Origin of the sequence: Mesorhizobium xinjiangense, from assembly GCF_009749525.1 — a bacterium.
In the GTDB taxonomy this organism is placed as follows: Bacteria; Pseudomonadota; Alphaproteobacteria; order Rhizobiales; family Rhizobiaceae; genus Mangrovimarina; species Mangrovimarina xinjiangensis.
The window spans coordinates 1-56,283 of record NZ_WOAC01000003.1; the positions used below are offsets into that span (position 1 = coordinate 1).

54 protein-coding genes, 1 tRNA gene and 1 riboswitch (1 of these 56 only partly in view) are annotated in these 56,283 nt (G+C 64.3%); of the genes, 29 read left to right on the plus strand and 26 right to left on the minus strand.

Annotated elements, in window-relative coordinates:
* Positions 1-129: 129 nt before the first annotated feature.
* From GM909_RS04210 to GM909_RS04220, 3 genes are all read right to left on the minus strand, one after another.
* Positions 130-1,233, minus strand: a complete 1,104-nt coding sequence (locus GM909_RS04210) for an IS5 family transposase (protein WP_157014965.1) — start codon at positions 1,231-1,233, stop codon at positions 130-132.
* Between the two features lie 238 nt (positions 1,234-1,471).
* Positions 1,472-1,615, minus strand: coding sequence for a hypothetical protein (locus GM909_RS25695; RefSeq protein ID WP_198174127.1), 144 nt, complete (start codon positions 1,613-1,615; stop codon positions 1,472-1,474).
* A 20-nt stretch (positions 1,616-1,635) separates the two neighbouring features.
* Positions 1,636-1,884: a DUF1344 domain-containing protein gene (locus GM909_RS04220; protein WP_157014966.1), complete on the minus strand. Its 249-nt coding sequence runs from the start codon at positions 1,882-1,884 to the stop codon at positions 1,636-1,638.
* A gap of 184 nt (positions 1,885-2,068) precedes the next feature.
* Here GM909_RS04220 and aroC point away from each other — a divergent pair, with 184 nt between their 5' ends.
* Together aroC and ribB are read left to right on the plus strand one after the other, a co-directional pair.
* The gene (gene aroC, locus GM909_RS04225; RefSeq protein WP_157014967.1) at positions 2,069-3,169 is read left to right on the plus strand and encodes a chorismate synthase; all 1,101 of its coding nucleotides are present in this window, start codon (positions 2,069-2,071) and stop codon (positions 3,167-3,169) included.
* A gap of 102 nt (positions 3,170-3,271) precedes the next feature.
* Positions 3,272-4,375, plus strand: a complete 1,104-nt coding sequence (gene ribB / locus GM909_RS04230) for a 3,4-dihydroxy-2-butanone-4-phosphate synthase (protein WP_157014968.1) — start codon at positions 3,272-3,274, stop codon at positions 4,373-4,375.
* 136 nt (positions 4,376-4,511) lie between these two features.
* On the opposite strand, the gene GM909_RS04235 is transcribed toward ribB, so the two are convergent.
* The gene (locus GM909_RS04235) at positions 4,512-5,732 is read right to left on the minus strand and encodes an MFS transporter (protein ID WP_157014969.1); all 1,221 of its coding nucleotides are present in this window, start codon (positions 5,730-5,732) and stop codon (positions 4,512-4,514) included.
* Between the two features lie 121 nt (positions 5,733-5,853).
* Between GM909_RS04235 and GM909_RS04240 the strand changes: the two genes are divergently transcribed.
* A complete protein-coding gene (locus GM909_RS04240) occupies positions 5,854-6,444 on the plus strand; it encodes a TetR/AcrR family transcriptional regulator (RefSeq protein ID WP_157014970.1) in 591 nt (196 codons plus the stop codon).
* On the opposite strand, the gene bluB is transcribed toward GM909_RS04240, so the two are convergent.
* Positions 6,410-7,159: a 5,6-dimethylbenzimidazole synthase gene (gene bluB / locus GM909_RS04245; protein ID WP_235911646.1), complete on the minus strand. Its 750-nt coding sequence runs from the start codon at positions 7,157-7,159 to the stop codon at positions 6,410-6,412. The genes GM909_RS04240 and bluB overlap by 35 nt on opposite strands.
* 49 nt (positions 7,160-7,208) lie before the next feature.
* Positions 7,209-7,393: riboswitch (cobalamin riboswitch) on the minus strand.
* Positions 7,394-7,490: 97 nt separating this feature from the next.
* On the opposite strand from bluB, the gene GM909_RS04250 reads away from it, so the two are divergent.
* The 6 genes from GM909_RS04250 to GM909_RS04275 all read left to right on the plus strand — a co-directional run bounded on the left by GM909_RS04250 (position 7,491) and on the right by GM909_RS04275 (position 13,897).
* Positions 7,491-8,417 carry a histone deacetylase family protein gene (locus GM909_RS04250; protein ID WP_157014972.1) on the plus strand — a complete coding sequence of 309 codons (927 nt, stop codon included), beginning with the start codon at positions 7,491-7,493 and terminating at the stop codon, positions 8,415-8,417.
* A gap of 4 nt (positions 8,418-8,421) precedes the next feature.
* A complete protein-coding gene (locus tag GM909_RS04255; protein ID WP_157014973.1) occupies positions 8,422-8,673 on the plus strand; it encodes an exodeoxyribonuclease VII small subunit in 252 nt (83 codons plus the stop codon).
* A 133-nt stretch (positions 8,674-8,806) separates the two neighbouring features.
* On the plus strand, positions 8,807-9,727 hold the full coding sequence (locus GM909_RS04260) for a pirin family protein (protein ID WP_157014974.1): 921 nt from the start codon (positions 8,807-8,809) through the stop codon (positions 9,725-9,727).
* A gap of 111 nt (positions 9,728-9,838) precedes the next feature.
* The gene (gene dxs / locus GM909_RS04265) at positions 9,839-11,758 is read left to right on the plus strand and encodes a 1-deoxy-D-xylulose-5-phosphate synthase (protein ID WP_157014975.1); all 1,920 of its coding nucleotides are present in this window, start codon (positions 9,839-9,841) and stop codon (positions 11,756-11,758) included.
* A gap of 136 nt (positions 11,759-11,894) precedes the next feature.
* The gene (locus GM909_RS04270) at positions 11,895-12,659 is read left to right on the plus strand and encodes a TlyA family RNA methyltransferase (RefSeq protein WP_157014976.1); all 765 of its coding nucleotides are present in this window, start codon (positions 11,895-11,897) and stop codon (positions 12,657-12,659) included.
* On the plus strand, positions 12,656-13,897 hold the full coding sequence (locus tag GM909_RS04275) for a class I SAM-dependent RNA methyltransferase (RefSeq protein ID WP_157014977.1): 1,242 nt from the start codon (positions 12,656-12,658) through the stop codon (positions 13,895-13,897). The genes GM909_RS04270 and GM909_RS04275 overlap by 4 nt, the downstream gene beginning before the upstream one ends.
* 9 nt (positions 13,898-13,906) lie before the next feature.
* Here the strand turns inward: GM909_RS04275 and GM909_RS04280 are convergent, their stop codons facing one another.
* The 3 genes from GM909_RS04280 to GM909_RS04290 form a co-directional block, all read right to left on the minus strand.
* Positions 13,907-14,626, minus strand: a complete 720-nt coding sequence (locus GM909_RS04280; protein WP_157014978.1) for an NAD-dependent deacylase — start codon at positions 14,624-14,626, stop codon at positions 13,907-13,909.
* Between the two features lie 121 nt (positions 14,627-14,747).
* Positions 14,748-16,163 carry a metalloprotease TldD gene (gene tldD / locus GM909_RS04285; RefSeq protein ID WP_157014979.1) on the minus strand — a complete coding sequence of 472 codons (1,416 nt, stop codon included), beginning with the start codon at positions 16,161-16,163 and terminating at the stop codon, positions 14,748-14,750.
* Between the two features lie 148 nt (positions 16,164-16,311).
* Positions 16,312-16,791 (minus strand): invasion associated locus B family protein, encoded by a 480-nt coding sequence (locus GM909_RS04290; protein WP_235911665.1) that lies wholly within the window; start codon positions 16,789-16,791, stop codon positions 16,312-16,314.
* 468 nt (positions 16,792-17,259) lie between these two features.
* Here GM909_RS04290 and coxB point away from each other — a divergent pair, with 468 nt between their 5' ends.
* From coxB to rnhA, 11 genes are all read left to right on the plus strand, one after another.
* Entirely contained in the window at positions 17,260-18,126 is an 867-nt protein-coding gene (coxB, locus tag GM909_RS04295; protein WP_157015249.1) for a cytochrome c oxidase subunit II, read from the plus strand.
* Positions 18,127-18,165: 39 nt separating this feature from the next.
* Positions 18,166-19,821: a cytochrome c oxidase subunit I gene (ctaD, locus tag GM909_RS04300; RefSeq protein ID WP_157014980.1), complete on the plus strand. Its 1,656-nt coding sequence runs from the start codon at positions 18,166-18,168 to the stop codon at positions 19,819-19,821.
* Positions 19,822-19,892: 71 nt separating this feature from the next.
* Entirely contained in the window at positions 19,893-20,834 is a 942-nt protein-coding gene (locus GM909_RS04305) for a heme o synthase (protein ID WP_157014981.1), read from the plus strand.
* Between the two features lie 2 nt (positions 20,835-20,836).
* On the plus strand, positions 20,837-20,995 hold the full coding sequence (locus GM909_RS25700; RefSeq protein ID WP_198174128.1) for a hypothetical protein: 159 nt from the start codon (positions 20,837-20,839) through the stop codon (positions 20,993-20,995).
* 6 nt (positions 20,996-21,001) lie between these two features.
* A complete protein-coding gene (locus GM909_RS04310; RefSeq protein WP_157014982.1) occupies positions 21,002-21,622 on the plus strand; it encodes a cytochrome c oxidase assembly protein in 621 nt (206 codons plus the stop codon).
* Position 21,623: 1 nt separating this feature from the next.
* The gene (locus GM909_RS04315; RefSeq protein ID WP_157014983.1) at positions 21,624-22,508 is read left to right on the plus strand and encodes a cytochrome c oxidase subunit 3; all 885 of its coding nucleotides are present in this window, start codon (positions 21,624-21,626) and stop codon (positions 22,506-22,508) included.
* 217 nt (positions 22,509-22,725) lie between these two features.
* A complete protein-coding gene (locus tag GM909_RS04320; protein WP_157014984.1) occupies positions 22,726-23,112 on the plus strand; it encodes a DUF983 domain-containing protein in 387 nt (128 codons plus the stop codon).
* Positions 23,109-23,873 (plus strand): SURF1 family protein, encoded by a 765-nt coding sequence (locus tag GM909_RS04325; protein WP_157014985.1) that lies wholly within the window; start codon positions 23,109-23,111, stop codon positions 23,871-23,873. The genes GM909_RS04320 and GM909_RS04325 overlap by 4 nt, the downstream gene beginning before the upstream one ends.
* Positions 23,874-23,925: 52 nt before the next feature.
* Positions 23,926-24,930, plus strand: coding sequence for a 4-hydroxy-3-methylbut-2-enyl diphosphate reductase (gene ispH / locus GM909_RS04330; protein ID WP_157014986.1), 1,005 nt, complete (start codon positions 23,926-23,928; stop codon positions 24,928-24,930).
* Positions 24,931-24,937: 7 nt separating this feature from the next.
* A complete protein-coding gene (locus tag GM909_RS04335) occupies positions 24,938-25,897 on the plus strand; it encodes a homoserine kinase (RefSeq protein WP_157014987.1) in 960 nt (319 codons plus the stop codon).
* Between the two features lie 2 nt (positions 25,898-25,899).
* Positions 25,900-26,355: a ribonuclease HI gene (gene rnhA, locus GM909_RS04340; protein ID WP_157014988.1), complete on the plus strand. Its 456-nt coding sequence runs from the start codon at positions 25,900-25,902 to the stop codon at positions 26,353-26,355.
* A 126-nt stretch (positions 26,356-26,481) separates the two neighbouring features.
* Here the strand turns inward: rnhA and GM909_RS04345 are convergent, their stop codons facing one another.
* Both GM909_RS04345 and GM909_RS04350 read right to left on the minus strand, forming a co-directional pair.
* Complete coding sequence (locus GM909_RS04345; protein ID WP_157014989.1) at positions 26,482-26,973, minus strand: peroxiredoxin; 492 nt, start codon at positions 26,971-26,973, stop codon at positions 26,482-26,484.
* A 96-nt stretch (positions 26,974-27,069) separates the two neighbouring features.
* Positions 27,070-27,873 (minus strand): protein-disulfide reductase DsbD domain-containing protein, encoded by an 804-nt coding sequence (locus GM909_RS04350; RefSeq protein ID WP_198174129.1) that lies wholly within the window; start codon positions 27,871-27,873, stop codon positions 27,070-27,072.
* 147 nt (positions 27,874-28,020) lie between these two features.
* On the opposite strand from GM909_RS04350, the gene GM909_RS04355 reads away from it, so the two are divergent.
* The gene (locus tag GM909_RS04355) at positions 28,021-28,629 is read left to right on the plus strand and encodes a YqgE/AlgH family protein (RefSeq protein ID WP_157014991.1); all 609 of its coding nucleotides are present in this window, start codon (positions 28,021-28,023) and stop codon (positions 28,627-28,629) included.
* On the opposite strand, the gene GM909_RS04360 is transcribed toward GM909_RS04355, so the two are convergent.
* Genes GM909_RS04360 through thrC form a run of 4 tightly spaced genes read right to left on the minus strand, consistent with a single transcriptional unit; the run spans position 28,620 to position 34,860 of the window.
* A complete protein-coding gene (locus tag GM909_RS04360; protein ID WP_157015250.1) occupies positions 28,620-31,457 on the minus strand; it encodes an EAL domain-containing protein in 2,838 nt (945 codons plus the stop codon). The two genes, GM909_RS04355 and GM909_RS04360, sit on opposite strands and share 10 nt — an antisense overlap.
* A 55-nt stretch (positions 31,458-31,512) precedes the next feature.
* A complete protein-coding gene (locus GM909_RS04365) occupies positions 31,513-32,124 on the minus strand; it encodes a GNAT family N-acetyltransferase (protein WP_157014992.1) in 612 nt (203 codons plus the stop codon).
* Positions 32,125-32,145: 21 nt separating this feature from the next.
* Positions 32,146-33,438, minus strand: a complete 1,293-nt coding sequence (locus tag GM909_RS04370) for a M16 family metallopeptidase (RefSeq protein WP_157014993.1) — start codon at positions 33,436-33,438, stop codon at positions 32,146-32,148.
* Positions 33,439-33,441: 3 nt separating this feature from the next.
* Positions 33,442-34,860: a threonine synthase gene (gene thrC, locus GM909_RS04375; RefSeq protein ID WP_157014994.1), complete on the minus strand. Its 1,419-nt coding sequence runs from the start codon at positions 34,858-34,860 to the stop codon at positions 33,442-33,444.
* Between the two features lie 117 nt (positions 34,861-34,977).
* On the opposite strand from thrC, the gene GM909_RS04380 reads away from it, so the two are divergent.
* Positions 34,978-35,553 carry a hypothetical protein gene (locus tag GM909_RS04380; RefSeq protein ID WP_157015251.1) on the plus strand — a complete coding sequence of 192 codons (576 nt, stop codon included), beginning with the start codon at positions 34,978-34,980 and terminating at the stop codon, positions 35,551-35,553.
* An 85-nt stretch (positions 35,554-35,638) separates the two neighbouring features.
* Here the strand turns inward: GM909_RS04380 and GM909_RS04385 are convergent, their stop codons facing one another.
* Positions 35,639-36,325: an HAD family hydrolase gene (locus GM909_RS04385; protein ID WP_157014995.1), complete on the minus strand. Its 687-nt coding sequence runs from the start codon at positions 36,323-36,325 to the stop codon at positions 35,639-35,641.
* Positions 36,326-36,503: 178 nt separating this feature from the next.
* Here GM909_RS04385 and GM909_RS04390 point away from each other — a divergent pair, with 178 nt between their 5' ends.
* Positions 36,504-37,637, plus strand: coding sequence for a site-specific DNA-methyltransferase (locus GM909_RS04390; RefSeq protein ID WP_157014996.1), 1,134 nt, complete (start codon positions 36,504-36,506; stop codon positions 37,635-37,637).
* 48 nt (positions 37,638-37,685) lie between these two features.
* Here the strand turns inward: GM909_RS04390 and GM909_RS04395 are convergent, their stop codons facing one another.
* Both GM909_RS04395 and mutY read right to left on the minus strand, forming a co-directional pair.
* Positions 37,686-38,297 (minus strand): HAD family hydrolase, encoded by a 612-nt coding sequence (locus tag GM909_RS04395; protein WP_157014997.1) that lies wholly within the window; start codon positions 38,295-38,297, stop codon positions 37,686-37,688.
* Positions 38,298-38,309: 12 nt separating this feature from the next.
* On the minus strand, positions 38,310-39,440 hold the full coding sequence (gene mutY / locus GM909_RS04400) for an A/G-specific adenine glycosylase (RefSeq protein WP_157014998.1): 1,131 nt from the start codon (positions 39,438-39,440) through the stop codon (positions 38,310-38,312).
* Between the two features lie 68 nt (positions 39,441-39,508).
* Between mutY and GM909_RS04405 the strand changes: the two genes are divergently transcribed.
* The 3 genes from GM909_RS04405 to smc all read left to right on the plus strand — a co-directional run bounded on the left by GM909_RS04405 (position 39,509) and on the right by smc (position 44,367).
* On the plus strand, positions 39,509-40,003 hold the full coding sequence (locus GM909_RS04405) for a DUF721 domain-containing protein (RefSeq protein ID WP_157014999.1): 495 nt from the start codon (positions 39,509-39,511) through the stop codon (positions 40,001-40,003).
* 128 nt (positions 40,004-40,131) lie between these two features.
* Positions 40,132-40,845 (plus strand): DsbA family protein, encoded by a 714-nt coding sequence (locus tag GM909_RS04410; RefSeq protein WP_157015000.1) that lies wholly within the window; start codon positions 40,132-40,134, stop codon positions 40,843-40,845.
* A gap of 60 nt (positions 40,846-40,905) precedes the next feature.
* Positions 40,906-44,367, plus strand: coding sequence for a chromosome segregation protein SMC (gene smc / locus GM909_RS04415; RefSeq protein WP_157015252.1), 3,462 nt, complete (start codon positions 40,906-40,908; stop codon positions 44,365-44,367).
* 9 nt (positions 44,368-44,376) lie between these two features.
* Here the strand turns inward: smc and GM909_RS04420 are convergent, their stop codons facing one another.
* A complete protein-coding gene (locus GM909_RS04420; protein ID WP_157015001.1) occupies positions 44,377-44,721 on the minus strand; it encodes a VOC family protein in 345 nt (114 codons plus the stop codon).
* A gap of 199 nt (positions 44,722-44,920) precedes the next feature.
* Between GM909_RS04420 and GM909_RS04425 the strand changes: the two genes are divergently transcribed.
* Both GM909_RS04425 and GM909_RS04430 read left to right on the plus strand, forming a co-directional pair.
* Positions 44,921-46,444, plus strand: coding sequence for a VOC family protein (locus GM909_RS04425; protein WP_157015002.1), 1,524 nt, complete (start codon positions 44,921-44,923; stop codon positions 46,442-46,444).
* 79 nt (positions 46,445-46,523) lie between these two features.
* Positions 46,524-47,162 carry a hydrolase gene (locus tag GM909_RS04430; protein WP_157015003.1) on the plus strand — a complete coding sequence of 213 codons (639 nt, stop codon included), beginning with the start codon at positions 46,524-46,526 and terminating at the stop codon, positions 47,160-47,162.
* A gap of 206 nt (positions 47,163-47,368) precedes the next feature.
* On the opposite strand, the gene GM909_RS04435 is transcribed toward GM909_RS04430, so the two are convergent.
* The 7 genes from GM909_RS04435 to GM909_RS04465 form a co-directional block, all read right to left on the minus strand.
* Complete coding sequence (locus GM909_RS04435; protein WP_157015004.1) at positions 47,369-48,514, minus strand: iron-containing alcohol dehydrogenase; 1,146 nt, start codon at positions 48,512-48,514, stop codon at positions 47,369-47,371.
* Positions 48,511-49,899, minus strand: coding sequence for an aldehyde dehydrogenase family protein (locus GM909_RS04440; protein WP_157015005.1), 1,389 nt, complete (start codon positions 49,897-49,899; stop codon positions 48,511-48,513). The genes GM909_RS04435 and GM909_RS04440 overlap by 4 nt, the downstream gene beginning before the upstream one ends.
* A gap of 1 nt (position 49,900) precedes the next feature.
* Entirely contained in the window at positions 49,901-51,268 is a 1,368-nt protein-coding gene (locus GM909_RS04445; RefSeq protein WP_157015006.1) for a glutamine synthetase family protein, read from the minus strand.
* A gap of 83 nt (positions 51,269-51,351) precedes the next feature.
* The gene (locus GM909_RS04450; protein ID WP_157015007.1) at positions 51,352-52,401 is read right to left on the minus strand and encodes a TRAP transporter substrate-binding protein; all 1,050 of its coding nucleotides are present in this window, start codon (positions 52,399-52,401) and stop codon (positions 51,352-51,354) included.
* Between the two features lie 43 nt (positions 52,402-52,444).
* Positions 52,445-53,779: a TRAP transporter large permease gene (locus GM909_RS04455; protein WP_157015008.1), complete on the minus strand. Its 1,335-nt coding sequence runs from the start codon at positions 53,777-53,779 to the stop codon at positions 52,445-52,447.
* Complete coding sequence (locus tag GM909_RS04460) at positions 53,776-54,303, minus strand: TRAP transporter small permease subunit (protein ID WP_157015009.1); 528 nt, start codon at positions 54,301-54,303, stop codon at positions 53,776-53,778. The genes GM909_RS04455 and GM909_RS04460 overlap by 4 nt, the downstream gene beginning before the upstream one ends.
* Positions 54,304-54,351: 48 nt before the next feature.
* Positions 54,352-55,134 carry an N-formylglutamate amidohydrolase gene (locus tag GM909_RS04465; protein WP_157015010.1) on the minus strand — a complete coding sequence of 261 codons (783 nt, stop codon included), beginning with the start codon at positions 55,132-55,134 and terminating at the stop codon, positions 54,352-54,354.
* A gap of 162 nt (positions 55,135-55,296) precedes the next feature.
* Here GM909_RS04465 and GM909_RS04470 point away from each other — a divergent pair, with 162 nt between their 5' ends.
* Positions 55,297-56,172 (plus strand): MurR/RpiR family transcriptional regulator, encoded by an 876-nt coding sequence (locus GM909_RS04470; protein ID WP_157015011.1) that lies wholly within the window; start codon positions 55,297-55,299, stop codon positions 56,170-56,172.
* Between the two features lie 68 nt (positions 56,173-56,240).
* Here GM909_RS04470 and GM909_RS04475 read toward each other — a convergent pair.
* Positions 56,241-56,283 (minus strand) — tRNA-Gln (locus GM909_RS04475) (it continues 32 nt past the right edge of the window).

Below are 56,283 nucleotides of genomic sequence, written 5' to 3' on the forward strand. Positions count from 1 at the left end.
TAGCAGGTTGCTGAAGAAGCCGCCAATTTTGCCGGCATTTCTTTGATGGGCGTTTTCTGGCGTGTCTTTACGTGATCCTTGCGATGGTTTTTGCAGCGGATGGAGCCTCTTGTTGGCGTCCGGCGGCGATCAGATCATCTGCTCGCGCAGCAGCTTCGGGATGCGGATCAGATTGTAGGCGATGATAGTGAAGGTGAAGGCGGCGTCGACCTTGGGTCTTCCGCGGACTTTTGCCTTTGCCATCCCGCCTGGCTTCTTCACCCAGCCGAAAATCTCCTCGATCCGCTTGCGGATACGCTGGCTGACGGCATATCCGGTATGGCGCAGCGTGCGTCCGTCGATCGCCGTCTTGCGGGTCTTGCCGAGTTTGGAGACCGCACCGTTGACAGCGATATGGGGCGTGACGTGGCGCCTGCGCAGATCACCGACGAAGCCCGCCACGTCATAGGCCTTGTCGGCGCCGAGCGTGATCCGGCTCCTGGTCCCACGTCGGTCGAGCATGGCGAGCGCGGCTTCGCGTTCGGCCGTCCCGGTGGCCTGCGTCAGCATGGCGTCGACGGCGAGCCCGTTCCTGTTCTCCATCACAACATGGCCCATGAAGCACAGCCGGCTCTCGCGGCCGTCGGCCTTGCGGTAGAGCCTGGCATCCGGGTCCGTCGTCGAGATGTGCGTCTCGTTCGAACGCTTCTCCTTGCGGAAGTCACGCTCCCCGTTGCGGCCCGGACCGGGCGGCTCGCCTGAACCGTCCTTCGGCCGGAAGCTCTTCATCGAGGCCCAGGCCTCGATCAGCGTGCCGTCCACCGAGAAGTGGTCGCTGGATAAAAGCCGCTTCACCTTCGGCAGCGTCATGAGCACGCCCAGGAACTGGCGCGCGACATCCGCCTCCATCAGGCGGTTGCGGTTGTGGGTGAACACCGTCGGGTGCCACGCCGCCTCGTCGATCGGCAGGCCGACAAACCAGCGGAACAGGAGATTATAATCGATCTGTTCCATCAATTGCCGCTCGGAGCGCACCGAGAAGAACGCCTGCAACAATGTTGCCCTAAGCAGCATCTCCGGTGGGATCGAGGGCCGACCCGCCTCCGAATAGAGCGCATCGAACCGCTCATTCAGCCGTGACAGCGCCTCATCCGCCAGCGCCCGAACCGCCCGCAGCGGATGATCGGCAGGAACACGCTCCTCAAGACGAATGTAACTGAACAGCCCCTCTGACCGATCTTCCCGTCCGCGCATCGCAAATCACTCCATCGCTCCCAGCCGAGTGAATCACAATTCCCGTGCCATTGTTGGAGTTTTTCAGCAACCTGACGCGCATCGCAAATCACTCCATCGCTCCCAGCCGAGTGAATCACAATTCCCGTGCCATTGTTGGAGTTTTTCAGCAACCTGTTAGAGCAATTCCAGGAGAAGTGGAAACCGGTTCTCCGTCCGGAATTGCGTCAAATCAAAAGGGCCGAGGCGCCGATAACCACTACGACGGCAACCCGTTCTCGTCATGGCCGAGGATTTCGTCCTCGCTGCGATCGTCAACGACTGGCAGGGCGGCAAATCGCTTGATGATCGCTTCGACCTCGGCCCGGTCAATCGACGGATTGCCGCGCTGTTCGGTTTTCACGTTGAAAGCGCCTTCGTGCGCTATTCGAAAACTTCCATGTCGGTGATCAGGTTGACGCCGTTGATCTCGTCATAAGCAATCAGGATCTCCAGGCCTTCCTTGATGGCCAACATGTCGATCTCGCCCGGCAGCTTGTAGGTCTTGCCGTCTTCCAGTGTGATCGTCAGCTTCTCGGCATCGACGGTCTGGATGACGCCATCTGTCGTTTCGGCCAGGGCCGGTCCCGACAGCACGAATGCAGCGGCGATCGCCGCGAAGAACACGCGCATGGATTTCCTCATAGCTCCCGGACCGCGGCATGGCAGCCCAAATCAATCTGGCCGCGAGAAAAGAGCAGAAACATGTCGAACCTGTCAAAATATATTGTCGGCAGTCGCCGTTTGACCCCACGCTGAAAGGGCAATAGAAGGCCCGATGATACGAGCCCAGTCGGTGGGTGCAGGGCGTTTTTCCATGTCGCACAACACTTTCGGTCATCTGTTCCGCGTCACGACCTGGGGCGAAAGCCATGGGCCGGCGCTCGGCTGCATCATCGACGGATGTCCCCCGGGCATTCGCTTCGCGCCGGGCGACATACAGAACGAGCTCGATCGCCGCCGGCCCGGCAAGTCGCGATTCGTCACCCAGCGGCGCGAGCCCGACCAAGTGAAGATCCTGTCGGGTGTGCTGGAGGAGGATGACGGCACGTGCCTCGTGACGACCGGGACGCCGATTGCGATGATGATCGAGAATGTCGACCAGCGCTCGAAGGACTATGGCGAGATCGCGCGGCAATACAGGCCCGGTCACGCCGACTACGCCTATGACGTCAAATACGGCATTCGCGACTATCGCGGCGGCGGGCGGTCCTCGGCGCGCGAGACGGCGGCGCGCGTTGCCGCCGGCGCGCTGGCGCGCAAGGTCGTGCCGGGCTTGAAGGTGCGCGGCGCACTCGTCACGATGGGCGTAAAGTCGATCGAGCGGGCGAATTGGGATTGGGATTTCGTCGAGGACCCCGAAAATCCGTTCTTCACGCCCGACCGCGCATCGGTGCCTGTCTTCACGGACTATCTCGACGGCATCCGCAAGGCCGGCTCTTCGGTCGGCGCCGTCATCGAGATCGTCGCCGAAGGCGTGCCGGAGGGACTTGGCGCCCCGATCTATGCCAAGCTCGACCAGGATATCGCCTCGGCCCTGATGTCGATCAACGCGGTCAAGGGCGTGGAGATCGGCAACGGCTTCGAGGCGGCGCGCATCACTGGCGAGGAAAATGCCGACGAGATGCGCATGGGCAATGACGGCAAGCCGCTCTTCTTGTCCAACAATGCCGGCGGCGTTCTCGGCGGCATCTCGACCGGCCAGCCCGTCGTGGCGCGCTTTGCCGTCAAGCCGACTTCTTCCATCCTGACGCCGCGCCAGTCGATCGACAAGGACGGCAAGCAAGTCGACATCAAGACCAAGGGCCGGCACGATCCGTGCGTGGGCATTCGCGCGGTGCCGATCGGCGAAGCGATGGTGGCCTGTGTCGTCGCCGATCATTATCTGCGCCACAGAGGCCAGACGGGGAAAGGATAAGCGAGCAGGGGAGTAAGGGAATAAGGGAGTAGGGCAAACAATGGCCGCCACCTCGTTCCCTTACTCCCTTGTTCCCCTATTCCCTTAATCAGACGAGGAACCATGGCATACGATCAGAAGAACATCGTTGAAGCGCTGCGTGCTTTCGAGCGCGGCGAGATCGTCGTCGTCATGGATGATGACGGCCGCGAGAACGAAGGCGACCTGATCGTGGCCGCCTCCCATTGCACGCCCGAGAAGATGGCCTTCATCGTGCGCCACACCTCCGGCATCGTCTGCGCGCCGATGCCGCGGGAGGAGGCGAAACGGCTGAACCTGGCGCCGATGGTCGCCGAAAACGACGCTCCTCATGCCACCGCCTTTACCGTGTCGGTCGATTTCAAGCATGGCACGACGACCGGCATCTCGGCCGACGACCGCACCCTCACCGTGCGCAATCTCGCCAATCCCAATGTCGGCTCAAGCGATTTCGTCCGTCCCGGCCACATTTTCCCCCTGGTGGCGCGCGAGGGCGGCGTGCTCATGCGCTCCGGCCATACCGAGGCGGCCGTCGATCTGTGCCGGCTTGCCGGCCTGCCGCCGGTGGGCGTCATTTCCGAGCTTGTCAATGACGATGGCACGGTGATGCGCGGGCCGCAGGTGCAGGCCTTTGCCGAAACGCACGGCCTCAAGCAGGTGTCGGTGGCCGATCTCATCGCCTACCGCCAGCGCCAGGAAACGCTGGTCGAACGCGTCGACTGTTTCGAGATCGACACGCCTGGCGGCAAGGCGACGGCCTATATCTATCAGTTGCCCTGGGATCCCATGCACCATCTGGCGGTCGTCTTCGGCGACATACGCGACGGGGAGAACGTGCCGGTGCGCCTCCAGTCGGAGGATGTCGTCACCGACCTGTTCGGAACCGGCGACCAGCTTCGCATCGTCATGAAGCGCATGGGTGAAGCGGGCCGCGGCGTGATCGTCTATCTGCGCGAAGGTTCCGTCGGCGTTGCCCACCGGGTGCGCGGCCGCCCCGGCCAGTCCGACGGCGGCGAGGACCATGAAGAGGCATTGCGCCGCGAGAGCGAGTGGCGCGAGATCGGCCTGGGGGCGCAGATCCTGCGCGATCTCGGCATTTCCTCGATCTGCCTGATGGCCTCGCGCCAGCGCCGCTATGTGGGCCTGGAAGGCTTCGGCATCGAGATTGCTTCGACCGAGATCGTCTAGAAGGGCGTCATCCCGGAAGCCTGAGCGAAGCGAAGGGAGTCCCGGACCCATTTTGACGATTCTGTGCCACGCCTCAAACTCTCGGGCCTGACGCAAGCAACAGGCTCCACTTTCGCGGAGCCTGTTGTCGCCAAGATCACTCCGCCGGCTGCGCGAGAGCCTCGGATGCCGCACGTGGCCGGCCGACCGAAAGGCCTTTCTGGCCGAGCAGCACCGTCAGGAAAGCTGCCGTGCCCGACGTCACCGAGACCCAGAAGCCGTTATGCGGGCCAAACGTGTCGACCACCCAGCCGGCGGCGAAGGCGCCCAGCGCCATGCCGATGCCGATGCCCGTCATCACCCAGGTGACGCCTTCCGTCAGCATGGCCGATGGCACGCGGCGCTCGATCAGGCCGAAAGCCGTGATGAAGGTCGGCGAGACGGCCAGGCCGCTGACGAAGACGGTGAAGGCGAGCAGCGCCACCGTGTCGGCGAACAAGAGCGGTATCGTGGTCACGGCGATGATGGCGACGGCGATGGCAAGCTGGCGCTGCAGGGGCATCTGCAGGTTCAGCGCGCCCAGAACGATGCCGATGACGAAGGAGCCGAGCGCATAGACGCCAATCACGAAGCTCGCCGCGCCCGGCTGGCCCAGCGCCTCGGTGATGGCGACCGCGCTCACCTCTGCCGTGGCGAATATGGCGCCGACGAAGATCAGCGCCAGCGTGATGATCTGCACGGGCCGCTGCCTGATCGCCGATCGGCTCGGGCCATCCTCGGCCGGGCGCACGCGCGGCTCGGTCGAGCGCTGCAGGAGGAGGGCGGCGGTGCCCACGGCAAGCAGCACCGTGCTCGTCAGCATGCCGGCCTCGGGGAAGAGCGCGACAGCCAGGCCGACCGACAATGAAGCGCCGGAAATATAGACCAGTTCGTCGGCGGCCGATTCGAAGGCGAAGGCGGTGTTGAGTTCGGGCCGGTCGTGAAAGATCTCGGTCCAGCGCGCTCGCACCATCGCCGGGATGCTCGGCATGGCAGCCGCCAGCAGCGCTGAGGCGAACAGCGTCCAGGCCGGCCAATCCCTGTTGGCGGCGACGATCAATGCCAGGAAGGCGATCACGGCAACGGTTGTGAACGGCGCCAGTATGGCCGTCTGGCCGCGCCGGTCGACCAGCCGCGAAATCTGCGGCGCGGCGAAGGCGTTGGTCAGCGCGAAGGTGGCGGAGACGGCGCCGGCAAGCCAGTATTCGCCATGGGTCTGCGACAGCATGGCGACGATGCCGATCGGGGCCATGGCGATCGGCAGGCGGGCGAAGAAGCCGGCCGCAGCGAAGCCCTTGGCGCCCGGCGCCTGGAAGATTTCGCGATAGGGATTGGCCATTGCAGTGATCCTTGAATGTGACGCGATCGAGGGATACATACGCAGCGTATGTGAAATGGGTAATGACATACGAGACGTATGTCAATAAAATATACGTGACGTATGTGAATGAGGATCTGCAATGGCGCACAAGCCGCGCAGCGAGATGATCGCCGAGACCCGCGCAAAGCTGGTGGCCGCGGCCCGCGAGGCTTTCGGCACGGTCGGCTATGCCGATGCTTCCATGGATGATTTCACCGCCGAGGCCGGTCTGACGCGCGGCGCGCTCTATCATCATTTCGGCAGCAAGAAGGGGCTTTTGGAGGCCGTCATCACCCAGATCGACGCGGAGATGAACGAGCGTCTGCGCGTCGTCACCGAAAGCGCCGACAACCTCTGGCAGGGCTTTGTCGACGAAAACATCGCCTATATCGAAATGGCGCTCGAGCCTGAAATCCAGAGGATCATGTTGCGCGACGGTCCGGCGGTCCTCGGTGATCCCGCGCAATGGGACAATGCCTGCGCCTGCGTTCAATCCCTGACCGGCAGCCTAGCGCGGCTGAAGGCGAAGGGCGTGGTGGCCGACATCGATGTCGAGGCGGCAGCCCGCATGGTCAGCGGCGCATCGCTCTACGCGGCACAGTGGATCGCCAATTCCAGCGATCCGGAGGCGACGTCGAAGAAGGCGGTCAAGACGTTCAAGACGATGCTCGAAGGCCTGCGCGCCCGTTGACCGCCAGCTCTTCGATGCACGATTTCAGTTTCGATTCGCCGGCGCCGTCGAAGGTTTCGCTTGCGATCAGGTCCGGCAGCGACAACCGTCGCGCCCAGCCCTTGGACTCCAGATCCGGCCGCGAAGCGAACGCCGAGACGCGCCCGACACACAGATAGGCCACCGGGACCACGTGCTCGGGAATGGCAAGAAGCTGCTTCAGAGCGTCCGTGTCGAGGATGCTGACCCAGCCGACGCCGACATTTTCGGCACGGGCGGCGAGCCAGAAATTCTGCACCGCGCAAACGGTGCTGTAGATGTCCATCTGCGGGTTGTGCCAGCGTCCGAGCGGCGAGCCGGCCGCGCGCGTGCGGTCGCAGGTGATGCACAGATTGAGCGCGCTTTCGCAGATGCCCTCCAGCCGCAGCCTGGCGTAGAGGGCCTGTTTGTCCTCGGCCATGTTGCCGGCTTCCTGCGCACGCGCGGCCACGAAGAGTTCGCGCACCTGCCGGCGGCGCTCCGCATCGCGGATGACGATGAAATTCCACGGCTGCATGTAGCCGACCGAGGGTGCATGATGCGCGGCCATGATGAGCCGGGCAAGCACAGCATCCTCGAGCGGTGCGGGCACGAAATGGCTGCGCACGTCGCGGCGCGAGAAAATGGCGCGGTAGACGGCGTCCCGCGCCTCCTGTTCGAACGTCTGGCCGTCGTGAGCTTTCAAGTCTGCCGGCATCGCGTGTCCCCTTGCGAGCTGAAGCGGACCGGCCCGCTCGACCATGCGGGACGGCTACGTCTGCCGGGCCGGTCTTCTGGCTCGGGATCGTCCCGTCACCGGCGCCTTCCCGCCTTGCGTAAGGCAGTGGCTGAAGCCGGCGCGGTCCCCCTCACAGCGTTGGGCACGCCGCGGATTTGCACCGCGTTCCCGATTCTCCCGCAGATTGCGGGCACCAGGCAGCGCCATAAATCTAGACCATTGCGGTTTCGCTGTCCGCCAAAGCGGCATTTTTCCCCCGAAAGCGGCGTGGCCTTGTAGCCTGAAGCGCGGTTGCTGTTAGACTGCACGCATGAACACACGCCTTTATACCCATCCGATCTATCTTGAGCATGTCACGCCGCCGGGCCATCCCGAGCGCCCCGACAGGCTGCGCGCCGTCGAGCGCATGCTCGAGGACGAGGCTTTCGCCTATCTCGACCGCGCGACTGCGCCCTTGGGCGACGAAGCGACGATCACCTATGCTCATCCCGAGGACTATGTCGCCCGCATCAAGGCGGCGGTGCCTGAAACGGGCATGGCGCGCATCGATGCCGACACCTCCGTCAGCCCGAAAAGCTGGGAGGCGGCGCTGACCGCGATCGGCGCGGCCAATGCGGCGGTAGACGACGTGTTTTCGGGCGCGGCCGGCAACGTGTTCGTCGCCTCCCGTCCGCCCGGCCACCACGCCGAAAAGACAACGGCAATGGGCTTCTGCCTGTTCAACAATGCCGCGATCGCCGCGCGCCACGCCCAGAAGGCGCATGGCGCCGAGCGCGTCGCGATCGTCGACTGGGACGTGCATCACGGCAACGGAACCCAGGACATTTTCTGGGACGATCCCAGTGTTTTCTACTGCTCGACCCATCAGATGCCGCTTTTCCCCGGCTCGGGGGCGAAAGACGAGAGGGGTCTCGGCAACATCGTCAACGCGCCGCTGTCGCCCGGCACGGGCAGCGAACATTTCCGCGAAGCCTTCGAAACGCGAATCCTGCCGGCGATAGACGCGTTCAAGCCGGATCTTCTCATCATCTCGGCCGGGTTCGACGCTCACTATCGCGACCCGCTGGCCGAAATCGAACTCACCGAAGACGATTTCGACTGGGCCACGGGCCAGCTCATGGAAAAGGCCGGGCAGTATTCCGGCAACCGGCTTGTCAGCCTGCTGGAGGGCGGTTACGACCTCACCGGACTGGCGATGTCCGTCGCCGCTCATGTCCGGCGCTTGATGAGAGGTTGAGGAAATGGCCGCACCCGCGAACGACGATGTGAAGGCGATGAGCTTCGAGCAGGCGCTCGAGGCCCTGGAGCGCATCGTCGACGACCTGGAAAAGGGCGACGTGCCGCTCGAGCAGTCGATCACCATCTATGAGCGCGGCGAAGCGCTGAAGAAGCATTGCGAAACCCTGCTCAAGGCGGCCGAGGCCAAGGTCGAGAAGATCCGTCTTTCGCGCAATGGCCAGCCGGAGGGAACCGAGCCGCTGGACCCGGATTGACGTCGGCCTGCAGCCGGCGCTTCACGCGCCGCTAATTTGCGCCTATCGTGGCCTGAATGCGCAGATTCAAGGTGTTGGAGTGTCGTTTGCGTCTCCGTCGACGCACGCCGCTCTGGCGCTGCAGGAGGCGACGATGAGCTTTTTCCCTGGCAGTGACCCCAGCCCCGGCGACGCGTTCGCCTGCGACGCCATCGAACTGATGGTCGTGCCGAACGCGCGCGACATCGGCAATTTCGAGGTGCGCCGCGCCTTGCCGACCGCCAGGCGCCGCCTTGTCGGCCCCTTCATCTTCTTCGACCGCATGGGACCGGCCATCCTGCGCGCCGATCAGGCGCTCGACGTGCGCCCGCACCCCCATATCGGCCTGTCGACGGTCACCTATCTCTTCGACGGAAAGATCCGGCACCGCGATTCGCTGGGCACCGAGATGGTGATCGAGCCGGGTGACGTGAACCTGATGACGGCGGGACGCGGCATCGTGCACTCCGAGCGCACACCGGAAGAAACCCGCGGTCATCCCTCCTCGATCTCCGGACTGCAGACATGGATCGCCCTGCCCGACGGCAAGGAGGAGATCGATCCGCTATTCACCCACACCACGCGCGACCAGTTGCCCGAGATCGCGGCCGATGGGGTGACCGGCCGTATCGTCATCGGCAATTTCGCGGGCGAGAAGTCGCCCGTATCGCTCGCCACCGATACGCTCTATGCCGATATTGCGCTGGAGCCGGGAGCGCGCATCCAGATACCGCCGGACGCCGAGGAGCGCGCCATCTACACCCTGTCCGGATCGGTCTCGATCCGCGGCGATGTCTTCCCGGCCGACCGGCTGCTCGTCTTCCGTCCCGGCGACGAGATCGTTGTCGAAGCGCCGGACGGCGCGCATTTCATGCTGTTCGGCGGCGCCTCGCTCGGCTCGCCGCGCTATATCTGGTGGAACTTCGTATCCTCGTCCAGGGAGCGCATCGAGCAGGCCAAGCAGGAATGGCGCACGGGCCGCTTCGATATCGTGCCCGGCGACGAGGAAGAGTTCATACCCCTGCCCGAAAAATGACAGAACGCGCCAATAGGGCGCGTTTACATTCCGTTATCGAGGCCCTATGTCCGGTTGTCCGGCAAAGGGCCCAGACAAAGCGCCCAAGGCCACAACAAAACACAAGCGCCCATGAACGCGAAATCTCCGCCTGATACGCCGCTGCTCGACAAAGTGCGTGTTCCCGCCGATCTCAAGAAGCTTGCCGAGAGCCAGCTCCCGCAACTCGCGACGGAATTGCGCACCGAAATGATCGACGCCGTCTCCCAGACCGGCGGGCATCTGGGTGCGGGGCTCGGCGTCGTCGAACTGACGGTGGCGCTGCACTATGTCTTCGACACGCCGGCCGACAGGCTGATCTGGGACGTCGGCCACCAGGCCTATCCGCACAAGATCCTGACCGGGCGGCGTGACCGCATCCGCACCCTGCGCCAGGAAGGCGGGCTCTCCGGCTTCACCAAGCGCGACGAGAGCGAATACGATCCCTTCGGCGCGGCTCATTCCTCGACCTCGGTTTCGGCCGGGCTCGGCATGGCGGTCGGCCGCGACCTGAAGGGTGGGCGCAACAATGTCATCTCCGTCATCGGCGACGGCGCGATGTCGGCCGGCATGGCTTATGAGGCGCTCAACAATGCCGGCGCACTGGACGCCCGGCTCATCGTCATCCTGAACGACAACGACATGTCGATCGCCCCGCCGAGCGGCGCCATGAGCGCCTATCTCGCCCGGCTCGGCTCCGGCCGCACCTATCAGGGTTTCCGCGACATTGGCAAGAAGCTGACCTCCTATCTGGGCAAGGCGGCCGACAAGGCGATCACCCGCGCGGTCGAACATGCGCGCGGTTACGTCACCGGCGGCACGCTGTTCGAAGAACTGGGCTTTTTTCATATCGGGCCGATCGACGGACACAATCTCGAACATCTGGTGCCGGTGCTGAAGAATGTCCGCGACAACGCCGACGGCCCGGTGCTGATCCACGTCGTGACCCAGAAGGGCAAGGGCTATGCGCCGGCCGAGGCGGCGAGCGACAAGTATCACGGCGTCAGCAAGTTCGACGTCATCACCGGCGCCCAGGCCAAGCCGCCGGCCAATGCGCCGTCCTATACCAGGGTCTTTGCGCAAAGCCTGATCGACGAGGCACGCGCCGACGAGCGGATCGTCGCCATCACCGCTGCCATGCCGAGCGGTACGGGGCTCGATCTTTTCGGCAAGGAGTTTCCCGGCCGCACCTTCGATGTCGGCATCGCCGAACAGCACGCCGTGACCTTCGCCGCCGGCCTGGCGACGGAGGGTTTCAAGCCCTTTGCGACGATCTATTCCACCTTCCTGCAGCGCGCATATGACCAGGTCGTCCATGACGTGGCGATCCAGCGCCTGCCGGTGCGTTTCCCGATCGACCGTGCCGGCTATGTGGGCGCCGACGGGGCCACCCATTGCGGCGCCTTCGACGTGACCTACCTGGCGACACTGCCGGGTTTCGTCGTCATGGCGGCGGCCGACGAGGCGGAACTGCGCCACATGGTGCGCACGGCTGTCGACTACGACGAGGGTCCGATCGCCTTTCGCTATCCGCGTGGCAACGGCGTTGGTGTCGAAATGCCCGAGCGTGGTTCACCCCTCGAAATCGGCAAGGGCAGGATCCTGCGCGAGGGCACGAAGGTCGCCCTGTTGTCTCTCGGGACACGGTTGCAGGATTGCCTGGCGGCGGCGGAGGAACTGGAAGCGTCAGGACTTTCGACAACGGTGGCCGATGCCCGCTTCGCAAAGCCGCTCGACCGCGACATGGTCCGGCGTCTGGCGCGCGAGCACGAGGTGCTGATCACCGTCGAGGAAGGCGCGATCGGCGGATTTTCCAGCCATGTGCTGCATTTTCTAGCCGAGGAGGGGCTGCTGGAGCGCGGGCTGAAGGTCCGCCCGCTCGTTCTGCCGGACAGCTTCACCGACCACGCCAAGCCCGAACGCATGTATGAAACGGCCGGTCTCGACCGTGCCGGCATCGTGCGCACGGTCTTTGCCGCGCTCGGCGCGGAGGCGCGCGTGGCGCGCGCCTGAAAGCTCGCCGGCATTCGACACCGAACCGGGTCGGCAGCGCGCGTTCGCTTCAAACGAACCCGTTTGAGTGGGACATGGTCCAAGATCTGACAAGAGTCCGCTTGCTTTCGTCGGCGGCATTGGCCAATCAGGCCGCATGCAGAACGTTCCACCCACCGGCACCACGCAACGTCTCGACGAGGCCCTGGTCGCGCGCGAGCTGTTTGCCACGCGCTCGCGGGCCCGCGACGCCGTCAAGCGCTCGACAGTCAGCGTCAACGGCCGCATCGAGACAAAGCCCGGACGGTTGGTCGCCGGCCGGGACGAGTTGACGACCGACGATGCCGCCCGTCGCTATGTTTCGCGCGCCGCGCTCAAGCTGGTGGCGGGGCTCGATCACTTCGGCCTGGATGTCGACGGGGCAGTGGCGCTCGACATCGGCGCCTCGACGGGCGGCTTCGTTCAGGTGCTGCTCGAAAGGGGCGCGCGAGACGTCTTTGCGGTCGATGTCGGTCACGGGCAGATGCATGACAAACTGCTTGGCGATCCGCGCGTGACCAATCTTGAAGGGCTCAATGCACGCGAACTGAAAGCGGCTCATCTTGACGGCGCGGCGCCCGATATCGTCGTCTCCGACGTCAGTTTCATTTCGCTGAAGCTCGCCCTTCCGCCCGCCCTGCAACTGGCCGCGCCGGGTGCTGCGGCGGTCTTGCTGGTCAAGCCGCAATTCGAGGCCGGGCGCTCGGCGATCGGCAAGGGCGGCATCCTGCGCAACGCAACAGACGGACCGCGCATCGCCGACGATCTCGCCGCTTGGCTGGGCGGGCAGGACGGCTGGCAGACGATCGGCTGGACGCCGTCTCCGATCGAGGGCGGCGACGGCAATCGCGAATTTGTGCTGGCGGGGGTGAAGGATCGATGAGCGAAAGGCTTGTGATCGACCGACTCGGCGCCCAGGGCGACGGCATCGCGCACTCGCCGCGCGGCCAGGTCTATGTGCCGTTTGCGCTCGCCGGAGAGACGGTCAATGTGGCCCTGGAGAAGGACCGTGCGACGCTGATCGCGGTGATCGAGGCCTCGCCGGACCGTGTGGAGCCGGCCTGCCGCCATTTCGGTGAATGCGGCGGCTGCGCGCTGCAGCATCTCGAACAGGAGGCCTATCGGCGCTGGAAGCGCGACAAGGTCGCTCACTTGCTCTCTTCGCGCGGAATGGATGCGCCGGTGGACGAGCTTGTTGCATGTCCGCCGCATTCGCGCCGGCGCGCTGCCTTTACCGCGCGGCGAACCGAGGCAGGCATGCTTCTGGGCTACAACCGTGCCCAGTCGAACCAGATCATCGATATCGAGGAATGCCCCATCCTCCTGCCCGAGATCGTCGCGGCGCTGCCGAGACTGCGCGCTCTCGCCGAGCTCGTCTGCATGACGAAATCGTCCTTTCGTCTGACCGTCACGGCAACCGATACCGGCCTTGACGTGGCGGCGGAAGGATCGGGCCGGCTCGAGGGTGCGGCACGGCGCGCGGCCGCCGACCATGCGGCGCGGCTGGGTTTTGACCGGCTGTCGGTCGACGGCGAGATCGTCATTGAGCCGCGGAAACCGCAGATCGCCGTTGGGACCGCTTCTATCGTGCCGCCGCCCGGAGGCTTTCTGCAGGCGGTTGCCGACACCGAGCAGGCGATGGCCGATCTGATCCGCCGGCATTTCGGCAAGGCCAAGCGCGTGGCCGACCTTTTCTCCGGTGCGGGTGCATTTGCACTGCGACTGGCCGAAAGTGCCGCGGTGCACGCGGTTGAAGGCGACGCTGCGGCGCTGGCCGCGCTCGACCGGGGATTTCGTTTCGGCACGGGACTGCGCCGGGTGACGAGCGAAAGGCGTGACCTTTTCCGGCGTCCGCTGACCTTCAAGGAACTGAACGCCTTCGATGCGGTGGTCTTCGACCCGCCGCGCGCCGGAGCCGAAGATCAGGCGCGCCAGATCGCGCGTTCCGATGTGCCTGCCGTCTGCGCGGTGTCCTGCAACCCGGTCACGCTGGCACGCGACCTCGCGGTCCTGCTTGAGGGCGGATACAGGCTGGAGCGCGTCGTGCCGTTCGACCAGTTTCTCTGGTCGCCGCATGTCGAGGCGGTGGCGCTGCTGTCGAAGCCGAAAAAGCGACGCTGACCCGCAGGCTCACCCGGCCCTTGCACCCATCCGTGCCAGCAGATCGTCGACGAATTGCGGTACGACCTTCGTCGCCTGTCCCTGAATGGAGTCGTCGAACAGCGCGTGGTTTTCCGACGGCTCGAGATTGAGCTCCACCGTGCGCGCGCCGGCGAGCGCGGCTTCCTCGACGAATTGCGCCGCCGGATAGACGCTGCCCGACGTCCCGATGGCGACGAACAGGTCGCAGCCGCCGAGTGCGGCATAGATGCGATCCATGTGATAGGGCATTTCGCCGAACCAGACGACGTCCGGGCGCAGCCGCCCGACCGTGGCGCAATGCGGACATTGCGAATTGACCGACATGTCGCCCGGCCATCGGCTGCGCTGCCCGCAGGCCTCGCACAGCGCGCTCGCGAGCTCGCCATGCATGTGGACGAGCCGGCGCGCGCCGGCACTTTCGTGCAGGTCGTCGATATTCTGTGTCACCAGAAGGAAATCGCCATCGAACGCGCCGTCGAGCCGCGCCAGGGCATGGTGCGCCGCATTGGGTTGGACCGATTTCATCTTTCGCCGCCGCCGGTTGTAAAAGTCATGCACGAGCCCGGGGTTGCGGGCATAGCCTTCCGGCGTGGCCACGTCGCGATAGTCGATTTTCGACCAGATGCCGCCGATGTCGCGAAAGGTCGACAGGCCCGATTCGGCCGAGATCCCGGCACCGGTGAGGATAACGATGGAGGAGGGAATCATCGAAACATCTCCGTCGGAACACCGGGTTCAAGCGGACTATAATCCCCGGCCTTCAGATTATAGTTTTCGCCTCAAAACTATAATCTGAAGGCCGGGGATTGAATCGAACTTCAATCGGCAACTACGTCTGCGTGCCGCCGACGGTCATCTGGTCCATTCTCAGATGTGGCTGGCCGACGCCGACGGGCACGCCCTGGCCGGCCTTGCCGCACATGCCGATGCCGGTGTCGAGCTTCATGTCGTTGCCGATCATGGAGACGCGGTGCATGGCATCCGGGCCGTTGCCGATCAGCATCGCGCCCTTGATCGGCCGGCTCACCTTGCCGTTCTCGATCATGTAGGCCTCGGTGCAGCCGAAGACGAACTTGCCCGACGTGATGTCGACCTGGCCGCCGCCGAAGGAGACGGCATAGATGCCTTTCTTCACCGAGGCGATGATCTCTTCCGGCGTCTTGTCGCCCGCCGTCATATAGGTGTTGGTCATGCGCGGCATCGGCTCGTGGGCGTAGGATTCGCGCCTGCCATTGCCGGTCGGGCGCATGCCCATCAGCCGCGCGTTCTGGCGGTCCTGCATGTAGCCGACGAGCTTGCCGTCCTCGATCAGCACGTTGCGTCCCGACGGCGTGCCCTCGTCGTCGATGGTCAGCGATCCGCGCCGCTCGGCCATGGTGCCGTCGTCGACGACCGTCACGCCCTTGGCCGCCACCTGGCTTCCCATCAGGCCGGCAAAGGCCGACGTCTTCTTGCGGTTGAAATCGCCTTCGAGCCCGTGTCCGACGGCCTCGTGCAGCATCACGCCCGGCCAGCCCGAGGCGAGCACGATGTCGAACGTGCCCGCCGGCGCCAGCACCGCGTCGAGATTGACCAGCGCCTGGCGCAGCGCCTCTTGCGCCGCGTGCCGCCAGGAACCCTCGGCCAGGAACTCGCCGAAACCCTTGCGTCCGCCCATGCCGTAGGAACCGGTCTCCTGGCGGTCGCCATCGCCGACGACGACGGAGACGTTCATGCGCACCAGCGGCCGGATGTCGCGCACGACATGGCCGTCGGCGCGCAGGATCTCCACATGCTGCCAGGAGGCGGCGAGCGAGGCCGTGACCTGGCGCACGCGCGGGTCCTTTGCTCTGAGCCAGCTGTCGATTTCCTGAAGAAGCTGCGCCTTGTCGCCGAATCCGGGCTTGGCGATCGGATTCTCGTCGCCATAAAGGCGCAAATTCGTCCCGGCTGGCGCGGCCGCGAGCGTGCCCGAATATCCGGCCTTGACCGACGAAACGGCATCGGCGGCGCGCCTGAGCGCGGCCTCCGACAATTCGCTCGCATGGGCATAGCCGGTTGCCTCGCCGGCCACCGCGCGCAGGCCGAAACCCTGATCGGTGCTGAAATTGGCCGTCTTCAGCCGGCCATTGTCGAAAACGAGTGCCTCGCCTTCGCGTTCTTCCACAAAGAGTTCGCCGTCATCGGATCCGGAGATCGCCTCGCCGACGAGCTTGCGGATCGAGTCCTGCGAGATGTCGAACCGCTCCAAGAGGCTGGATTGCACTGCGCTGCTCCGATTAGAACCTGGTTGTCTGCCGCCTATATAGAGATGGCGGAGCGAACTTGCACCACCGGTACTCCAACGCGCAAATCATCGCCGGCGGGCGATCCAGGCGGATACCGGCAGCGGATCGGCGCGGCAGGGCATTCGTTCAGGGCAGGGCGTCGAACCCTTCGCCGAAGCCATCGAGGTCGACGGGGATGCCGATGCCTTCCTCCGGCGTCTGGAAGACGATGAAGGTGGCGGACGTGCCCGAACGCAGCGTCGCCAGCAGCGGTTCTTCCAGGATCACCTCGGCATAGCACCCGTCCTGGAAGCAGCGCACGAAATAGGCCCTGCCGATATCCTTGCCGTCGACGTTGAGGCCGAGCCCGTTGGGCAGCAGCACCCCGAGCGGCGCCAGGACACGCAGGATCTCCGCCTTGTTGTCTGCCGTCTTCAGCACGACGACCGACAGCCCGACCTCGGGCCGGTCCTCGGCCACGACATTTTGCATCAGCGCGCACTGCTCGCCCGTCGCACCCGCCGGAACGTCGCAGATGATCGACCATGCCCCGTGGGTCGAACGCACCGTGCCGTTCTGCTGGGCCGGCGCCTGGCCGGCCGCGAACGCGGTCACACCGAACAGCACCGCAGCGGCGACAGATCGAAGAATTCTCGTCACAATCCGGACTCCATCACGAATCACGTCAATCTAGCTTCATTCCGGCCGCACTCAAAGCCGTAGGCCAGCCGGCCGAAGCGTTTTCAAACGTCTTTTTGCCGTCTTCGTTGCGGGTCGAATTCGCCGGAATTGCGACATTGCCGCTCGTGGCGGCACACAGCGCGGCCAGGGGGTCGGCAATCCGTGTGGTCTGGCACCTCCTGCGACCTCCGATCGCAGCGCGTTCAAACCCTTCGCGGCGGTCGGCAACTGTCGAGCGCGGCGGCATGCAATTGAAGCCTCGCGCAAAAATGCCGCACGAATTCCCCGTCCCGCTTCCTTGCAGACGGCAAGAGAGTGTGGTTTTAACGGCTCAAACGGGGTGGAGATTCCGCCCGGGAGAATTTCGCGTGCCGTCGTCTCGGGCCACGCGGCGATCGAGGAGAGTAGAGGGTGATGAGAAACTTCCTGGCGATCATGTCCGGTATTGCTGCGCTGCTTGGCGCGGCTCCCGCACTTGCCGCCCAGCCCGAGCCCTGGCAAGCCCGTTTCCAGCCCGCGGCGACGTCGATCATGGAGCAGATCACCTGGTTCGAGCAATATACCTTGTGGTTCATCGTGCCGATCGTGATCCTGGTCATGGTGTTGCTGGCCTGGGCGGTTTTCCGGTATCGCGCAAGTGCCAATCCCACGCCCTCCCGCACCAGCCACAACACGCTGATCGAGGTCGTCTGGACCGTCGGTCCGGTTGTCATTCTGCTTTTCCTGGCGGTTCCTTCGTTCCAGCTCCTTACAGCGCAATATACGCCCGACGAGGATCCGCAACTGACCGTCAAGGCGACGGCCAACCAGTGGAACTGGGACTATGAGTATCAGGTCGACGATCCGCTCTACTTCAATTCGGCCATCCTGGCCGAGGACGCGCGCGCCGAGGCGGGCAAGGAAGACAAGTCGGTCTATCCGCGGCTTCTGGCCGTCGACAACGAGCTGGTCGTTCCCGTCGATACCACGGTGCGCGTTCTCGTGACGGCGAGCGACGTCATTCACGCCTTTGCCATGCCGGCATTCGGCATCAAGGTCGACGCCGTGCCCGGGCGCATCAACGAAACCTGGTTCAATGCCAGGAAGGAAGGCCTCTATTACGGCCAGTGTTCGGAGTTGTGCGGCAAGGATCATGCCTTCATGCCGATCGCCATTCGCGTCGTGTCCAACGAGCAGTACGAGAATTGGGCAGTGGCGGCGCGCGACGATCTAGGCACGGCGAACAAGGCATTGATGGCGGCCGTCGAAGGCGACACCAAGGTAGCGGCCGCCGGCAATTGATTGCTGCGGACAGATTGAACTTCATATTGGAGCGGTAACATGGCAGGCGCTGCAGCTCAGGACCATCATCACGACCACAAACCGCGTGGCTGGACACGCTGGGTCTATTCGACAAACCATAAGGATATCGGCACGCTCTACCTGATCTTCGCGATCTGCGCCGGTATCGTCGGCGGTTCGCTGTCGGTGATGATGCGTTGGGAACTGGCCGAACCCGGCATCCAGATCTTCCACGGCCTGGCCGCGATGGTCTACGGCGTTGAAGGCGATGCCGCTCTCGATGCCGGCAAGCACATGTTCAATGTGTTCACGACAGCCCACGGCCTGATCATGATCTTCTTCATGGTCATGCCGGCGCTCATCGGCGGCTTCGCTAACTGGATGGTTCCGATCATGATCGGCGCGCCCGACATGGCATTCCCGCGCATGAACAACATTTCCTTCTGGCTCCTGCCGCCGGCGTTCTTCCTCGCGCTCTTGTCGGTCTTCATGCCGAGCGCGCCCGGCGCCTGGGGTATCGGCGGCGGCTGGACGATCTATCCGCCCATGTCCTCGCTGACCGGTCAGCCGGGGCCGGCCATGGATCTGGCGATCCTTTCGCTGCACATTGCAGGTGCCTCCTCGATCCTTGGCGCGATCAACTTCATCACCACCATCTTCAACATGCGCGCCCCGGGCATGACGCTGCACAAGATGCCGTTGTTCGCCTGGTCGGTGCTGATCACCGCCTTCCTGCTGCTGTTGTCGCTGCCGGTTCTGGCCGGCGCCATCACCATGCTTTTGACGGACCGCAACTTCGGCACGACCTTCTTCGATCCGGCCGGCGGCGGCGATCCGATCCTGTTCCAGCATCTGTTCTGGTTCTTCGGCCATCCGGAGGTCTACATCCTGATCCTGCCGGGCTTCGGCATCGTCAGCCACATCGTTTCGACCTTCTCGAAGAAGCCGGTCTTCGGCTATCTTGGCATGGCCTATGCCATGGTCGCCATCGGCGTCGTCGGCTTCGTGGTGTGGGCGCACCACATGTACACGACCGGCCTGTCGATCGACACGCAGCGCTACTTCGTCTTCGCCACGATGGTGATCGCGGTGCCGACCGGCGTGAAGATCTTCTCGTGGATCGCCACGATGTGGGGCGGATCGATATCGATGCGCACGCCGATGCTGTGGGCGATCGGCTTCATCTTCCTGTTCACCGTCGGCGGCGTGACGGGCGTGCAGCTTGCCAATGCCGGCCTCGACCGCTCGTTCCACGACACCTACTACGTGGTCGCGCACTTCCACTACGTCCTGTCGCTCGGTGCGGTCTTCGCCATCTTTGCCGGCTGGTACTACTGGTTCCCGAAGATGACCGGCTACATGTATTCGCCGCTGATCGCCCGGACCCATTTCTGGGTGACCTTCATCGGCGTGAACCTGATCTTCTTCCCGCAGCATTTCCTCGGGCTCGCCGGCATGCCGCGCCGCTACATCGACTATCCGGACGCGTTCGCCGGCTGGAACATGGTGTCGTCCTACGGCTCCTACATCTCGGCGGTCGGCGTGCTGATCTTCCTCTACGGCGTCTTCGAGGCCTTCTCCAAGAAACGCGTCGCCGGCGCCAATCCGTGGGGTGAAGGCGCGACGACCCTGGAATGGCAGCTGCCTTCGCCGCCGCCTTTCCACCAGTGGGAACAACTGCCGAAGATCAAGTAGGCATATGAAACACGAAGCCGCCGGTCGTCGGCGGCTTCGAAACGAAGAATACGAACAGGCTGAAACAGCAAATGGCATTGGTCGATACCGGAAGCGCAAAGGACGCCGGCGTCCGCCTCTCAGAGGCGATGCCGGGCGACTATTTCGCGCTTTTGAAGCCGCGCGTCATGTCACTGGTCGTCTTTACGGCGCTGGTGGGCATGGTCGCGGCGCCGGCCACGCTCAATCCGCTGATCGCGCTGATCGCGCTGCTCGCCATTGCCGTGGGCGCAGGCGCATCCGGTGCGCTCAACATGTGGTACGACGCCGATATCGATCGGGTGATGTCGCGCACGCGCCAGCGGCCGGTGCCGGCCGGCCGGGTGACGCCGGGCGAGGCGCTGGCCTTCGGCCTCGTCCTGTCCTTCCTTTCCGTCATGACGCTCGGCCTGCTGGTCAACTGGCTGGCCGCGGCGCTGCTCGCCTTCACGATCTTCTTCTACGTCGTGATCTACACCATGTGGCTGAAGCGCTCGACGCCGCAGAACATTGTCATCGGCGGGGCCGCCGGCGCGCTGCCGCCGGTCATCGGCTGGGCTGCAGTGACGGGTCAGGTCAGCCTCGAAAGCGTCATTCTGTTTCTCATCATCTTCCTGTGGACGCCGCCGCATTTCTGGGCGCTGGCGCTGTTCAAGTCGGGCGACTACGAGCGCGCCGGCATTCCCATGATGCCGAATGTCGCCGGCGCCGCCTCGACCCGGCGTCAGATCTTCGCCTATTCCACCATCATCGCGCCGCTTGGCGTGGCGCCCTGGCTGCTCGGCTATGTGAGTGCCGGATACGGCCTCTCGGCAACGGCGCTGGGTGCCGGCTTCCTGTGGTATGCGTGGCAGGTTCTGCGCATGGGCGACGATGACCGGGCGATGAAGCCGGCCAAGGCGCTGTTTGCCTATTCCATTCTCTATCTCTTCGGCTTGTTCGCGATCTATCTCACCGATACGATCGTCATGCGGCTGGTCTCGGGCGGAGTGTGAGGATGATGGACGAGGAAGGCGTGAAGCTCACCCCCGAACAGCGCAAGGCGCGGCGTGCGCGCTCGATCGCCATTGGCCTGGCGTTGGCGGCGCTGGTCATCATCTTCTATGTGGCGACCATCGCCAAGTTCGGTCCGGCCATTCTGGAACGGCCACTGTGAGGCGTGATGAGCGAAGCGCATAACGTTGCCACGTCGGCCAGATCGAGAGCCAACCGCACGGTCGCGTTTGTCTGTCTGGCCTTTTTCGCCGGCATGATCGGCGTCGCCTATGCCGCCGTTCCGCTCTACCAGATCTTTTGCCAGGTGACGGGTTATGGTGGCACCACGCAGCGGGTCGAGCAGTATTCGGACACCGTCCTGGACCAGACGATCAAGGTGCGCTTCGACGGTAACGTGAATGGCTTGCCGTGGGATTTCGCGCCGGTCGAGCGCGAGGTCGAACTGAAGATCGGCGAAACGACCCAGGTCTCCTATACCGCGACCAATGATTTTGACGTGCCGACACGTGGCCGCGCGACCTTCAATGTCGCGCCGGCGCTTGCCGGGGCCTATTTCAACAAGGTCGAATGTTTCTGCTTCACCGACACCGAACTGAAGCCGGGCGAGACGCTGGATATGCCGGTCGTCTTCTTCATCGATCCGGCCATTGTCGACGTTCCCGAGATGAAGAACGTGCACACGATCACACTTTCCTACACATTCTTCCCGCTGGAAGATGAAAAGCCGCTTGCAGAATCGGCCGCAGGAAACAATACCAACTCCAATAACAGCAACCTCGGGGGCTGATATGGCTGACGCACACGCCAAACCGCAACACGACTACCACATCATCGACCCCAGCCCCTGGCCGTTTCTGGGGTCCATCGGTGCGCTGATCATGGCGCTGGGTGGCGTCGCCTGGATGCAATATCTGAAGGGCGGCGCGCTGCCGTTGTTCGGGCTGAACCTTGCCGATACGCGCTGGTTCATCTTTGGCTTCGGCACGCTGGTGGTACTCTACACCATGTGGTCATGGTGGTCCGACACGATCAAGGAAGGCCATGAGGGGCATCACACCCCGGTCGTGTCGCTGCATCTGCGCTACGGCATGATCCTGTTCATCGCCTCGGAAGTGATGTTCTTCGTTGCCTGGTTCTGGGCCTTTTTCGACGCCAGCCTGTTTCCGGGAGAAGCCGTGCAGGCCACGCGCGCCGAGTTCACCGGTGGTGTGTGGCCGCCGCATGGCGTGGAGGTGCTCGACCCCTTCCATCTGCCGCTCTACAACACGATCATCCTGCTTTTGTCCGGAACGACGGTGACCTGGGCGCACCATGCCCTGCTCGAAAACGACCGCAAGGGGCTCGTCCGGGGCCTTGCGCTGACAGTCGTTCTTGGCGTGCTGTTCTCCTTCGTCCAGGCGTATGAATACATGCACGCGCCGTTCACATTCTCCGATTCGATCTACGGCGCCACCTTCTTCATGGCGACGGGCTTTCACGGCTTCCATGTGATCGTCGGCACGATCTTCCTGCTGGTCTGCCTGTTCCGCGCCATGGCCGGCGATTTCTCGCCCAAGCACCATTTCGGCTTCGAGGCGGCGGCCTGGTACTGGCATTTCGTCGACGTCGTGTGGCTGTTCCTGTTCACCTCGATCTATGTCTGGGGCTCGGCGGGCGCCACATACGCCCACTGATACCGGCCCATTTCACTGGCGATACGTGGCGGCCGCATTCGATGCGGCCGCCTTTTTGTTACCGCTCGAACATGTCCCGCTCGAACGTTGCCGTTTGAAGCGAACGCGCGCTGGTGACCTGCGGCATAGCGCTGCGTCGACCTGTCGGCGGGAACATGATAGAGCGCAGCCAGATTTCTCAAGCTAGGCGGCGAGCATTGCCGCTGCGGATCGAACCATGAGCCAGGACAAAGCGCATTACCCGCCTGTCGAGCCGATTGCGGCCGGCTTGAAGGGTCGTTGTCCGCGCTGCGGCGAAGGATCGTTGTTCTCCGGTCTGCTCGGCGTGGATGAGAAATGCGCCAATTGCGGCCTCGACTATTCCTATGCCGATGCGGGTGACGGGCCGGCGGTGTTCGTGATCCTGATCATCGGCTTCGTCGTTGTCGGGCTGGCGCTCTGGATGGACGTCTCCTACGGCCCGCCTCTTTGGGTGCATTTTGTGCTCTGGGTGCCGCTGACAATCGTATTGAGCCTGGTCGCTCTGCGCTTGATCAAGGGCGTGCTTTTGACCCTGCAATATGCCAACAAGGCGCAGGAAGGCCGGCTGGACGGCCGCGAATGACCACCGTCACCAAGTCGGAAGCACGCGGCCGAGCATCCTATTGGCTGGCGCTGGCGGGCGGTCTCGCCGCGTTTGCCGTGCTTGTCGCGCTCGGCACCTGGCAGGTGCAGCGCCTCGCCTGGAAGGAAGGCCTGCTGGCGACGATCGACGGGCGGGTGCATTCGCCGCCGCTGCCGCTCGGAGAGGTCGAGGCGCAGTTCGATACCACAGGCGATGTGGAGTATCAGCCGGTCACGGCGAAGGGCCGCTTCGTCCACGACGCCGAACGCCACTTCTTCGCCACCCATCACGGTGCGTCGGGATATTACGTCTACACGCCGCTCGCACTGGACGACGGCCGCTACGTCTTCGTCAATCGCGGCTTCGTGCCCTATGACCGCAAGGACGCCGCGACACGGACCGAAGGCCAGGTGGACGGCCCGGTCGGGATCACGGGCCTGGCGCGCAATCCGCTTGCCGAGAAACCTTCGAGCCTCGTTCCCGACAACGAACCGGCAAAGAACATCTTTTACTGGAAGGACCGCGACCGGATGGCTGCGACGTCCGGCCTGCCCGGCGACGCACGGGTGCTTCCCTTCTTCATCGACGCGGACGATACGCCCAATCCGGGCGGACTGCCTGTCGGCGGCGTGACGATCATCAACCTGCCCAACAGCCATCTGCAATACGCCCTGACATGGTACGGCCTGGCCGCTGCGCTCGTCGCTGTTCTGGGAACCTATTTGTGGCGCAACCGCAAAAGCGGTCCAGGCCGGCCTTGACATGCAGGGGCGATGAGCCTCATTTCCGCCCAAAGACGATCCGCCCGAGGACATGCCCGCATTGACCAACAAACCGCCATTGACGATCCGGCTTTGCCAGCCGCGCGGCTTTTGCGCCGGCGTCGATCGGGCCATCCAGATCGTCGTCCTGGCGTTGAAGAAATATGGCGCGCCCGTCTATGTGCGCCACGAGATCGTGCACAATCGCTATGTGGTCGAGGGGCTGCAGGATCTCGGCGCGGTGTTCATCGAGGAATTGTCGGAGATCCCGCCGGAGCACCGGTCGAGCCCCGTCGTCTTCTCCGCCCATGGCGTTCCCAAATCCGTGCCGGCCGACGCCGAGGCGCGCAACCTGTTCTATCTCGACGCCACCTGCCCGCTGGTCTCGAAGGTGCACAAGCAGGCGTTGCGGCATCAGCGCCGCGGACGCCATGTCGTGCTGATCGGCCATGCCGGGCACCCGGAGGTGATCGGCACGATGGGGCAATTGCCTGAAGGCGCGGTGACGCTGATCGAGACGGAAGACGATGTCGCGCGTTTCGCGCCGGCCGATCCGCAAGCGCTCGGTTTCGTCACCCAGACGACGCTGTCGGTCGAGGACACGGCCGGCATCATCGAAGCGCTGCAACAGCGCTTTCCGGCTATGGAGGCGCCGGCGGCCGAGTCGATCTGCTACGCCACCACCAATCGCCAGGATGCGGTGAAGGAAGCCGCCGTAGGAACCGATCTCTTCCTGATCGTCGGCGCGCCCAACTCCTCGAATTCGCGCCGGCTCGTCGAAGTGGCCGAGCGTGCCGGTGCGCGGTTGTCGCTTCTGGTCCAGCGCGCGGCAGACATACCGTGGTCCGAAATCGGCACCATCCGCGCGCTCGGCCTGTCGGCTGGCGCCTCGGCGCCCGAGATCATCGTCAACGAGATCATCGAGGCCTTCAAGGATCGGTTCGACGTCACGCTCGACCTTGCCGTCACGGCCACCGAGACCGAGGATTTTCCGGTCATGCGCGTTCTGCGCGACGTCGAGTTGACGGCGGCCGACATGGCTTTCGTCAACGGTTGAGTGGCTCATGGCAGTCTATACGGACATCACCGAGGCCGAACTCGGAACCTTCCTCGGACAATACGATATCGGCGAGCTCATGTCCTACAAGGGCATCGCCGAAGGCACCGAGAATTCCAACTTCCTGCTCCACACCTCGAAGGGTCCGTACTTTCTGACGCTCTACGAAAAGCGCGTCGATGCGGCCGACCTGCCGTTCTTTCTCGGGCTGATGGAGCATCTGGCACGAAAGGGCGTGACCTGCCCGCAGCCCGTTCACCGGCGCGATCGCGAAGTGATCGGCGAACTGGCGGGCCGCCCCTGTGCCGTCATCACCTTCCTGGAAGGCATGTGGCCGCGCCGGCCCACCGTTCAGCATTGCCGCAAAGTCGGCCGCGCCCTTGCATCCATGCATGTGGCGGGTGAGGATTTCACGCTGACCAGGCGCAATGCGCTTTCCCTCGATGGTTGGCGTTCGCTCTGGGACCAGTCGCGCGAGCGGGCCGACGAGGTGGAGAAGGGGCTGGGCGCGGAGATCGAGGCCGACCTGGCGGAGATCGCGGCCGCCTGGCCGGCCGATCTGCCGAACGGCGTCATCCATGCCGATCTCTTTCCCGACAATGTCTTCTTTCTCGGCGACGCATTGTCGGGCCTGATCGATTTCTATTTCGCCTGCAACGACCTCTATGCCTATGACGTCGCGATCTGCCTCAATGCCTGGTGCTTCGAAAAGGACTTCTCCTTCAACGTGACCAAGGCTGCCGCCCTGCTGTCGGGCTATCAGCAGGTGCGCCCGATGTCCCCGGACGAGACATCGGCCCTGCCGCTGCTGGCCCGTGCCGCCGCACTGCGCTTTACGCTGACGCGGCTTTATGACTGGCTGAACGGTCCCGACGGTGACCTGATCCAGAAGCGCGATCCGGCCGAGTTCATCCGCCGCCTGCGCTTTCACAGAACCATTCAGTCGCCGCAGGAATACGGGCTCTAGGGATGAAAAAGGTCGAGATTTTCACCGACGGAGCCTGTTCGGGCAATCCGGGGCCGGGCGGATGGGGCGCGATTCTGCGCTTCAACGGCGTCGAAAAGGAATTGTCGGGCGGCGAGGCGCAGACGACCAACAACCGCATGGAACTGATGGCGGCAATCGAGGCGCTGAACGCCCTGAAGGAGTCCTGCGAGGTCACGATCCATACCGACAGCAGCTATGTGAAGGACGGCATTTCGGGCTGGATCGAGGGCTGGAAGCGCAATGGCTGGAAGACGGCGGCCAAGAAGCCGGTCAAGAATGCCGAGCTGTGGCAGGCGCTGGACGAGGCGCGCCGGCGCCACAAGGTCACCTGGCAATGGGTCAAGGGTCATGCCGGGCATCCCGAGAACGAGCGCGCCGACGAACTGGCGCGCACCGGCATGGAACCCTACAAGAAGGGCAGGCGGACGGGCGGGTAGGGCGGCCATATATCGGTTTGCTGACAAACCGCCCGGCCCTCGCGAGCGGGATATACCCCACCCCTAATCGCTCCCCTCAAGGGAGAGGGGTTAGGGTGGGTTCTTGAATGACGCGGACGATGCCGGCTACTTCGAGAGCTGCTCGAGAATGCGCGCCGCACCCGACTGCACCGCCTGGCCCGGCGAATCCTCGATGTTGAGCGCGGTGACGACGCCGTCTTCGACGATCATCGAGAAGCGTTTGGAGCGCACGCCGAGCCCGCCGACGCTGAGATCGATGTCGAGGCCGGCGGCACGGGTGAAATCGCCATTGCCGTCGGCGAGGAACAGCAGCTTGTCCTCGCCGCCGGTGAACCGCGCCCAGGCGCTCATGACGTGGTGATCGTTGATCGAGACGACGGCGATCGTATCGACGCCGCGGGCGAGAATGGCGTCGCGATTTTCCAGATATCCCGGCAGGTGATTGTTGCTGCAGGTCGGGGTGAAGGCGCCCGGAACGCCGAACAGCACCACCGTCTTGCCGCCGAAGACCTCGGAAACGGACACATCCTTCGCGCCGTCCGCGGTCATCGTCTTGAAGGTCGCGTCAGGCAGCTTGTCCCCTACGGAAATCGTCATATGTCCACTCCGAAGTTGATTGGAAGGGTCAGATTGAAAACTCATCATCCGATTAGCGCGAACGGACGAAATCTCCAACCGTTCAGTGCATCGGTATCAGGGAATCTCGAATGTTCCCGTCACCGAGTGTCCGCCGGCCCGCAGCGTGTAGTCGATCGCGGCGGGGGCGTTCGGCGTTTCGGACCGCGTGGTCAGGGGGACCTGAAACCGTGCCTCTCCGTCGACAACGGAGGTGAGTTTCGGGACGCCGAATCCGTAGCCCTGCGATCCGGCGACAAACAGCGCCATGTCCTCTTCCTCCGCCGGCACCACCGCGGCGATCGTCAGCGTGCCGTCGCGAAGGTCGACCGAGGAGATGCCGAATTCGGGTCCGGCCTGCGGCGGAACGGCCGCATGCGCCGCAGCCACGACAACCTCGTCGCCCTTGTTGTCGGGGCTTTTGCCAGGCTCGACCGTCAGCCGCGCGCGAACGGGAATGCAGATCGTCTCGCAGATGCCCAGGAAGACGTCGGCCTCGATGAGCGAGAAACGGTCCGGTTCGGAGGCCGTGAACGTTATGGGCAGTGCCAGGGATTTGTCGTAGCCGGCCCAGGCACCGTAGCCCTCGTCATGCCATTGCGGAGCCGGATACCGGATCTCGGCGGATTCGACGTTGACGCTTTGGCCGATGTCGATTTGCGGCGGCACGCCGGAGGCGCCGGGATCGCGCCAATAGGTCTTCCAGCCGGGTTTGAGGCCAATCTCGAGTGCGCCGCGTATGCGCCCGTCCGGGCCGGCAATTCCAGACGTGACCAGCCTAATGGTCCCTCCTTCCGTTTCCACGATATCGCTCGAGGAAGCGAGCGCCGGGCTTGCCAGGCAGAGCCCGAGGGCGAAGAGGGGAACGATGTGTCGAATCATGGGGTGATTCAGTGGCCTTTCGCGCGCGCCGAGACAAGTGTGCCGGCACTTACGATCGTCATTTCTTCGTGAAGCGGCCGCCCGAGCCGGCATTCCCGCACGTGAATCCTCCTTTAAAGACTTCGGCAAACGCGATACCCTCTCTTCATGGATTTGCTGCGCCACAAGCAGAAGGCGTCATCGGACGGCTTCCTGGACGATCAGTTCCTCATTGCCATGCCGGCCATGAAGGATGACCGTTTCGCGCGCACCGTCATTTATGTCTGCGCCCATTCCGAAGAGGGCGCGATGGGCATCATCATCAACCAGGCCCAGCCGCTGCGCTTTCCCGACCTCCTCGTGCAACTCGGCATCGTCGAAGAGAGCCAGGCGATCCGCTTGCCCGCCGTGGCGCGCGACATGCCGGTGCGCAATGGCGGCCCGGTCGACCGCAGCCGCGGCTTCGTGCTGCACTCCGACGACTATGTCGTGGAATCCTCGCTGCCGGTGTCCGACGAGGTCTGCCTGACGGCGACTGTGGACATTCTGCGCGCCATCTCCGTCGGCGAGGGGCCGCGCCAGGCGCTGATGGCGCTCGGCTATTCGGGATGGGGCGCGGGTCAGCTCGAGCAGGAGATCGCCGAAAATGGCTGGTTGACCTGTCCGGCCAACGCCGAGTTGCTTTTCGACGCCGATATCGATCACAAATATGAGCGCATCCTGGCGTCGATCGGCATCGATCCGGCGCGGCTGAGCGAGCAGGCCGGTCACGCCTGAGTGAGAGGGAACTGCTCCTTCAGCATCCGCAGGACGGCGTCGGCGGTTTCCGGCTGGCCGAAGAGATAGCTTTGCACATATTCGCAGCCCATCTGCCGCAGTTCCATTGCGTCTTCCTCGCTTGAGACGCCTTCGGCGACCACCGAGAGGCCGAGTTCATGCCCCATATTGACCATTGATTTCAGCAGGACGCTGCGCTTGGAACTGCCGTCCTCGACGAAGCTGCGGTCGATCTTGATGGTGTCGAAGGGAAAGCGGGTGAGATAGGAGAGCGAGGAATAACCGGTGCCGAAATCGTCCAGCGACAGGCCGATGCCCAATTCGCGCAGCTTCTCCAGCACATGGACCGACTGTTCGGGATTGTGCATGACGAGCGATTCGGTGACTTCCAGGCGAAAGCAGCGCGCCGGCAGGTTGGACCGCGCCAGAACGGAGCGCATGTCGGCCACGAGATCCTGGCGCAGCAATTGGCGGCTCGACAGATTGACCGAGACCGAGAGCTGCGCCGCCCCGATCTCCTTTTGCCACGAGGCGAGGTCGTTGGCGGCCGTCTGCATGGCGAACAGGCCGAGCGTCACGATCAGGTCGCAGCTTTCGGCAACGGGAATGAATTCCGACGGCGGAATCAGGCCGCGCCGCGGATGCTCCCAGCGCATCAGCGCCTCGAAGCCGGCAATCGAACCGTCCTCCAGGCGCACGATCGGCTGATAGGCGAGGCGGAACTCGCCGCGATCGATGGCCCGCCTGAGGTCGGCTTCGAGCTGCAGTCGGTCGGTGCCGAAGGTGCGGAAGGCCGGCCGGAACGGCTCGATGCGGTCGCCGCCGAAGCGCTTTGCCTGATGCATGGCCAGCTCGGCGTCCTTGACCAGGTCTTCGGCCGCCGTTTCGCTCGAGGTCCAGGAGACGAGGCCCATCGATGCCGAAAGCACGATGTCGCGCCTGGCGAAGTTGATCGGAGCGCAGACGGCCTGCTTCACGGCCTCGGCAAAGGCGGCGATGCGTGCCGGATCCTGCTCTGAAAGCAGGATGAGCGCGAACTGGTCGCCGGAAAAGCGCGACAGCGAATCCTGCGGCTTCAGGAGGCGGTGCAGGCGGCGCGCCATGGTCAGCAGGATTGTGTCGCCGGCCGACATGCCGAGGCCCTCATTGACCTGCTTGAAGCGGTCGATGTCGATGACGAAGACGGTCGGACGCACGGTCTCTTGCGCCCTGGCGATCGAAATGACGGCTTCCAGTCTGTTGAGGAAGAGCTCGCGGCTGGGCAGGCCGGTCAGATTGTCGTGCACGGCATCGTGCAGCAGGCGTTCCTCCGATTTCTTCTGCTCGGTGACGTCCATCATCGTGCCGACACAGCGAATGACCTCGCCGTCGGAGCCGATCACCGGGCGCGCCCGCACGAGATACCAGTGAAAGTGGCCATCGGCGCCGCGCAGGCGGAACGATTGCGCAAGCCGGCCGCGCCGATGCTCCAGGATCATGTCGATCGTCGTGCGGAACATGTCGCGGTCGTCGGCATGCAGCGCCGGCAGCCAGTTGCGGGCCGGGCCCTGCAGGCTGCCCGGCGGCAGGCCGAGCGGGTCGCAAATGTCTGGGCGCGTGACGACCTTGTCGCGCAACACGTCCCAGTCGAAGACGATGTCGCCGGCGCCAGTCAGCGCCAGCGACTGGCGCTCCATGTCGCTGAACAGGCCCTGCTGCAGGGCGCCGCCGGCGAACGCGTGCTGCATGACGGTGAAACCGATCAGAAGGATGATCAGGATGAGGCCGCCGCCGAGTGCCGGCTGGACGATGTCGTTGTCCAGCATCCCGAGCGCCGCCATGCCGGAACCGGCGAGCCAGACGAGGATCATCAGCCAGCTCGGAACCAGCATGATCGCCCGGTCGTAGCCGCGAAATCCGAGATAGACGATGAGGCCGATGCCCAGCACTGCCGTGGCGGCGAACGATATGCGCGCAATGCCCGCCGCGACGGCCGGATCGAAGATCGCCACGCCGGCGATGGCGACGAGGATGAGGATCCAGGCCAGCGCCCCGTAGGAGAAATGGCCGTGCCAGCGGTTCAGATTGAGATAGGTGAACAGGAACACCACGAGCGTTCCCGCAAGGGCCAGTTCCGCGCCCGCCCGCCACATCTGTTCATTGCCTGGCGAAAGCTCTATGATCTGGCTCAGGAAGCCGAAATCGACGCAGATATAGGCAAGCACCGACCAGGCCAGCGCCGCGGTTGCCGGAAACATCGACGTGCCCTTGACGACGAACAGGATCGTCAGGAACAGCGCCAGGAGACCGGCGATGCCGATGACGATGCCACGGTAGAGCGTGTATGAATTGATCGTGTCCTTGTAGGCCTCGGGATCCCATAGATAGACTTGCGGCACCTTGGGCGAGGAGAGTTCGGCGACGAATGTCACCACGGCTCCGGGATTGAGCGTCACGCGGAAGACGTCGGCCTCGGCGCTGGCCTCCCGGTCGAGCGCAAATCCCTCGCTGGGGGTGATCGCGGCGATGCGGTGAGACCCCAGATCGGGCCATATGATGCCTGAGCCGACGAGCCTGAAATGGGGTGCCACGATCAGACGGTCGAGCTGCTGCTCGCTTGTATTGGCAAGCGCGAAGACGGCCCAGTCGCCGGACGAGCGCTCATCCTGCGCCTCGACTTCGATGCGCCGCACGATCCCGTCAATGCCCGGCGCCGTCGATACCTGGAAATTGGCGCCCTGATTGCGGTGGATTTCCAGGGCGCGGGAAAGGTCGAGTGCGACGTCGTCGCGCGAGATCTTGATCGGTTCGACCGCCTGGGCGGGCAGGATTGCCGAAAGGATCGACATCACGGCAACGATCAGCGCTGCCGCCACCGGGATAGTCCGGCCTGTCGATGTCGATCTAGCTGTCAATGGTGCTGCCCCGCGTCGCTAGGTGTTGATACTCGTCCTCGATCAGCGCGTAAAGATAGTGGTCCCGCCACGTTCCGCTGATTCTCAAATAGGAATGCAACAGCCCTTCGCGGGTAAATCCGGCTTTTTCAAGTACGCGCACGGATCGCTTGTTGTCGGGAATGCAGGCCGCTTCGATCCGGTGCAGCTTGAGATCGCTGAAGCAGTAAGGCACCAGCAGGCGCAGTGCCTCCAGCATCAGTCCGTTGCCAGCATGGCGTTCGCCCATCCAGTAGCCGATCTGCGCCGACTGCGCCACGCCCCGACGTATGTTGCCGATCGAGATGCCTCCGGCCAGCGCGCCGTTGTCGTTGCGGTAGATGAAGAAGGAAGCGCCCGTTCCGTTGTTGTATTCCTGGCGGTAACGCCTCAGGCGGGCTCGCCAGGCCGGCAGGTCCAGCTCGTCCGGCGCCCAGCGCGGCTCCCATTTTTCCAGGAAGTTCCGGCTTTGCCGCCTGAGTTCCGCCCATTCTGCAAAATCGCCGGAGCGCGGAAAACGCAGCGTCACCCTTTCTCCGGCGAGGCTTGGATAATCCAGTCCGAGAAACGACAGCGAGATCATGGCGCCGCGGTCCCCGGTGGCTTAGACGGCCAGTCTACGGCCCGCAGTCTGGTCGGTGGGGAGCGCGCTCGCGATGCCTTCGAATGACGCCAGCGTTCCGACCGGGCCGATCGCGGCAACCGTGGGGCGTGTCGAGAACAGCCGCGCCGAAAGGTCCGTCAGCCGCTCGACGTTGACGCCCGACAGACGGTCCATCAACTCGTCGTTTGTCACCGGCCTGCCGAAGAGAAGCATCTGCCTAGCGATCTGGGCGGCACGGCTGGCCGGGCTTTCGCTCGATATCATCAGTCCGGCGCGATATTGGGCCCGTGCCCGCTTGAGTTCGTCTTCCTTGATGTGCTCGCCGGCCTTCTGCAATTCGTTGAGCAGTATGGGTACCAGTTCGGCAATGTCTTCCTTGCCCGTGGCGGCATGGATGCCGAAGATGCCGGTGTCGGAAAACCCCCAATGGAAAGCGTAGACCGCGTAGCACAGGCCACGCTTTTCGCGCACTTCCTGGAACAGGCGTGACGACATGCCGCCGCCAAGGATCATCGACAGGATCTGCGAGGCGTAGAAATCGCGCACGTGATAGGCGCGGCCCTCGAAGCCGAGAATGATCTGGGCATCCATGAGATCGCGATGCTCGCGATAGTCGCCGCCGACATAATTCGCCGTCTGCGGCACGCGTCCGGGTGCCTTGGCGCGGAAGCTTCCCAGGCGTTTCTCGACTTCGCGCACGAAGTCCTCGTGGCGGACCCCGCCGGCGGCGACCACCACCATCCGCTCCGCTCCGTACTGGCGTTGCATGAAGGAATGGATCTGCTCGGGCGAAAAGGAAGCCACCGTTTCCGGCGTGCCCAGGATCGAGCGGCCGATGGTCTGATGGCGATAGGCCGCCTCGGTGAAGCGGTCGAACACGATGTCGTCCGGCGTATCGTGCGCAGCGCCGATTTCCTGCAGGATGACGTGTTTTTCACGTTCCAACTCGCTGGGATCGAAGCGGGAATCGGTCAGGATATCGGCCAGAAGATCGACCGCCAGCGGCACGTCGTCCTTCAGCACCCGGGCGAAGAACGAGGTCGTCTCGACGCTGGTGGCGGCGTTGATCTCGCCGCCGACATCCTCGATCTGGGAGGCGATGTCCCAGGCGGTGCGTGATCCGGTGCCCTTGAACGCCATATGTTCGAGCAGATGGGCAATGCCGTGCTCGTCTTCGCGCTCGTTGCGCGAGCCCGACTTGACCCAGACACCCAGAGCCACGGATTCAATATGGGGCAGAGTCTCGGATGCAACCGTCAGGCCGTTCGACAGACGGCTCACCTCAACACCCATGTATCACAATCTCCCTGGTACTCCTGATGCCGCCAAACTGGCGTGGCGGCTCACATGATCCTCCACCGACTTCAGCTCCGATGGAAGGATACTGTAACGTTCTTCCCGATCCATAAGCCCCGAAAGCCACGATGGCAAGGATGGGGCGATGCCGCTCGCCGATTCGACCGCATCGGGGAATTTCGCCGGGTGGGCCGTTGCCAGAACGACCATGGGCACGGGGGATGCTTCCTGCTCGCGCGCGACCTTGACCGCGCTGGCCGTGTGCGGGTCGAGCAGGTAATCGCTTTCGGCGTGGACGGCGCGGATCGTCGCCGCCGTCTCATTGACCGTTGAGCGCCCGGCGGAGAAGTCGGCGCGGATTGCCGCAAGCACATCGGGAGCCAGCGTAAAGGCGCCGGATTGACGCAGACCTTCCATGCTGGCGGCGGTGGCGGCGCTGTCGCGTCCCGACGCCTCGAACATGAGCCGCTCGAAATTGGACGAAACCTGGATGTCCATCGACGGCGAGGTCGTCTCCACGACGCCACGCATTTCATAGACGCCCGTCTCCAGGGTGCGCGCCAGGATGTCGTTGTCGTTGGTCGCGATGGTCAGCCGCTCGATCGGCAGCCCCATGCGGCGGGCGGCGTAGCCAGCGAAGATGTCGCCGAAATTGCCGGTCGGCACGATGAAGGAGACCGGCCGGTCCGGCCCGCCCAGCGAAAGGGCGGCGGAGAAGTAATAGACGATCTGGGCCATGATGCGGGCCCAGTTGATCGAGTTGACGCCGGCCAGCGCCATCCGGTCGCGGAAGGCGTGGTCGTTGAACATCGCTTTGACGAGGCCCTGGCAATCGTCGAAATTGCCGTCGATCGCCAGCGCATGGACATTGGGCGCGCCGGAGGTCGTCATCTGCCGCTGCTGCACCGGCGAGACCCTGCCATGCGGAAACAGGATGAAGACATCGGTGCGGCTGCGCCCGCCGAAGGCGTCGATTGCCGCGCCGCCCGTGTCGCCCGACGTCGCCCCGACGATGGTGGCGCGCTCGCCGCGCTCGGCAAGCACATGGTCCATCAGCCGCGCGAGGAGTTGCATTGCCACGTCCTTGAAGGCGAGCGTCGGGCCGTGGAAGAGCTCGAGGACGAACTCGTTTGGCCGCGTCTGCACGATCGGACAGGTGGCGGCGTGGCGGAATGTCGCATAGGTCTCGCGCAGGATCGTCTCGAAGGTCTGCGTTTTGATCTCGCCGCCCAGGAACGGCGTGAGCAGCCGGGCGGCCAGTTGCGGATAATCCAGGCCACGCATGGCGCGGATTTCGTCCACGGTGAAATGCGGCCATTCCTCCGGGACGTAGAGGCCGCCGTCACGCGCCAGACCCGCCAGGAGAACGTCGGAAAACTCCAGGATCGGGGCATTACCCCTTGTGCTTACATATCGCATGATTATCCATTCGTGCCGGCGTGTATCGCTTGCCCATCAAAAACCGCATTCGATTGGTCGCATTTTGTCCGCGGCGTTGATATAGAACGCCGGCATTGCGAGAGGGAAGTGCAACAGATGAGTTTCCTATTGGCTGAGAGGCAGTTTTTCGCGCGCGCGGCGGCGGCCGTATTCATTCTTGCCATTGCAGGGTGCCAATCGACCGACAGCGGTACCAATGTTTCAGGCGCCGGCACGACGCAGGAAACGGCGCCCGAGCAGGTATCCGTGGAAGAACTGCGCGCCTACTGTCCCAAGGTTTCGTTGCGATCGGGCACCGCTTCCTACAACACCTATGAAAGGGGCGGGGAGGGCGATCCGGAGCGCATCATCTACCAGGCCTCGATCGAAGATGTGACGCGCAGCTGCAAGTATCAGGGCGGCACGCTGACCATGAATGTCGCGGCCGCCGGCAAGGTCGTCCCCGGCCCGGTCGGCAAGCAGGGCAGGATCACCATGCCGATCCGCGTCGCCGTGCTGCGCGGCGACGAAGTGCTCTATTCGCGCTTGAGCAAGTATCAGGTCTCCATTGCGCCAGGGGGCGCGGCCACGCAGTTCATCTTCAACGATGCAAACGTGTCCTTCCCGGCACCCACGGCGCCCAATGTTCAGGTGTTCGTCGGTTATGACGAAGGCCCGGACGCCGCGCGCTAAACTTGCCCCGCTCAAACGGAATCGTTTGAGCGAAAGGCACATGTTCCAGCATACTGATCTGGCGCGCGCTGGTCCGGCCGGACAGTCAGATGATGTCGCCGAATTCCGACAGTGCGGCGATGACGGAGGCGAAATCGCTCCAGCGATTGATCACGGTTTCGGCGCCGGCCTCCGTCAGCCGGTCGGCATGTCCGGGATAGGTGTGGCTGCCGCCGGTGAAACCGATGACCCGCATGCCGGCCGCCTTGGCGCCCGCGATTCCGTGGACGGAATCCTCGACAACGAAGGTCTCGGCAGGCTCCGCGCCCATTTTCTCGGCCGCGTACAAGAACACGTCGGGCGCGGGTTTCGGGCGCTTTGACGGTGTTGCTGCAGAAGAGAAGACGTGCTCGCCGAACAGCGATTTCAGGCCGGTCCTGGTCAGCATGGCGTCAAGCCGCTCGGGCGTCGAGTTCGAGCAGATGCAGCGCGGCCCCTGCACGGACAGGACGGCCTGGCCGGCGCCGTCGATCATCCGCACCTCGCGCTTGAGCCGCTCGTCCACGGCCGTTTCCGCCTTGTCGATCAGATTGGCCTGGAAGGGAATTTGCGCCTCCGCCTCCAGCCGCAGCAGGATGTCGCGAAAGGTCAGCCCGGCATAATTCGAGGCGATTTCCTCGGCCGAAATCTCGAAGCCGGCCGCCGTTATCAGCGATGCCTCGACGCGGGCCGCGATGATTTCGGAATCCACCAGCACGCCATCGCAATCGAATATGACCAGCTGTGGCTGCATATGTTCGTCTCTCTGTCGGGAAGGAGTTCGGAGGACTGGCAAGGTGTCCATCGCACCTTGCGCGCCTCATAGCCGAATGCGGCGCATGAGGCAAATCGTTGCCGCGTTTCACCAAATCTTTACGCTGACTGGTAACCATAACAGCCCGTAAACAGTCAGCGTAAGATGGGTACGAGATATGTCAGCCATTCGCCTGCCGCACGAAGCTTCGCCGTCCGCCTCCACTACAGAATGGCTCGACACGATCATCAAGGGGGATTGCGTTGCCGCGCTGAACCGGCTGCCGGCGCAGTCCGTCGATGTGATCTTCGCCGATCCGCCCTATAATCTCCAGCTCGAGGGCGATCTGCACCGTCCCGACCAGTCGCGCGTCGACGCCGTCGACGACGAATGGGACCGCTTCGACAGCTTCGAAGCCTATGACGCCTTTACTCGCGCCTGGCTGCTGGCCGCCCGCCGTGTGCTGAAGCCGACCGGGACGATCTGGGTGATCGGTTCCTACCACAATATCTTCAGGGTCGGGGCCAAGCTGCAGGACCTGGGCTACTGGATCCTCAACGACGTGATCTGGCGCAAGACGAATCCGATGCCGAATTTTCGCGGCAGGCGCTTCCAGAACGCCCACGAGACGCTGATCTGGGCCTCGCGCGACCAGAAGGCAAAGCGCTACACCTTCAATTACGACGCGATGAAGGCGGCCAATGACGACGTGCAAATGCGCACCGACTGGCTGTTCCCGATCTGCACGGGTGCCGAGCGGCTGAAGGACGAAAGCGGGACCAAGGTCCATCCCACGCAGAAGCCCGAGGCGCTGCTGGCGCGCATTCTCCTGTCGTCGAGCAAACCCGGCGACGTCGTCCTCGACCCATTCTTCGGCTCCGGCACCACGGGAGCCGTGGCCAGGCGCCTTGGCCGGCATTTCGTCGGCATCGAGCGCGAGCAGAGCTATATCGACGCCGCCACTGCGCGTATCGGCGAAATTGAGACGCTGGGCGAGGCGGAACTTCGTCTGATGACGGGCAAGCGGGCCGAACCGCGCGTCGCCTTCGTCAGCCTGATCGAGTCGGGGCTCGTTGCGCCCGGCACGCTGCTGCACGATGCGCGCCGGCGCTGGACGGCAAGCGTGCGCGCCGACGGCACGATCGCCGTCGGCCCGGAGGCAGGCTCGATCCACAAGATGGGCGCGCGCGTTCAGGGTCTGGAGGCCTGCAACGGCTGGACCTTCTGGCATATCCAGGGCGAAACGGGCCTGGAACCGATCGACGCGATCAGGAGCCGGGTGCGCAGCGGGATGGCGCAGATCGGGGGGTGATCGCACCGGCTGCTTGTGAGCGATGTGGCGCCTGGCGGCCCACCCGCTTCATGCGGCGATGCCGTATGAGCCGAGGTCCTCGCGGAGTTTCGCGGCGCCGGTGAAATGCACCGCTTGCCAGCCTGCCAGCTTCGCGCCCTCAACATTGTGCGGGCTGTCGTCGATGAAGATCGTGTCGGCCGGTGCCAAGTCGAATGCATCGGCATGGCGCTCATAGATGCGGCGGTCGGGCTTGATAAGGCCGACCTCGCCCGACACCGTCACGCCGCGCGGCCGATTGAGGAAGTCGTAGCGCTGCCGCGCCTCGGCAAAAGTATCGGCGGCGAAATTGGTCAGCATGGTCACGTCATGGCCCGCGTCGATCAGTCCCGTCATCAGCGCAACGGTGTCCTCGTAGGCGTGCGGCACCATTTCGTGCCAGTGGCGGCGGAAGGCGCGAATATTGTCGGCCTGCTGCGGAAAACTGGCGATCAGTTCCGCCTCGGCTTCCTCCCACGTCCTGCCGCGATCCTGTTCGATATTCCAATCATGGGTGCAGACATTGTCGAAGAACCAGCGCCGCTCATCGGCATCGGGGATCAGCCGCGAATAAGGCAGGTCCGGATCGTAATGGATGAGCACCTTGCCGATGTCGAACACGATATGACGGATTTCGGGCATGCGGGACTCCGGTCAGTTTGCGTTGGGTGTGCGCCGAACGGGGCCCGGCTTCCTGGTCGCGCCGGGGATTGCGGCTTCTATCACCTTCTTCATGACGGTCGGCAGGGCCTCGCTGTGAATGTCCTGCGGCTGCGACCACCAATGGCCGGCCGGCGCGGTCTGTTCGGGCAGATGGGCGAGATAGACCGTCAGTTCAAGCTCGAAATGGGTAAACACATGGGCAACCGAGCCTGCATCCTTCCAGGTCGCGGCAAAGGGCGCGTCGGTGGCCGACCGGCCTCCGTCGACGCGCGCCGACCAGCCGGTCGTCGGCACCTCCGTCATGCCGGCGAGCAGACCTTTTTCGGCCCGTTTGCGCAGCAGTACGGCGCCGTCGGCACGCCGCGCGACGAAAGCGGCGCCCCGCCGCTTCGGCTTGGGTCGCCGGGCCGCCTTGAGCGGATAGAGCGCCGGGTCGCCGGTGCGCAGTCCCGTGCACTGTTGCCTCAGCGGACAGACGATGCAGGCTGGACGTTTCGGGGTGCAGATGGTGGCGCCGAGATCCATCATCGCCTGGGCGAAATCGCCGGGCCTGTCGTGCGGCAGGATCGAGGCGAGGAAGGCCCGGATTTGCGGCTTTGCTGCCGGCAGCGCCGTGGCGATGGCGCGCAGGCGGGTGATGACGCGCTCGACATTGCCGTCGACGACGATGGCCGGCATGTTGAAGGCGATGGCCGCGATCGCCCCGGCCGTGTAGTCGCCGATGCCCGGCAGGGCCTTCAGCCCGGCTTCGGTGTCGGGAAAGCGTCCGCCGTGAATATCGGTGACGGCCCGGGCACATTTGTGCAGGTTGCGGGCACGCGAATAATAGCCGAGCCCGGCCCAGGCCCGCATGATCTCGTCCTGTCCGGCCGCCGCCAGCGCGGCCACGTCCGGCCAGCGCTCGATGAAGGTGAGAAAGTAGGGTTTGACCGCCGCCACGGTCGTCTGCTGCAGCATGATCTCCGACAGCCAGACATGATAGGGATCGGGCCGCTTTCCGGCGGCGATCGCATTCGGCGGCGTGCGCCAGGGCAGGTCGCGGCAATGCGCGTCGTACCATTCGAGCAGGGCCGGCGCGATGTCGTCGGTGGCACGGTCGGTCTTGTGGATTTCGGCTGTCATGTGCGCGGCGGGTTCGGTAGACTTCGATCAGGACGTGCCGCGATGGGGCGGCGTCGATGAGAACGGTCATGGCAGGGAAACGGCAAGGCGGCAATCCCACCGCCGTCAGCGATCTGACGAGCGGCATACTCGACCCCGTCCTGCGCAAGCGGGCCGGTCTGTCGGTGTCGCTGGTGCAGTCCTGGGAGGAGATCGCGGGCCCGCGGCTGGCCGCGCAGACGCGGCCCGAACGCATCGCCTGGCCGCGGCGGGTGAGCGACGACGACCCATTCCAGCCGGCCACGCTGGTGGTCGCCTGTGCCGGCGCGGCGGCGCTGCGTCTGCAGCACGAGACGGGCGAGCTCGTGGCCCGCGTCAACGCCTTTCTGGGCTATTCGGCCATCGGCCGCATCAAGATCGTGCAAAAGCCGGTCGACGCGGCCGGGCCGAAGGCACGCCCGGCGCCGCGCTCCCTGTCGGATTCGGAGGAGGCGCGCCTGGCATCCACCGTTGACGGCATCGAGGACGAGGCGCTTCGGGCATCGTTGCGACGGTTGGGACGGTCGGTGCTGGGCTCCAGGTGATAGCGCTTTCGTGAACACAGTGTCGATTTTCGGCCTGTGCATGTGGCCGGCCCTGCCTTATTAACCGCCAAGTCTCGCTTTTGGGTCACAAACGAGTGCACACTTCAATGTAAGGATAGGTGATTCGCATGCTCCGCTTAATTTCGCGCAGAAACTTCATCGCCTCGGTGGCAGCCCTGCCGGCCTCTGCCGGACTGCTCGCCGCCTGCAGCGAAAGCGAAGCCGAAGGCACCTCCGCCAACACGGTGGCGCAGGCCGAGACCACGGCCTCGACGTCCGCGGCTCCCGAGCCACTGGCGACCGTCGATGCGGCCAAGCTGATGGAACCGGGACCGCTGCCGGAGATGGCGCTGGGCGACGAGAACGCGCCAGTGACGATCGTCGAATATGCGTCGATGACATGCAGCCACTGCGCCCACTTCCACCGCACGACCTTCCCCGAGCTGAAGTCGAAATATATCGACACCGGCAAGGCGCGCCTCGTCATGCGCGAATTCCCCTTCGATCCGCGCGCCGAGGCCGGCTTCATGCTGGCGCGCTGCGCCGACGACAAGTATTTCGCCATGACCGATGTCCTGTTCAAGCAACAGGAAAGCTGGGCACCGGTCCAGGATGCCAGATCGGCATTGTTGCAGATTGCTAAACTTGCCGGTTTTTCACAGGAGTCCTTTGAGGCCTGCTTGACGAACCAGGAACTTCTGGACGATGTGAGAGCGGTAAGAAACCGCGGCGCGGAAGATTTTGGTGTGGAGGCCACGCCGACCTTCTTTATCAACGGCAATAAATACGCGGGGGCCATGTCGATTGACGAGATGTCGGCGATCATCGACAGCATGCTTTAACGCCAGCGTCCTCGGCGGGCGCGGCTTCGGCGCGCCCGCACGCCACGGAAAGGCGGCGTGATGCGCTTTTCCCGGCTTCGCCTTCTCGGATTCAAATCCTTCGTCGAACCGTCCGAATTCGTTATCGAGAGCGGGCTGACCGGCGTGGTCGGCCCCAATGGCTGCGGCAAGTCGAACCTTGTCGAGGCGCTACGCTGGGTGATGGGTGAGAACTCATACAAGAACATGCGCGCTTCGGGCATGGACGACGTCATCTTTTCCGGCTCCGGAACGCGGCCCGCGCGCAACACTGCCGAAGTCACGCTGTTTCTCGACAATTCGGATCGTTCCGCGCCCGCCGCCTACAATGATTCCGACGAGCTGCAGATCTCGCGGCGCATCGAGCGCGAGGCCGGGTCGGTCTACCGCATCAATGGCAAGGAGTCGCGCGCCAAGGACGTGCAGCTTCTGTTCGCCGACCAGTCGACGGGTGCGCGTTCGCCCTCGATGGTCGGGCAAGGCCGTATCGGCGAGCTGATCCAGGCCAAGCCGCAGGCGCGCCGGGCGCTGCTGGAGGAAGCCGCGGGCATTTCCGGGCTGCATTCGCGGCGCCACGAGGCGGAATTGCGGCTGCGCGCCGCTGAGCAGAATCTCGAGCGACTGGATGACGTTGTCGGCGAACTGACGAGCCAGATTGAGAGCCTGAAGCGCCAGTCGCGCCAGGCCGTCCGCTTCAAGAGCCTGTCGGCCGACATTCGCCAGTTCGAGGCGATCCTTCTGCATCTGCGCTGGACGCAGGCCAAGACGCAGGAGGCGGAGGCCCAGTCCGCCCTGTCGGGGGCGACCTCGCTTGTCGGCGAACGCGCACAGGCGCAGATGAATGCGGCCAAGGAGCAGGCCGTCGGCGCGATGCGTCTGCCTGAAATGCGCGACGAAGAGGCCAAGGCCGCCGCCGCCGTGCAGCGGTTGACCATCGCGCGCACGCAGATCGACGAGGAGGCGGAGCGTCTGGGCCGGCGCCGCACGGAGCTGGAACGCCGCCTCGAGCAGCTCGACGCCGACATCGAGCGCGAAGGGCGCATGATGCGCGACAATGCCGAGACGCTGGCCCGTCTCGACGAGGAGGAGCGCAGCCTCAATGCCGAGCAGGCGGAGGCGACCGAACGCGAGGCGGAAACGCGCGCCGCGCTGGAGGAAGCAACGGCGCGGCTCTCGCTCAGCGAGGCGGAACTTGCCAAGGTGACGTCGCAGCGCGCCGAGGCGCATGCCCAGCGCACCCAGCTCGAACGCGCCGTGCGCGAGCATACAGAGCGCCGCGACAGGCTGGACCGCCAGCACACGGAGGCGGAGCGCGAGATCGCGGCGATCGCCGAGAAGATCGCGGCCCTGGCCGACCCGGCGGAAAAGCAGGCCGAGGTCGAAGCGGCCGAACAAGGCGTGGCCGACACGGAAGCGGCGAGCGAGGCGGCGGAAAAAGCCGTTGCCGCGGCGCGCGAGAGGGAAGTGGCGGCGCGCCAGCCGGTTGAGGCAGCGCGCGGCGAGCTGGCGCGCATCGACACTGAGGCCAAGACGCTGGCCAAGGTGCTTAACGCCGGCGACGGGGGGCTCTTTCCGGCCGTGCTCGAACAGTTGCGCGTCGAACGCGGCTACGAGACCGCCTTGGGCGCGGCTCTTGGCGAGGATCTCGACGTGCCGCTCGACAGGGCCTCGCCGATCCATTGGGGCGATATGGAACCCGCGGCGGACGATCCCGCGCTTCCGTCAGGGGTCCGGCCGCTGAACGAGCTTGTGCGGGCGCCCGCACAGCTTGCCCGCCGGCTCGCCCAGATCGGCGTGATCGAGGCAGAGGATGAAGGCGCCCGCCTGCAAAAGCAGTTGAAGCCGGGCCAGCGTCTCGTCAGCCGCAATGGCGCGCTGTGGCGCTGGGACGGCTATACGGCGAGCGCCGACGCGCCGACGGCGGCGGCGCAGCGCCTGGCACAGAAGAACCGGCTGGCCGAACTGGAGCAGGAAGCGTCAAAGGCCGCAACAAGGGTGCGTGCGGTCGAGGGTGAGCTTGCCGGGGCCGAGACAGGCTTGCGCGAGGCCGTCGAGGCGGAAAAGGCGGCGCGCGAAAACGGGCGGCAGGCGCAGCGTGCGCTGGGCGAGGCGCGCGATGCACTTGCCCGCGCCGAGAAGGCGGCGGGCGAACTGGCAACCCGCCGTGCCGCGCTGAACGAATCCCTGGCGCGCATCGTCGAGAGCAGCGATGAGGTGGTGGCGCAACTGGCCGAAGCCGGCGCCGCGCTCGCCGATGCCCCCGATCCGGCGGACCTGCAGGCCCGTTTCGACGGCCAGTCGGCCAACGTTTCCGAGGATCGCGCGGGCCTGGCCGATGCGCGCGCAGCCCATGACGGGCTGAAGCGTGAGGCCGAAGCCCGCCAACGGCGGCTGGAAGCGATCGCGCGCGACCGCCAAAGCTGGGTGTCGCGGGCCGAAAATGCCGATCAGCAGATCGCGGCCCTGACCGAGCGGCGGCAGGAGACGGCCGACGAGCTAGCGGGAACGCAGGATGCCCCCGACGAACTCGACGCCAAGCGCCGGGCGCTGCTTTCCGAGCTTGCCGCAGCAGAGAAAAAACGCAGCGAACTGGCCGACGTCCTGGCCGAAGCCGAATCCAGGCAGGCCGAGCTCGACAAGGCGGCCAATCAGGCGATCCAGACGCTGGCCGAGGCGCGCGAGGGACGCGCCAGGACCGAAGAGCGGCTGACGGCGGCCGACGAGCGGCGGCGCGACGCCGAGGCGCGCATCCAGGAGGCGCTCGGCATTGCTCCGCATCTGGTGATCGGCCACACCGGCCTGAAGGAAGGCGATCCGATGCCGGACGCCGCCGAGGTCGAACGCAAGGTCGACCGGCTGCGCGTGGAGCGCGAGAGGCTGGGCGCGGTCAATCTGCGGGCCGAGGAGGAGCAGAAGGAACTGGCCGAGCGGCTGGACCTCATCGTGTCGGAACGCGAAGACATCATCGAGGCGATCAAGAAGCTGCGCCAGGCGATCCAGAACCTGAACCGGGAAGGGCGCGAGCGCCTGCTGGCTGCCTTCGACGTGGTCAACGGCCAGTTCCAGCGCCTGTTCACGCATCTGTTCGGCGGCGGCACGGCAGAATTGCAGCTCATTGAATCCGACGATCCGCTGGAGGCTGGCCTGGAGATCCTCGCCCGGCCGCCGGGCAAGAAACCGCAGACCATGACGCTGTTGTCGGGCGGCGAGCAGGCGCTGACGGCGATGGCGCTGATCTTTGCTGTATTCCTGACCAATCCGGCGCCCATCTGCGTGCTCGACGAGGTCGACGCGCCGCTCGACGATCACAATGTCGAGCGTTTCTGCAACCTGATGGACGAGATGGCCACCACCACCGATACCCGCTTCGTCATCATTACGCACAATCCCATCACCATGGCGCGCATGAAGCGCCTGTTCGGCGTCACCATGGCCGAGCAGGGCGTGAGCCAGCTCGTCTCCGTCGACCTGCAGACGGCCGAACAGTTGCGCGAGGCCGGCTGAGGCGCAGCCTTACTGGCCCCACACGGCGAGCTCGTTTCCGGCCGGGTCGGTGAAATGAAAGCGCCGGCCGCCGGGAAAGGCGAAGATCGGCCGCACAATCGTCCCGCCGGCGTCCTCCACCGCCTTCAGCGTCGCTTCCAGGTCCTCCGAGTAGAGCACCGGCAGTGGCGCGGCGCCGGCCTCTGCACCCTCGGCCTGGAAACCGCCTTCGAGCCCTTCGTCGAAGGAGGAATAGGTCGGGCCGTAATCGGTGAAACTCCAGGAAAAGGCGGCGCTGTAGAACGCCTTGACGCTGTCGAGCGTGCCCCGTCCGGCCGGCATTTCCAGGTAGTCGAGCTTTCCGGTCGATTTCATCGCATGCCTCCGAAATGTTCCTGTTATGTTCTTTTACGCCCGCCTGACCGCATGATCAATCCCAAATTCGTCTCGCCCCATCAGGACGGGTCGCCGCATCCGTCCGGCATCCTTGTCCAGCCTGTCGGCTTGAACATGCGGATGTTTATCGGCCAGAATGCTCCGAGGCGTAATTTGCGATCCGGGAACTGGAAGTGAGATGGCCACAGGCATCCATCACGTCACGCTGATTACGCGCAAGGTTCAGGCGAATGTCGACTTTTATGCCGGATTCCTCGGCTTGCGGCTGGTCAAGCAGACCGGCGGGTTTGAGGATGGCGAACAACTGCATCTGTTCTACGGCGACGGGGCGGGCTCGCCTGGCTCGCTGATCACCTTCCTGGTGTGGGAGGATGGCGCTGCGGGCCGTGTCGGCCACGGGCAGGTGACGGAAGTCGCCTTTGCCGTGCCGCCCGACAGTATCGGCAACTGGCTGACGCGGGCCCTGGACCACGGCATCGCCGTCGAGGGACCGATGCGCGAATTCGGCGAACCGGTGCTGCGGCTTAAGGACCCCGACCGCATAATCGTCAAGCTCGTCGGCGCCGACATGAAAAGCGCGGCAGCCTGGAAGGGCGCACCGTCGCGGCTACGCGCGGTGACCATCTGGTCGGAGGCGCCCGAAGAAACGGCCGCCTTCATCGCCCGCTTCGGTTACCGGAAGGGGCCAGTGGAAGGTTCGGTGCAGCGCATGCTTTCGGCGACCGATGCCGTGGACATTCGCGATGCCAGCGGTTTCGTACCCGGCCTGCCGGGCACGGGAGTGGCGGACCATGTGGCGTTTCGGGCGGCGGATCGAGCGGAGGTCAAAGCCCAGGAGAGTGCGCTGGCCCGCCTCAATTCTTCGCCCACCAATGTCCATGACCGGAAATATTTCACCTCGCTCTATGTGCGCGAGCCTGCCGGAACGCTGATCGAGCTGGCGACGGACGGGCCTGGTTTTGCCGTCGACGAGCCGCCCGACCAGCTTGGACGGACGCTCTTCATTCCGCCGGATGATGCCGAGCGGGCAGAGGATCTGCGGGTGATGCTGCCGCAGTTCGCCCTGCCGGGCGAGGAGCGAATGCCGGTGCGCGACCTGCCATTCGTCCACCGTTTCCACATTCCTGAAAACCCCGACGGCTCGACCATCGTGCTGTTGCACGGCACGGGCGGCAGCGAAGCGGACCTTATGCCCCTGGGCCACCGGCTCAATCCGCGGGCAACGCTTCTGGGCGTGCGCGGACGCGCGACGGAGGAGGGCATCCTGCGCTGGTTCCGGCGTTTCGGCATGGCCAGTTTCGACCAGGCGGATATCCGTTCCGAGGCCGAGGCGTTCGAAGCTTTCATGCAGGGCGCCGCCAGCGGCTACGGGCTCGATCGCGACCGGATAACCGTGTTGGGTTATTCCAACGGCGCCAATTTTGCCGGCGCGGTGATGGGGCTTTACCCCGATCTCATCCGCCGTGCCGTTCTGATCCGCGCGATGGCGGTTCTCGACGATCCGCCGCAGGCCGATCTGTCGGGACAGCGTGTGCTGACACTGACCGGCGCAAAGGACCCCTATGCCCGGTTTGCGCCACGGCTGAACGACTGGCTCGGCACATGCGGCGCGGCGCTCGATACGCGCACGGTACCGGCAGGTCACGAACTCTCGCCCGACGATCTGTCGGCGGCCCGCGACTGGGCGGGTGCGCCGCCGTGATCGCGGCATCCCCCCGACCGCCGTCAGGTGGGATCAATCAGGTTGAAGAGATCGACAACGCCAGCATTGGAGAAGCAATATGGCCAAGACCCAAGTCGAACCGATCCGTGATTCGAAGTCGGACCGGCTGTTGACACCGGAAAATTGCGCTGTGGTGCTGATCGATTATCAGCCCGAACAATATTCGTCCGTCACGTCCTCATCGCCCGAGGCAATCACCATGAACGTCTTGGCGGTGTGCAAGCTTGCAACGGCCTACGACATCCCGGTGATCCTTTCGACCGTTGCCGTCGACATGGGCGTCAACGAAGGCACGATCCCGGAGATCCGCGAGGCGCTGCCCGGCGTCGAGGAAATCGACCGGACCGGCGTCAATGCCTGGGAGGACGAGGATTTCCGCAATGCTGTCATTGCCACGGGGCGCAAGAAGATCGTCATCGGCGCCTTGTGGACCGAGGTCTGCCTGGCCTTTCCGACACTCGACATGCTGGGTGAAGGCTACGAGGTCTTCCCGGTAGCCGACGCCGTCGGCGGGATTTCATCCGTGGCCCATGATCGCGCATTCGACAGGATGATCCAGGCCGGCGCGCAGCCGGTCACCGCGATTTCCTTCGGCTGCGAGATCATGCGCAACTGGGCCCGCGAGAGCGCCGACAATCTGCGCCACGTGATGCGCTGGTATTTCCCCGAGAAACGGCGTCTCGACAAGGAAGCCTGAGCCCTAGAGCAATTCCAGGAGAAGTGGAAACCGGTTCTCCGTTCGGAATTGCGTGAAATCAAAGAGTTGGATCGGCGAGCCGATTCCGTGAACGGGTGAGCCGATCTAATGATTCGTCGTGCCGGCTTCGACCGCCGGCCCTCGCTATCAATCCCTCCCCCTTCGACAAGCTCAGGACAGGGGAGGGATTGGAACGGCATTGCAATTCACATTGCGGCTTCGAAAAGCGCGCGGGTGTTCTCGGGCGTCATCTCGACCGGATTGCCGCCGGCGGTCGGGTCCTCCAGAGCCATGGAAACAAGCTCGTCCAACCGGTCGGTTCCCACGCCCAGTTCGGCAAGACCGTTCGGCACGCCGAGATCTGCGCGCAATTTCATGACGAAGGCATAGAAGCCGTCGAAGCCGCCGTCGATGCCCATATAGCGGGCAGCGGAGGCAATACGCGCCTCGATGGCCGGCCGGTTGAAGGCGAGCACCGCCGGCATGACCACGGCGTTGGTCATGCCGTGATGGGTGTTGTAGAGCGCACCGACGGGATGCGACAGGGCGTGGATCGCACCGAGCCCCTTCTGGAAGGCCACCGCACCCATCGCCGCAGCACTCATCATGTGGCCGCGCGCTTCGATATCGTTCGGATCGGCCGCCACCTTCGGCAGGTTTTCCTTGACCAGCCGCAGGCCCTCCAGCGCGATGCCCTGGCTCATGGGATGATAGAAACTGGAGGAATAGGCCTCAAGACAATGGGCGAAGGCATCCATGCCGGTGCCGACCGTGATGACCTTTGGCATGCCGACGGTCAGCTCGGGATCGCAGATGGTGATGGCCGGCAGCATCTTCGGGTGGAAGATGATCTTCTTCACATGGGTCTCGGAATTGGTCAGCACGCCCGCGCGGCCCACTTCCGAGCCGGTGCCCGCCGTGGTCGGCACGGCGATGATGGGGGCGATCGCGGCGCTGTCGGCGCGCGTCCACCAGTCGCCGATGTCCTCGAAGTCCCAGACCGGGCGCGTCTGCCCGGCCATGAAGGCGACGAGCTTGCCCAGATCGAGCCCCGAGCCGCCGCCGAAGGCGACGACGCCGTCATGCCCGCCGTCCCTGAACGCGTTGATGCCGGCGGCGAGGTTCTTCTCGTTCGGATTGGGATCGACATCGGCTAACAGTACCGCCTGAAGTCCGGCATTCGCCAGAAGGTCGAGCGCGTTCTTCGTGATCGGCAGCGATGCCAGGCCACGGTCGGTGACGAGCAGCGGCTTTGAAATGCCGGCCGCCTTGCAGGCATCAGCCAGTTCCTTGATGCGGCCCGCGCCAAAACGGACGCTTGTCGGATAGGACCAGTTAACGCTCACGCTCATGCTTTGATCTTTCTGAAATGATAGGACTTCGGACGGGTCAGATTGTGATAGCCGATCTCGGACAGCGCGCCGCCGCGCCCGGTGTTCTTGCAGCCGGTCCAGCACAGGCCGGGGTCCAGGTAGTCGGCGCGGTTCATGAAGACGGTGCCGGTCTCGATCTCTGCGGCAAGGCGCGAAGCACGCTCGGCATCTGCCGTCCACAGCGATGCGGTGAGGCCGAATTCGCAATCGTTCATCAGGTCGAGCGCTTCGGCGTCGTTCCTGACCGGCATGATGCCGACCACGGGGCCGAAACTCTCCTCGCGCATCACACGCATCTGGTGGTTCACGTCGATGAGGATCTGCGGCGCCAGATAGGTGCCGCCGTCATCCTGCGGAAAGAGTTTGGGATCGACCAGTGCTTTCGCGCCCTGCGCCACCGCGTCCTGCGTCTGCGAACGCACCGTATCGGCGAAGCGCTTGTTGGCCATCGGCCCGATGGTGGTTTCTTCCGCCAGCGGGTTGTCGAGCTTCAGCTTCGACACCCAGTCGGCGGATTTCTCCACGAAGGCGTCGAAATGTTGTTGTGCCACATAGATGCGCTCGATGCCGCAGCAGCACTGGCCGGCATTGTACATCGCACCATCCATCAGCACGTCGACGGCCCAGTCGATGTCGGCATCCTCCATCACATAGGCAGGATCCTTGCCGCCAAGCTCCAGCCCGAGGCCGGTGAAGGTTCCGGCCGCCGCGCGCTCGATGGCGCGCCCGCCGCCGACGGAGCCGGTGAAATTGACGAAGTCGAAGGCGCGCGCGCCGATCAGCTTTTCCGTGCCCGCATGATCGAGGAACAGGTTGACGAAGAGCTCCTCGGGAACGCCCACCTCGTGGAAGGCGCGCACCATGCGCTCGCCCACCAGCAGCGTCTGCGTGGCGTGCTTGATCGCCACGGCGTTGCCCGCGATCAGCGCCGGCACGACCGTGTTGATGGCAGTCATATAGGGATAGTTCCACGGCGCGATCACCCCGACCACGCCATGCGGCTCGCGCATGATGCGGCGGTCGAACGTCTCGGAATCCTCCAGCACGATGGGGGCAAGCGCGCGTTCGGCGATTTGCGCCATATAGCTCGCGCGCTCGTTCATGCCGCCGAATTCGCCGCCATAGCGCACCGGCCGGCCCATCATGTGGGCAAGTTCCGGCACCACCTCGTCCGCCATTTCGTTGAGCCGGGCGACTCCGGCATTGACGAGCCTGATGCGCTCATCGAGCGGGAGTTTCGCCCATGACTTTTGGGCAGCCTTCGCGCGCGCCACCAGTGTGGCGGCGGCTTCGGGATCCATGACCGGCCGCTCGGCGAAGACCGAGCCGTCGATGGGGGAAATGCATTGCAGTGTTTTCGTCATCTCACGCCCTCTCAAAACCGCGCCTCACCTCCCAGTCGGTAACGCGGCGGTCGAACTCTTCCTGTTCCCAGCGGGCGGCGTGGACATAGTGATCGATCACCTCGTCGCCGAACGCCGCGCGCAGCATTTTCGAGCCGTCGAGCGCCACTGTCGCGCCGCGCAATGTCGACGGTATCTCGCGGATGCCCTCGCCGTGATAGGCGTCGCCGACAAAGGCCGGCTCCAGCTCCTGCTTGTTTTCGATGCCATCGAGCCCGGCGGCAATTAGCGCCGCGAAGGCCAGATAGGGGTTCAGATCCGCGCCACCGACGCGGCATTCGGCGCGCACCGCCTTGGTGTCGGCGCCGCACACACGGTAGCCGGCGGTGCGGTTGTCGAAAGACCAGATCGCCTTGGTGGGCGCGAATGTGCCGGCGGCGAAGCGCTTGTAGGAGTTGACGTAGGGCGCGAGAAAATAGGTGATCTCGCTTGCATGGGCGAGCAGCCCGGCCAGATAGTGCCGCATCGTCTCCGACATGCCGTGATCGCCCTTGGGATCGAAAAACAGCGGCTTGCCGTCGAGCGCCCATAAAGACTGGTGGACGTGGCTCGAATTGCCGGCTGCGTTGTCGTCCCATTTGGCCATGAAGCTGATGGCGCGGCCGTTCTGCCAGGCGATCTCCTTGCAGCCATTCTTGATGATGGCGTGCCGGTCGGCCATGGTCAGCGCGTCGGCATACCGTACATTGATCTCTTCCTGCCCGGCATCGGCCTCTCCCTTGGAGTTTTCGACCGGCACGTCGGCGCCGTTCAGCCCGTTGCGGATGGCGCGCATGACGCCTTCTTCCTTGGTGGTCTGGAAGATGTGGTAGTCCTCGTTATAGGCGCTGATGCGCTCGAGCCCGCGATAGCCCTTGGCATTGGCTTCCTCGAAAGAGTCGCGAAACAGAAAGAACTCCAGTTCCGAGGCCATCATCGCCTTCATGCCCATGGCTTCCAGCCGGGCGATCTGCTTCTTCAGGATGGCGCGCGGCGAATGGGGGACGTCTTCATGCGTGTGGTGGTCGAGCACGTCAGCCAGAACGAGCGCGGTGCCCTCCAGCCAGGGAATGCGGCGCAGGGTCGAAAGGTCCGGCTTCATGGTGTAATCGCCGTAGCCGGCGGCCCAACTCGTCGAGTGGTAACCCTCGACGGTGTACATTTCCAGGTCGGTGGCGAGCAGGTAGTTGCAGCTATGGGTCTCCTCGAATGCGCTTTCGAGGAAGAAGTCGACATGGAAGCGCTTGCCCATCAGGCGCCCCTGCATGTCGACCAGGGCCACGAGCACGGTGTCGATTTCGCCGGCGCCCGCGGCGGTCTTGAGATCTTGAATGGTGAGCTTACCGGCCATGGAAACGCTTCCTGAAACGAGGTCGAACAATATATGCCGCCTCCGGGCTGTCCCGGAAGCGGCGTGTCGGTTGCCCTGCGAAATCAGGACTCGGAGTAGGGGAATCCGGCGTTGTTGATGACGCCGTTATACGCCTTGAAGATCTCGATCACCTTCGCCTTGGTCTCGCTTTCGGCGGCGATCTCGTCCCAGAATTTCACGGCAGCATCCTCAACCTGCTTCCATTCGGCGGCTGGAACCGAGCGCAGTTGCAACTTCTCACCGGAGGCGCGCAGCTTGGCCTCGCCGCCCCAGTACCACTGGTTGCGGTAGGTGTGGCTGGCTTCCATGCAGGACATGTAGAGCTGCTTCAGGTGCTCGGGCAGGTCGGCCCATTTCTGCTCGTTGGCGAACCAGGAGCCGATCCAGGCGCCGGAGATATTGTTGGTCAGGAAGTAGTCGGTCACATCGGCCCAGCCCACCGTGTAGTCCTCGGTGATGCCCGACCAGGCCATGCCGTCAAGCTCGCCGGTCTGGACGGCGACTTCGGCGTCCTCATAGGGGATGGAAACCGGAACCACGCCGAAATTGGCAAGAAAGCGGCCGGCCGTCGGGAAGGTGTAGAGCTTGAGCCCCGAGAGGTCGTCCAGGCTCGTGACTTCCTTCTTGGTGTTGAAGTTGCAGGGATCCTGACCCGCCGCCGAGAGCCAGACGACGCCACCGGCCTTGGCATAGGCCTCGCGCCAGATGTCGGCCAGGCCGTATTGCTGGAAGAGCACCGGCACGTCCAGGATCGACTTCGTGGCGAAGGGGAAGTAGCCGCCGAAGATGCCGACTTCCACCGGAGCGGCCATGGAATCGTCGTCCGAATGCACCGCGTCGATGGTGCCCGCCTGCATGGCGCGGAAGAGTTCGCCGGTCGGGACGATCTGATCGGCGAAGAAGAGCTCGATCTCCATCTCGCCATTGGCCGCCTTGTTGAAGGCGTCGACGAAGGGCTGGGTGACATACTGGCCGAGCGTCGCGCCGGCATAGGTCTGCATGCGCCAGCGGATCGGCTCCTGCGCGATGACGGGCGGTGCGGCCAGTGCCGTTCCTGCCGCTGCGGCGCCGGCGGCGCCGGCCTTGGTGAGAAATTTGCGTCTGCTAAACATGCTGTTCTCCTTCTCTGGTGGTTCGCGTTTCTTGTCTTTGATCTCACCCCTGAAGCGTTCCCCGGAACTGGGCGGGAAGCCACAGCGCCAGTTGCGGGAACATCATCACGATTATGAGGGTGAGAACCATAACCGCGACGAAGGGAATGACCGACCGGTAGATGTCGCGCAGCTTGATCTCGGGCGGGGCCATGGCGCGCATCAGGAAGAGATTGTAGCCGAAGGGCGGCGTCATATAGGCGATCTGGCAGGTGATCGTGTAGAGCACGCCGTACCAGACGAGGTCGAATTCCAGCGCCCGGACCAACGGCACGTAGAGCGGCGCGACGATGACCAGCATCGCCGTGTCGTCGAGGAAGGTTCCCATCAAGAGGAAGCTGAGCTGCATCAGGATCAGGATCTGCCAACGGTCGAGGCCGAGCCGGTCGAGGAAGAAGCCCTCGATTGCCTTCACCGCGCCAAGGCCGTCGAACACGGCGCCGAAGCAGAGCGCGGCCAGGATGATCCACATGAACATGCAGGATATGCCGAGCGTCTTGCGCACCGTGTTCTCGAACACCTTGCGCGTCAGGCGGCGCTTGATGATGGCGGCGGCCATGGCCGACGCCGCACCGACGGCCGAGCTCTCCACCAGGCTGGTGACGCCCATCAGGAACAGCCCGTTCATGAGGAAGAAGATCATGAAGGGCAGGATGCCGGCGCGCAGCAGGCGGATGCGCTCGCCCCAGGTGATCTCGGCGCGCTCCTCGGGCGGGAGCGGCGGACCCAGATGCGGTTGGAAATAGCAGCGTACGGCGATATAGGCGACGAACAGACCGGCCATCAGCAAGCCGGGCAAGGCACCCGCGAGCCAGAGCTGGCTGACCGGCTGGCGCGCGATCATGCCGTAAAGGACCAATACCACCGATGGCGGGATGAGGATGCCGAGGCTCGAGCCGCCCTGAACGACGCCGGTGATCATCTGCTTGTCGTAGCCGCGGCGCAAAAGCTCCGGCAGGGCGATGGTCGCGCCGATGGCCATGCCGGCGACCGACAGCCCGTTCATCGCCGAGATGACGACCATCAGGCCGATCGTGCCGATGGCCAGGCCACCCGGCACCGGCCCGAACCAGACATGGAACATGCGGTAGAGATCGTCGGCGATGCGGCTTTCCGACAGCATGTAGCCCATGAAGATGAACATCGGCAGCGTCAAGAGCGGATACCATTTCATCAGCTTGATCGACTGGGCGAAGGCGATCTCCACGCCGCCCGTGCCCCATAGCGGCAGCGCGGCGATGACGGCCACCGCGCCGATGACGCCGAAGACGCGCTGCCCGGTCACAAGCAGCGCCATCATCGAGGCGAACATGAAGAGTGCGATCAGTTCGTAGCTCACAGGCCGGCCTCATGCGGGTGATCCACGCTGACGCCGCGCAGATAGAGTATGTCACGGAAGAATTCGGCCAGCGCCTGCATCAGCATGAGCACCACGCCGGTCGTGGCGACGAGCTTGACCGGCCACATATAGGGCCGCCAGACGGAATGGGCGCGCTCGCCGTATTCGAGTGCGTAGGTCGTGCTGGAGATGCCGCCATAAAGCAGGACGACGAGATAGAAGATGAGGAACAGGACGGTGACGCTGTCGATCGCCGCCTTGCGCCTTGGCGACCAGCCGGAATAGAGCAGGTCCATGCGCACATGGTCGCCAAGCTGTATGGAGTAGGGGCCGCCGAGAATGTAGTAGGCCACCATGATGAACTGCGCCATCTCTAGCGTCCAAAGCGCGGGCGAGCCGGCATACTTTGAAATGGACGACCACAACAGCACCGCCATCATGGCGAAGATCAGATACATGGCGAAACGGCCGACCCGGCGGTTGAACCGGTCGACGATCCGGATATAGGCGGCAAGCAGATTCACGCGCCGCGCCCCATGCGGAACGGGGCATGCGCCCCTTCTCGGCGGGCTTCAGGCATGCGACCGTTCTCCTCTTTCAGCGCTGAGGTCGCGCACCGCGCGCCGCAGCAAGGCGGCCAGCCGGGCGGCCCATTCGGCCTGGCCTGTCGGATTTGCGATCAGGTCGTTGCGGATTTCCAGCATGACGTTGGGAATGCCGCGCGACAGGCCGTGCATTTTGAGCGTGTGGGTTACGCCATCGTCCGGGCCGTAGGGCTCGTTGCGCCGGACGACCGGTTCGGCATTGCCCTCGATGAGGGCGAGCATGGCATCGGCCAGTCGCGTGTCGCCGTCGTGCAGAATGCCGAGTTCGACCTCGCGACGAACACCGAAATAGATCGGCGTGAAGGAGTGGATGGTGACAAGCAGCGGCTTGCCGTGGCTCTCCATGCGTGCGTCGAGGCAGGCGTCGAGCGCCTTGCGAAAGGGTTTGCAGAAGCGATTTGCCCGTTCGCTCCGCTCGGCTTCGCTCAAACCCGCATTGCCGGGAACGGCGTGGACCTCGCTTCGCACCGGTATCGCGCCCGGCGAGCTCAGCGGCCGGTTGCAGTCATAGACGAGACGGGAAACGCGCTGCGCCACCAGGGGCGCATCGAGTAGCGATGACAGGCGTTGTGCCACGGCAAGCGCGCCCGGGTCCCAGGCGATGTGGCTTTCGAGCGCTGTGTCGGTGAGGCCGAGATTGCCGAACTCGGGCGGGATGAAGCTGGACGCGTGCTCGCATGCAAGCACGATCTGACCCGTCCCTTGAGGATTGATCGTCTCGACGATCAACCCTGCGTCAGTCTCTCCCATTTCCTTGCCTGTCCCCGACAATGACGTGGCCCCCTTGCCGTCTTGGAAATTATCCTTTCATATTCAGTGGCGCGGTCAAGATTAATTCTGAAATTTTTGCTACAAGCGTCGCGCAGCAGAAAATTTCAGACGCGATTGCGGATCGGGAGGCGAAGGGCGCAGATGGAGCCGGCGAACAACAAGACGGTGGCCGAGCGCCTGCGCGGCGCTTTCGAGGAACTCACACGGGCCGAGCGGCAACTCGCCAATGCGTTGCTCGACAATTATCCGATGCTCGGCATCGAAAGCATAACGGCCGTGGCTGAATCGGCCGGCGTGTCTTCGCCAACGGTTGTGCGCATGGCCAAGAAGCTCGGTTTCGGCGGGTTCCCGGAGTTGCAGGCGGCGCTGCGCGCGGAACTGCAGGCGACCATCTCCAGCCCGATCACCAAGCACGACCTGTGGGCGGAAACGCCGCTCCATGGCCATCTCCTGAGCCGCTTCGCCGATGCAGTGACGGAGAATATTCGCCAGACGCTGCACCAGCTCGACAAGCGCACCTTCGACGCAGCGGCGGAACTCCTTGCGGGCGAGAGCCGCAATGTGCATGTCGTGGGCGGGCGCATCACCCGGTCCATGGCCGACCACTTCTTCACGCACATGCAGGTGATCCGGCCGGGCGTGACGCAGATCGCCTCGAACTCGAATTCATGGCCGCACTACGTGCTCAACATGCGTCCGGGCGATGTGCTGGTCGCCTTCGATATCCGCCGCTATGAGCACGATATCCTGCGGCTGGCCGAAATGGCGCGGGCCCGCGATGTGACGATTATCCTGTTTACCGACCAGTGGGGCTCGCCCGCCGCCCGCCATGCCGCCCATTGCTTCCATGCGCGCATCGAGGTGCCCTCGGCATGGGATTCGACGGCTGTCATCCTGTTCATCGCCGAAGCGCTGATCGCGGCCATCGAGACACGGACCTGGGAGACGACAAGCCAGCGCATGAGCGAACTCGAGGAACTGTTCGACAAGACCAAGCTGTTCCGCAAGTTCGTGTGAGACGCGACGGCGGGGCGGGAGCGCGAAAACGGCTGGCCGAGGTATTTATATCAATGGTTTAACGAGAGTGGCTGGGGCGGCTGGATTCGAACCAGCGCATGACGGTACCAA

Bases quoted from the DNA above. Each gene is read 5' to 3' on its own strand.
- GM909_RS04210 (WP_157014965.1), bottom strand. From the start codon at position 1,233: ATGCGCGGACGGGAAGATCGGTCAGAGGGGCTGTTCAGTTACATTCGT.
- GM909_RS04220 (WP_157014966.1), bottom strand. From the start codon at position 1,884: ATGCGCGTGTTCTTCGCGGCGATCGCCGCTGCATTCGTGCTGTCGGGA.
- aroC (WP_157014967.1), top strand. From the start codon at position 2,069: ATGTCGCACAACACTTTCGGTCATCTGTTCCGCGTCACGACCTGGGGC.
- ribB (WP_157014968.1), top strand. From the start codon at position 3,272: ATGGCATACGATCAGAAGAACATCGTTGAAGCGCTGCGTGCTTTCGAG.
- GM909_RS04235 (WP_157014969.1), bottom strand. From the start codon at position 5,732: ATGGCCAATCCCTATCGCGAAATCTTCCAGGCGCCGGGCGCCAAGGGC.
- GM909_RS04240 (WP_157014970.1), top strand. From the start codon at position 5,854: ATGGCGCACAAGCCGCGCAGCGAGATGATCGCCGAGACCCGCGCAAAG.
- bluB (WP_235911646.1), bottom strand. From the start codon at position 7,159: ATGCCGGCAGACTTGAAAGCTCACGACGGCCAGACGTTCGAACAGGAG.
- GM909_RS04250 (WP_157014972.1), top strand. From the start codon at position 7,491: ATGAACACACGCCTTTATACCCATCCGATCTATCTTGAGCATGTCACG.
- GM909_RS04255 (WP_157014973.1), top strand. From the start codon at position 8,422: ATGGCCGCACCCGCGAACGACGATGTGAAGGCGATGAGCTTCGAGCAG.
- GM909_RS04260 (WP_157014974.1), top strand. From the start codon at position 8,807: ATGAGCTTTTTCCCTGGCAGTGACCCCAGCCCCGGCGACGCGTTCGCC.
- dxs (WP_157014975.1), top strand. From the start codon at position 9,839: ATGAACGCGAAATCTCCGCCTGATACGCCGCTGCTCGACAAAGTGCGT.
- GM909_RS04270 (WP_157014976.1), top strand. From the start codon at position 11,895: ATGCAGAACGTTCCACCCACCGGCACCACGCAACGTCTCGACGAGGCC.
- GM909_RS04275 (WP_157014977.1), top strand. From the start codon at position 12,656: ATGAGCGAAAGGCTTGTGATCGACCGACTCGGCGCCCAGGGCGACGGC.
- GM909_RS04280 (WP_157014978.1), bottom strand. From the start codon at position 14,626: ATGATTCCCTCCTCCATCGTTATCCTCACCGGTGCCGGGATCTCGGCC.
- coxB (WP_157015249.1), top strand. From the start codon at position 17,260: ATGAGAAACTTCCTGGCGATCATGTCCGGTATTGCTGCGCTGCTTGGC.
- ctaD (WP_157014980.1), top strand. From the start codon at position 18,166: ATGGCAGGCGCTGCAGCTCAGGACCATCATCACGACCACAAACCGCGT.
- GM909_RS04305 (WP_157014981.1), top strand. From the start codon at position 19,893: ATGGCATTGGTCGATACCGGAAGCGCAAAGGACGCCGGCGTCCGCCTC.
- GM909_RS25700 (WP_198174128.1), top strand. From the start codon at position 20,837: ATGATGGACGAGGAAGGCGTGAAGCTCACCCCCGAACAGCGCAAGGCG.
- GM909_RS04310 (WP_157014982.1), top strand. From the start codon at position 21,002: ATGAGCGAAGCGCATAACGTTGCCACGTCGGCCAGATCGAGAGCCAAC.
- GM909_RS04315 (WP_157014983.1), top strand. From the start codon at position 21,624: ATGGCTGACGCACACGCCAAACCGCAACACGACTACCACATCATCGAC.
- GM909_RS04320 (WP_157014984.1), top strand. From the start codon at position 22,726: ATGAGCCAGGACAAAGCGCATTACCCGCCTGTCGAGCCGATTGCGGCC.
- GM909_RS04325 (WP_157014985.1), top strand. From the start codon at position 23,109: ATGACCACCGTCACCAAGTCGGAAGCACGCGGCCGAGCATCCTATTGG.
- ispH (WP_157014986.1), top strand. From the start codon at position 23,926: ATGCCCGCATTGACCAACAAACCGCCATTGACGATCCGGCTTTGCCAG.
- GM909_RS04335 (WP_157014987.1), top strand. From the start codon at position 24,938: ATGGCAGTCTATACGGACATCACCGAGGCCGAACTCGGAACCTTCCTC.
- rnhA (WP_157014988.1), top strand. From the start codon at position 25,900: ATGAAAAAGGTCGAGATTTTCACCGACGGAGCCTGTTCGGGCAATCCG.
- GM909_RS04345 (WP_157014989.1), bottom strand. From the start codon at position 26,973: ATGACGATTTCCGTAGGGGACAAGCTGCCTGACGCGACCTTCAAGACG.
- GM909_RS04350 (WP_198174129.1), bottom strand. From the start codon at position 27,873: ATGATTCGACACATCGTTCCCCTCTTCGCCCTCGGGCTCTGCCTGGCA.
- GM909_RS04355 (WP_157014991.1), top strand. From the start codon at position 28,021: ATGGATTTGCTGCGCCACAAGCAGAAGGCGTCATCGGACGGCTTCCTG.
- GM909_RS04360 (WP_157015250.1), bottom strand. From the start codon at position 31,457: ATGTCGATCCTTTCGGCAATCCTGCCCGCCCAGGCGGTCGAACCGATC.
- GM909_RS04365 (WP_157014992.1), bottom strand. From the start codon at position 32,124: ATGATCTCGCTGTCGTTTCTCGGACTGGATTATCCAAGCCTCGCCGGA.
- GM909_RS04370 (WP_157014993.1), bottom strand. From the start codon at position 33,438: ATGGGTGTTGAGGTGAGCCGTCTGTCGAACGGCCTGACGGTTGCATCC.
- thrC (WP_157014994.1), bottom strand. From the start codon at position 34,860: ATGCGATATGTAAGCACAAGGGGTAATGCCCCGATCCTGGAGTTTTCC.
- GM909_RS04380 (WP_157015251.1), top strand. From the start codon at position 34,978: ATGAGTTTCCTATTGGCTGAGAGGCAGTTTTTCGCGCGCGCGGCGGCG.
- GM909_RS04385 (WP_157014995.1), bottom strand. From the start codon at position 36,325: ATGCAGCCACAGCTGGTCATATTCGATTGCGATGGCGTGCTGGTGGAT.
- GM909_RS04390 (WP_157014996.1), top strand. From the start codon at position 36,504: ATGTCAGCCATTCGCCTGCCGCACGAAGCTTCGCCGTCCGCCTCCACT.
- GM909_RS04395 (WP_157014997.1), bottom strand. From the start codon at position 38,297: ATGCCCGAAATCCGTCATATCGTGTTCGACATCGGCAAGGTGCTCATC.
- mutY (WP_157014998.1), bottom strand. From the start codon at position 39,440: ATGACAGCCGAAATCCACAAGACCGACCGTGCCACCGACGACATCGCG.
- GM909_RS04405 (WP_157014999.1), top strand. From the start codon at position 39,509: ATGGCAGGGAAACGGCAAGGCGGCAATCCCACCGCCGTCAGCGATCTG.
- GM909_RS04410 (WP_157015000.1), top strand. From the start codon at position 40,132: ATGCTCCGCTTAATTTCGCGCAGAAACTTCATCGCCTCGGTGGCAGCC.
- smc (WP_157015252.1), top strand. From the start codon at position 40,906: ATGCGCTTTTCCCGGCTTCGCCTTCTCGGATTCAAATCCTTCGTCGAA.
- GM909_RS04420 (WP_157015001.1), bottom strand. From the start codon at position 44,721: ATGAAATCGACCGGAAAGCTCGACTACCTGGAAATGCCGGCCGGACGG.
- GM909_RS04425 (WP_157015002.1), top strand. From the start codon at position 44,921: ATGGCCACAGGCATCCATCACGTCACGCTGATTACGCGCAAGGTTCAG.
- GM909_RS04430 (WP_157015003.1), top strand. From the start codon at position 46,524: ATGGCCAAGACCCAAGTCGAACCGATCCGTGATTCGAAGTCGGACCGG.
- GM909_RS04435 (WP_157015004.1), bottom strand. From the start codon at position 48,514: ATGAGCGTGAGCGTTAACTGGTCCTATCCGACAAGCGTCCGTTTTGGC.
- GM909_RS04440 (WP_157015005.1), bottom strand. From the start codon at position 49,899: ATGACGAAAACACTGCAATGCATTTCCCCCATCGACGGCTCGGTCTTC.
- GM909_RS04445 (WP_157015006.1), bottom strand. From the start codon at position 51,268: ATGGCCGGTAAGCTCACCATTCAAGATCTCAAGACCGCCGCGGGCGCC.
- GM909_RS04450 (WP_157015007.1), bottom strand. From the start codon at position 52,401: ATGTTTAGCAGACGCAAATTTCTCACCAAGGCCGGCGCCGCCGGCGCC.
- GM909_RS04465 (WP_157015010.1), bottom strand. From the start codon at position 55,134: ATGGGAGAGACTGACGCAGGGTTGATCGTCGAGACGATCAATCCTCAA.
- GM909_RS04470 (WP_157015011.1), top strand. From the start codon at position 55,297: ATGGAGCCGGCGAACAACAAGACGGTGGCCGAGCGCCTGCGCGGCGCT.